General features: G+C 54.7%; 33 protein-coding genes. 13 read left to right on the top strand and 20 right to left on the bottom strand.

Translation table 11 applies throughout. From position 1 onward, the window contains the following. Window positions 1-337 precede the first annotated feature (337 nt). From H8527_RS09235 to H8527_RS09190, 10 genes are all read left to right on the top strand, one after another. The gene (locus H8527_RS09235) at window positions 338-931 is read left to right on the top strand and encodes a sigma-70 family RNA polymerase sigma factor (RefSeq protein WP_187547613.1); all 594 of its coding nucleotides are present in this window, start codon (window positions 338-340) and stop codon (window positions 929-931) included. A gap of 87 nt (window positions 932-1,018) precedes the next feature. Continuing rightward, a complete protein-coding gene (locus tag H8527_RS09230; RefSeq protein WP_187547612.1) occupies window positions 1,019-1,171 on the top strand; it encodes a hypothetical protein in 153 nt (50 codons plus the stop codon). 26 nt (window positions 1,172-1,197) lie between these two features. Next, window positions 1,198-2,361 (top strand): formate-dependent phosphoribosylglycinamide formyltransferase, encoded by a 1,164-nt coding sequence (purT, locus tag H8527_RS09225; RefSeq protein WP_187547611.1) that lies wholly within the window; start codon window positions 1,198-1,200, stop codon window positions 2,359-2,361. Between the two features lie 456 nt (window positions 2,362-2,817). Further along, window positions 2,818-4,122, top strand: coding sequence for a DEAD/DEAH box helicase (locus H8527_RS09220; RefSeq protein WP_187547616.1), 1,305 nt, complete (start codon window positions 2,818-2,820; stop codon window positions 4,120-4,122). Further along, complete coding sequence (locus tag H8527_RS09215) at window positions 4,119-4,625, top strand: DMP19 family protein (protein ID WP_187547610.1); 507 nt, start codon at window positions 4,119-4,121, stop codon at window positions 4,623-4,625. Before H8527_RS09220 ends, H8527_RS09215 begins: the two co-directional genes overlap by 4 nt. Continuing rightward, window positions 4,618-5,097: an SsrA-binding protein SmpB gene (gene smpB, locus H8527_RS09210; RefSeq protein ID WP_187547609.1), complete on the top strand. Its 480-nt coding sequence runs from the start codon at window positions 4,618-4,620 to the stop codon at window positions 5,095-5,097. Before H8527_RS09215 ends, smpB begins: the two co-directional genes overlap by 8 nt. Window positions 5,098-5,172: 75 nt before the next feature. Then, window positions 5,173-7,974, top strand: a complete 2,802-nt coding sequence (metH, locus tag H8527_RS09205; protein WP_187547607.1) for a methionine synthase — start codon at window positions 5,173-5,175, stop codon at window positions 7,972-7,974. Window positions 7,975-8,221: 247 nt separating this feature from the next. Next, window positions 8,222-9,016 carry a thymidylate synthase gene (locus H8527_RS09200; RefSeq protein WP_187547605.1) on the top strand — a complete coding sequence of 265 codons (795 nt, stop codon included), beginning with the start codon at window positions 8,222-8,224 and terminating at the stop codon, window positions 9,014-9,016. 30 nt (window positions 9,017-9,046) lie between these two features. After that, window positions 9,047-9,529, top strand: coding sequence for a dihydrofolate reductase (locus H8527_RS09195; RefSeq protein ID WP_187547604.1), 483 nt, complete (start codon window positions 9,047-9,049; stop codon window positions 9,527-9,529). Continuing rightward, window positions 9,526-11,286 carry a bifunctional UDP-sugar hydrolase/5'-nucleotidase gene (locus tag H8527_RS09190; RefSeq protein WP_187547602.1) on the top strand — a complete coding sequence of 587 codons (1,761 nt, stop codon included), beginning with the start codon at window positions 9,526-9,528 and terminating at the stop codon, window positions 11,284-11,286. Before H8527_RS09195 ends, H8527_RS09190 begins: the two co-directional genes overlap by 4 nt. A gap of 58 nt (window positions 11,287-11,344) precedes the next feature. Here H8527_RS09190 and gmk read toward each other — a convergent pair whose 3' ends face one another. The 15 genes from gmk to H8527_RS09115 form a co-directional block, all read right to left on the bottom strand. Further along, on the bottom strand, window positions 11,345-11,911 hold the full coding sequence (gene gmk, locus H8527_RS09185; protein ID WP_187547600.1) for a guanylate kinase: 567 nt from the start codon (window positions 11,909-11,911) through the stop codon (window positions 11,345-11,347). A gap of 215 nt (window positions 11,912-12,126) precedes the next feature. Then, window positions 12,127-13,011, bottom strand: coding sequence for a YicC/YloC family endoribonuclease (locus H8527_RS09180; protein WP_187547598.1), 885 nt, complete (start codon window positions 13,009-13,011; stop codon window positions 12,127-12,129). Between the two features lie 75 nt (window positions 13,012-13,086). After that, a complete protein-coding gene (aspS, locus tag H8527_RS09175) occupies window positions 13,087-14,856 on the bottom strand; it encodes an aspartate--tRNA ligase (protein ID WP_187547596.1) in 1,770 nt (589 codons plus the stop codon). A gap of 163 nt (window positions 14,857-15,019) precedes the next feature. Continuing rightward, complete coding sequence (locus H8527_RS09170) at window positions 15,020-15,541, bottom strand: nitroreductase family protein (protein ID WP_187547595.1); 522 nt, start codon at window positions 15,539-15,541, stop codon at window positions 15,020-15,022. Window positions 15,542-15,827: 286 nt separating this feature from the next. Then, the gene (locus tag H8527_RS09165) at window positions 15,828-17,027 is read right to left on the bottom strand and encodes an L-serine ammonia-lyase, iron-sulfur-dependent, subunit alpha (protein WP_187547593.1); all 1,200 of its coding nucleotides are present in this window, start codon (window positions 17,025-17,027) and stop codon (window positions 15,828-15,830) included. A 37-nt stretch (window positions 17,028-17,064) separates the two neighbouring features. Then, the gene (locus H8527_RS09160; protein ID WP_187547591.1) at window positions 17,065-19,086 is read right to left on the bottom strand and encodes a fructose-1,6-bisphosphatase; all 2,022 of its coding nucleotides are present in this window, start codon (window positions 19,084-19,086) and stop codon (window positions 17,065-17,067) included. Window positions 19,087-19,115: 29 nt separating this feature from the next. After that, window positions 19,116-19,922: a glycosyltransferase family A protein gene (locus tag H8527_RS09155; protein ID WP_187547589.1), complete on the bottom strand. Its 807-nt coding sequence runs from the start codon at window positions 19,920-19,922 to the stop codon at window positions 19,116-19,118. After that, window positions 19,919-21,037 carry a DegT/DnrJ/EryC1/StrS aminotransferase family protein gene (locus tag H8527_RS09150; RefSeq protein ID WP_187547587.1) on the bottom strand — a complete coding sequence of 373 codons (1,119 nt, stop codon included), beginning with the start codon at window positions 21,035-21,037 and terminating at the stop codon, window positions 19,919-19,921. Before H8527_RS09150 ends, H8527_RS09155 begins: the two co-directional genes overlap by 4 nt. Then, on the bottom strand, window positions 21,034-21,999 hold the full coding sequence (locus H8527_RS09145) for a GNAT family N-acetyltransferase (RefSeq protein WP_187547585.1): 966 nt from the start codon (window positions 21,997-21,999) through the stop codon (window positions 21,034-21,036). The genes H8527_RS09150 and H8527_RS09145 overlap by 4 nt, the downstream gene beginning before the upstream one ends. Further along, on the bottom strand, window positions 21,996-22,448 hold the full coding sequence (locus H8527_RS09140) for an FdtA/QdtA family cupin domain-containing protein (protein ID WP_187547583.1): 453 nt from the start codon (window positions 22,446-22,448) through the stop codon (window positions 21,996-21,998). Before H8527_RS09140 ends, H8527_RS09145 begins: the two co-directional genes overlap by 4 nt. A gap of 111 nt (window positions 22,449-22,559) precedes the next feature. Beyond that, window positions 22,560-23,081: a hypothetical protein gene (locus tag H8527_RS09770; RefSeq protein WP_222935142.1), complete on the bottom strand. Its 522-nt coding sequence runs from the start codon at window positions 23,079-23,081 to the stop codon at window positions 22,560-22,562. A 4-nt stretch (window positions 23,082-23,085) separates the two neighbouring features. Next, entirely contained in the window at window positions 23,086-23,667 is a 582-nt protein-coding gene (locus H8527_RS09130) for a Maf family nucleotide pyrophosphatase (RefSeq protein ID WP_187547580.1), read from the bottom strand. Window positions 23,668-23,694: 27 nt separating this feature from the next. Continuing rightward, window positions 23,695-24,210 carry an HAD family hydrolase gene (locus tag H8527_RS09125; RefSeq protein ID WP_187547578.1) on the bottom strand — a complete coding sequence of 172 codons (516 nt, stop codon included), beginning with the start codon at window positions 24,208-24,210 and terminating at the stop codon, window positions 23,695-23,697. After that, the gene (locus H8527_RS10055; protein ID WP_370539239.1) at window positions 24,207-25,028 is read right to left on the bottom strand and encodes a Rossmann-like and DUF2520 domain-containing protein; all 822 of its coding nucleotides are present in this window, start codon (window positions 25,026-25,028) and stop codon (window positions 24,207-24,209) included. Before H8527_RS10055 ends, H8527_RS09125 begins: the two co-directional genes overlap by 4 nt. A gap of 72 nt (window positions 25,029-25,100) precedes the next feature. Next, window positions 25,101-25,958 carry an enoyl-ACP reductase gene (locus tag H8527_RS09115; RefSeq protein ID WP_187547574.1) on the bottom strand — a complete coding sequence of 286 codons (858 nt, stop codon included), beginning with the start codon at window positions 25,956-25,958 and terminating at the stop codon, window positions 25,101-25,103. 457 nt (window positions 25,959-26,415) lie between these two features. Between H8527_RS09115 and H8527_RS09110 the strand changes: the two genes are divergently transcribed. The 3 genes from H8527_RS09110 (at window position 26,416) to H8527_RS09100 (ending at window position 31,247) form a co-directional block, all read left to right on the top strand. Beyond that, window positions 26,416-27,048, top strand: coding sequence for an HU family DNA-binding protein (locus H8527_RS09110; protein WP_187547572.1), 633 nt, complete (start codon window positions 26,416-26,418; stop codon window positions 27,046-27,048). Between the two features lie 155 nt (window positions 27,049-27,203). Beyond that, entirely contained in the window at window positions 27,204-28,214 is a 1,011-nt protein-coding gene (locus H8527_RS09105) for a TIGR01212 family radical SAM protein (protein WP_187547570.1), read from the top strand. An 81-nt stretch (window positions 28,215-28,295) separates the two neighbouring features. Next, window positions 28,296-31,247: an outer membrane beta-barrel protein gene (locus H8527_RS09100; RefSeq protein ID WP_187547568.1), complete on the top strand. Its 2,952-nt coding sequence runs from the start codon at window positions 28,296-28,298 to the stop codon at window positions 31,245-31,247. A 196-nt stretch (window positions 31,248-31,443) separates the two neighbouring features. On the opposite strand, the gene H8527_RS09095 is transcribed toward H8527_RS09100, so the two are convergent. From H8527_RS09095 to H8527_RS09075, 5 genes are all read right to left on the bottom strand, one after another. Next, on the bottom strand, window positions 31,444-34,242 hold the full coding sequence (locus H8527_RS09095; RefSeq protein ID WP_187547614.1) for a pitrilysin family protein: 2,799 nt from the start codon (window positions 34,240-34,242) through the stop codon (window positions 31,444-31,446). 52 nt (window positions 34,243-34,294) lie between these two features. Beyond that, entirely contained in the window at window positions 34,295-35,923 is a 1,629-nt protein-coding gene (locus H8527_RS09090; protein ID WP_187547567.1) for a DUF6850 family outer membrane beta-barrel protein, read from the bottom strand. Beyond that, complete coding sequence (locus H8527_RS09085) at window positions 35,920-36,315, bottom strand: hypothetical protein (protein WP_187547565.1); 396 nt, start codon at window positions 36,313-36,315, stop codon at window positions 35,920-35,922. The genes H8527_RS09090 and H8527_RS09085 overlap by 4 nt, the downstream gene beginning before the upstream one ends. 208 nt (window positions 36,316-36,523) lie before the next feature. Continuing rightward, the gene (locus H8527_RS09080) at window positions 36,524-37,978 is read right to left on the bottom strand and encodes a DUF4876 domain-containing protein (protein WP_187547563.1); all 1,455 of its coding nucleotides are present in this window, start codon (window positions 37,976-37,978) and stop codon (window positions 36,524-36,526) included. Window positions 37,979-37,995: 17 nt separating this feature from the next. Continuing rightward, window positions 37,996-40,737 (bottom strand): TonB-dependent receptor, encoded by a 2,742-nt coding sequence (locus tag H8527_RS09075; RefSeq protein WP_187547561.1) that lies wholly within the window; start codon window positions 40,735-40,737, stop codon window positions 37,996-37,998. Window positions 40,738-40,941: the final 204 nt, after the last annotated feature.

Genomic DNA, 40,941 nt, shown 5'->3' with positions numbered 1-40,941 from the left:
TGAATAAGGAACGTGAGGTTTGGTGTACACTTTGTTTGTAAAAGGTTGATGCTGCAGCGTGTATCACATAACCACGCTGCAAAATTAGTTTTTTTTGGAAACGGCAAAGGGAAATAACATTTTTCTTGCAAGCAGATATTCAAAATGAATCGCTAAGTTGCACTTGCCGGTTGACTCTACGTCATGTTTTTTTTGAGTTTAATGCAGGTAAAAATAAGTATTTTGTTTGGCAGAGTGGAATATATGTTTTACTTTTGCGCAGTCATTTACTTCTTTCAAATCCCATTTTGCCTATCGAGAAAACTTTACGCGCAACATTCATCAAATCAAAATTGTAATGGAACAATTCAATAAGATGACCGACCAGGATTTGGTTGAGCGTTATCAGAAAGGATGCAATGAGGCTTTCGATTGCCTCTTGGAGCGTCATAAAGATAGGCTGTACAATTACATCTTCTTCACTGTTCGCGATGCAGACTTGGCCGACGACCTTTTTCAAGAAACGTTTGTCAAGGTCATTCTGACCCTTCGCCAAGGACGATACACCGAGTCCGGGCGCTTCTTCTCGTGGCTCACACGCATTGCACACAATCTTATCATCGATCATTATCGGCAAGAGAATGGCGTGAATATGGTCAACTGTGATGAGGTGGAAAGAAAGCTCTTCACTTCGGCCGATATGGCTGATGCTTCGCAAGAAGCCACTTTGATCAACCATCAGACGCTTTGCGATGTGCGGAGTTTGATGGACCATCTTCCGGAACCGCAACGCGAAGTCGTGTTTATGCGCTTTTATCAGGATCTGTCGTTCAAGGAAATCGCAGAAATCACAGGAGTCAGTATCAACACTTCCTTAGGAAGAATGCGCTATGCACTCATCAATATGCGACGTATGGCACAGGAGCATGGCATTTCGCTCGAACTGCTCTAAGGACGAAAGAACACTTTTTTTGCTGCGTGGTGTACTAAAAACATTTTCCTCGCGTTTTAGACTAAGAACAAAGTATAAAATGCGCCTATGGAAAATTCTACTTCTACGCTTTCTCCACGTACTGAAACCATTGAGTTTCTCAAACACTTTGCCAGAGAGTGCCCTCTCCTGCCGGCTGCTCGTCCGGAGAAGATGATTGTGTTGCAGCTCTCTAAGATAGAACCGCTGGGCAGTTGCTAAGTTGTAAATGTTACACATCACACATCATGAAAAAAATTCTTCTTCTCGGTTCGGGCGAACTCGGCAAAGAGTTTGTCATTGCCGCGCAACGCCTTGGCCAATATGTCGTGGCCTGCGATAGTTATGACCATGCACCGGCAATGCAGGTGGCTGACGAACGCGAAATCTTCTCGATGCTCGATGGAGATGCTTTAGATGCTGTCGTAGACAAACATCGGCCGGATATCATTGTTTGTGAGATTGAAGCCATTCGCACCGAACGGCTTTATGACTACGAACAGCAAGGCATCCGAGTTGTCCCCTCTGCACGTGCTGTCAACTTCACAATGAATCGCAAAGCCATCCGCGACTTGGCCGCAAAAGAACTGGGCTTAAAGACAGCTCGCTACCACTATGCTACGACTTATGAGGAATTGTGCAAGGGGGCTGAAGATTTGGGTTACCCCTGTATCGTTAAGCCGTTGATGAGTTCGAGCGGTAAAGGACAAAGTTTGGTGAAATCGGCCGATGATTTGCGGCACGCATTTGACTATGGCATCGCCGGTAGTCGTGGCGACATTCAAGAGCTTATCATTGAAGAGTTCGTCCATTTCGATTACGAAATCACCCTTCTCACCTTGACACAAGACAATGGGAATACGCTTTTCTGTCCTCCCATCGGGCATGTACAACAAGGTGGAGATTATCGCGAAAGTTTTCAGCCCTTGTCCATGAAGCCCGAGCATCTTGCCGAAGCACAACGACAAGCCAAAGCCGTCACCGAAGCCTTGACAGGTTCGGGCATTTGGGGTGTCGAGTTCTTCATCAGCGAAACTCATGGTGTCTATTTCAGCGAGTTGTCCCCACGCCCCCACGACACAGGAATGGTGACACTGGCCGGAACGCAAAACTTCAATGAATTTGAGCTTCATTGTCGGGCTGCCCTCGGACTTCCATTGCCTTCTATCAAAATGCTGAGAAAAGGTGCCAGCGCTGTCATACTCAGCCCCATAGCCTCAGCAGAGCCTCCTCGCTATCGTGGGCTGGAAGAGACTTGCGAAGAAGATGCCGACCTCCGGATTTTCGGGAAACCGACCACACGCCTTAATCGACGAATGGGGGTAGTGCTGGTGTCGGGAGAATTGCAGGAAAGCCTTGAAGACATCCGCAGTAAAGCCAAACGCTTAGCCGCAAAGGTTGAAGTGTACTAACATTATGAAGTGGGCATACCTTTTTTTAGGGTATGCCCACTTCTCTTTTTAAGACAATTCGAGGTTATCTGCTTCAATGATTTAAGCTTGTACCTTTTTCCCGAAAACACTCTTTCTACACGATCTTCGAAAAGAATATAAAGAAAATAACAGAAACCTTTGGTCGTAAGAAAAGAAACTACTAACTTTGCTCTCACAAACAAGAGAGTTTGTTGAATGGCCTTGAGGCCATCTTTGACATATACAAACAAAGCTTTAGGCTGTGCTGGTTCGATTGGGATACTCATCAATTTAATTCAGAATCACCGAGAAGGCTCTTCATCCAATGGCGTGCCGATGCTGCGCTTTCAATGCAGCGTGGAAGTCGGATTACAAAGGATGTCTGGGCGCTCAAATCCTTACTACTCGGAGTTTCATCATCATCACCGGCACAGCCATTTTTCTATCTTCTCGCCAATGACACTCACTCCTATGCAAGAGGCGGCAGGTGCTGCCATTCGTTCGCAAAACAATGTATTACTACTTTCTCCCACAGGAAGTGGCAAAACATTGGCATTTATTCTTCCTGTTATCGAAATGATAGATACGAACAGTCCTCGATTGCAGGCGGTTGTGGTGGTGCCCACGCGTGAACTGGCTTTACAAGTGGAAAGTGTGCTGAAGGAGCAAACCCGAGAGATACGAAGTATGAGCTTGTATGGCGGCCGCCCTGCAATGGAGGAGCATCGCCGGCTGCGAGAAATCAATCCTCACATCATTTTTGCCACACCGGGGCGTCTGCTTGATCACATCGGAAAAGAGAATCTCAATGTGCTGTCGACACGGATTCTTATTGTAGACGAGTATGACAAATGCTTGGAGTTGGGATTTCGCGAAGAGATGGACAACATTACCACTGCTTTGGTCCATGTTCCGCAAGTGGTATTGACTTCTGCTACTCTGTTTGAGGAAAAGTCAGAAGAAAACGCCTTAGACGCCCCTTCTTTGTTGCAAAGACGCGAGTTTAAGACAATCGACTTTCTGGCCACAGTTCACGATTTGCAGGCACGTTTAGAGATTTGCATCGTACCTTCGCCTGAAAAAGACAAACTCTCAACGTTGGCCCGACTCCTCACGCATCTACAAGGGCAAAGTGCCATTGTTTTCGTCGCCCATCGTGAAAGTGCAGAACGCATCGCCAAATACTTAAAAGAGGAACAGTTTGCGGCCACCGTCTATCATGGCGGAATGGAACAAGAAGTGCGCGAACGCGCTTTGTACCGTTTCCGAGCAGGGGCTTCGACCATCTTGGTGAGCACTGATTTGGCAGCACGTGGACTTGATATTCCCGCTGTGCGTGCCATCATTCATTATCATCTTCCGATTGATGAGGCTACTTTCACCCATCGTTCGGGGCGTACTGCTCGATGGGAAGACACAGGCACAGCGTTTTTGATGGTCGGTCCTGAGGAAAACGTTCCCGCATTTGTAGAAAGTAATGAAGTGCTGAATGTCGATGACATCACTCCCCAACCTTTCCATCCTGAATGGGCGGTACTTTATATAGGCCGTGGTAAAAAAGATAAGCTCTCGAAAGCCGATGTCTTAGGCTTTCTCTGTAAAAAAGGAGGATTGACCTCTGCACAAATTGGGCGCATCGACCTGGGGGCTCACACGGCTTACGTTGCCGTAAAGCGTGATGTCGTGAAAAGGGTGCTTCACCAGATTGCCGGCGAAAAGATAAAAGGAATGAAAACTTTGATAGAAGAAATGAGAAGATGAAGATAAAAGTGAGCGATGCCGCCCTTCAAGTTGCGGCACAAAAGGGGATGGACGAGTTTGTGCAAGTAGTGGTGGATGCCATCAGCCACTACGCCGGTGGAGAATTGACTGCCGAGGCTTTGGGCAAACTCGAACCTGACCAAATCACACTATGGGCTTACGTGATTCTGCGCGATGAACTTTGCGATGGCGGGTTCATCCAGCTCATCCACAATGGCTATGGCCCTTTCTTTTTCCTCAATCCGTTTGCCAAAGCGATGCGCTTATGGGGATTGAAGGAGTTTTCGAAATTCATTTATAAAGCGCGTGAACTTTACGAACTTCACGCAGAGCCTCTCACCAAGCCGTGCTCGGACGAGGAATTTATGGCGCTCTACGAACAGTATCCGGATTTTGAGGATTTGGACGACGAGTTTATGGAGCGAGAGGAAGAGATTACGGCTCAGATTGCTCATTATTTAGATGAACATCTACAAGATTTTATAGAGATTACTCATGGCTAAAACCAAAAGCGGAAAACAACAACCGCAACGCATTAGAATAAAGAACAAACGCGCCACTTTCGACTTTGAGGTGATTGACACCTACACGGCAGGCATTGTGTTGACGGGCACAGAAATCAAAAGCATCCGTGCAGGAAAAGCCTCGCTGGTCGATACTTTTTGCTTCATCTACAACGGAGAGCTGTGGGTGAAGAACATGTATATCGCAGAGTACGAAAATGGGTCGTACAACAATCACGCCACGCGTCGTGATCGTAAACTGCTGCTGAACAAGAAAGAGATTCGGGCGTTGCAGAATGACACTACCTCCCCAGGATTTACGATTGTTCCGCTCACGCTCTTTATCGACAACAACGGACACGCCAAACTGGACATTGCTTTGGCGCGCGGTAAAAAGGAGTTTGACAAGCGCGCTTCCATCCGTGAGCGTGAGGACAAGCGCGAACTCGACCGCTTCATGAAGCGCTTCTAAGGCGACCCCGCCCCTTCTATTTGGCCTGACGGATTTGAGGGGCAAATGTTCTTCAACCGACTTTCTTAAGATGATATGACTCAACTCCAAGATATTTTAGCGCAACGCATTCTCGTTCTGGATGGGGCAATGGGCACTATGATTCAGTCCTACGGGTTGGAAGAAGAGGATTTCCGCAACGAAGCCCTCGCCCACCTGCCCGGCCAACTGAAGGGGAACAACGACCTGCTCAACCTCACTCGTCCCGACGTGGTGGAAGATATTGCCCGCCGTTACTTGACGGCAGGAGCTGACATCCTGACCACCAACACCTTCTCGAGCCAACGCATTTCGATGGCCGACTACCAGTGCGAGGAGTTTGTGCGGCAGCTCAATGTGGAAGGAGCGAAGATTGCGCGGTGGGTGGCCGATGAGTTCATGCGACAGGACAGCACACGCCCTCGCTTTGTGGCGGGTGGGGTAGGACCGACCAACCGCACGGCCTCCATCAGCGCCGATGTCAACGATCCGGCAGCTCGTGCGGTGACCTTCATGGATTTGGCCACGGTCTATGGCGAGCAAATTGATGCTTTGATGGAGGGTGGGGTCGACCTCATCCTCATCGAGACCATCTTCGACACGCTCAATGCCAAAGCCGCCCTCTTTGCCGCCGACGAAGTGTTTGCACGTCGCGGGAAGACCCTCCCCGTCATGGTGAGCGTCACGGTGAGCGACCGCTCGGGTCGCACCCTCTCGGGCCAAACGCTCTCGGCCTTCATCACCTCCATCTCCCATGCCTCGCTGCTTTCGGTGGGGCTGAACTGTTCGTTCGGGGCTCACGACCTCCTGCCTTTCTTGCGGGAGATGGCCCAAGAAGCGCCTTTCTACATCTCGCTCTATCCGAACGCCGGACTACCGAATGGGCTGGGACAATATGACCAAACGCCGGAGGAGATGGAAGAACAACTGCGTCCGTTCTTTGCCGAAAGTCTGGTGAACATCGTGGGCGGATGCTGCGGCACGACCGATGCTCACATCGCACGCCTGCCTAGGCTCATTGCCGAAAGCACCGCCCCCCGCCATCGGCCGAAACCCCGCACCGGGCTGCTGCAACTTGCCGGTCTGGAACAACTCACGCTGACGCCCGAAATCCGCTTCATGAACGTCGGCGAACGTTGCAATGTGGCCGGCTCACGGCGTTTCCTGCGGCTCATCAACGAGAAAAAGTACGACGAAGCCGTGAGCATCGCCCGCCGACAGGTGGAAGACGGCGCCCTCGTGATCGACATCAATCTCGACGACGGACTCCTGGAGACGGTCGAAGAGATGCGCCATTTTGTCAACCTCCTCTCCAGCGAACCCGACGTGGCCCGCGTCCCCTTCATGATCGACTCCTCCAAGTGGGAAGTCATCCGCACCGCCTTGCAATGCTGCCAGGGCAAGTGCATCGTCAACTCGATTTCTTTGAAAGAGGGCGAAGACGTCTTCCTCAGTCACGCCCGAGAAATCCGCCGCTATGGTGCCGCGGTCGTGGTGATGGCTTTCGACGAGGTGGGGCAGGCCGACACCTTCGAGCGCCGCATCGAAATCTGCGAACGTGCTTACCATCTGCTGGTCGAAAAAGCCGGTTTCCCCCCCGAGGACATCATCTTCGACCCCAACGTCCTGGCCATCTGCACCGGCATGCCCGAACACCGTAGCTACGGCATCGACTTCATCCGCGCCACCGAGTGGATACGCACCCACCTGCCCGGCGCCCACGTCTCGGGAGGCGTCTCCAACCTCTCTTTCTCCTTCCGCGGCAACGAATATCTGCGTGAAGCCATGCACGCCGTCTTCCTCTTCCACGCCATCGGCAAGGGCATGGACATGGGCATCGTCAATCCCGCCACCTCCATCACCTACGCCGACATCCCCGCCGACCTGCTCCAAATCATCGAAGACGTCATCTTCAACCGCCGAGAAGAAGCCGAAGAAGAGCTCATCGAGCGGGCCGAAATCCTCAAAGCCGAACGACTGGCGCTCAAAAACGGCGGGGCAGCGCCCGAAGGCAAAAAGCCCGCCGACGACTGGCGCAGCGCCCCCCTCGAAGCCCGACTGGCCCACGCCCTCATCAAGGGCATCCCCGACTTCCTTGAGCCCGACCTGGCCGAAGCCTTGCAGCAATATCCCAAGGCGGTCGACATCATCGAAGGTCCGCTCATGGATGCCATGAACGTGGTGGGCGACCTCTTCGGTTCTGGTAAAATGTTCCTCCCCCAAGTCGTCAAAACCGCCCGCACCATGAAGGCCGCCGTAGCCATCCTCCGGCCCGTCATCGAGGCCGAACGCCCCGCGCAGGCCGCCTCCGACCACTCCGAAGGCACCTTCATCATGGCCACCGTCAAGGGCGACGTCCACGACATCGGCAAGAACATCGTCGGCGTTGTCCTAGGCTGCAACAACTACACCATCCACGACCTCGGCGTGATGGTCCCCGCCGAGAGCATTGTCGAAGAAGCCATCGCCCGCCGCGCCCGGTTCATCGGACTCTCAGGACTCATCACCCCCTCGCTCGATGAGATGGTCGTCACCGTGCGCGCCATCCGCGATGCCGGCCTGCGCATCCCCGTGCTCGTGGGCGGCGCCACCACCTCGAAGCTCCATACCGCCCTCAAGATTGCCCCCGAATATCCCGGCATTGTGGCCTGGGTCAAGGACGCTTCGCAAATGGTTATCGTGGCCGCCCAACTCAAAGATCCGACCACCTGCGCACAATTTGCCGAAAAGACGGCCGCCGAATACGAAGAACTGCGTCAAAAGCACGCCGCCAAAACCCAGACACCGCTCGCCTCGCTCGAAGCCGCGCGGGCCAATAAGCTTGACCTGTTTTCTTCCTCTTCCCAAACGACCGACTGAGGGAAAAAGAAAAAAGGACGTTGGTTTTTGACAAAAGGGACCTCCCTTTTCATTCGACCCCGCGGCACCCCCCCAAAAAAAATGGCGGCATATTCCAACCGACGGCTCGCCACATCCGAACAAGGAAGACATCATCTCCGAGCAAATATGATGTCACATTCTGCCGACTCCGCTTCCAGCCCCTTCCGGTGCACACCCTCGCACACCGATTTCTCCTCCCCCTCATTCACCCCAAATTCCACCCACCATGACCCCCTATCTCGATCTGCTCCGGCACATCCTCGCCCACGGCAACCGAAAGACTGACCGCACTGGCGTCGGCACCCTCTCCGTGTTCGGACATCAGATGCGCTTCGACTTGGAAGAAGGATTTCCCCTCCTCACCACCAAAAAGCTCCACCTCAAGAGCATCATCTACGAACTCCTCTGGTTTCTCAAAGGCGACACCAACGTGCACTATCTCCAAGAGCACGGCGTGCGCATCTGGAACGAGTGGGCCGACCCCGACGGCAACCTTGGCCCCATCTATGGCGCACAATGGCGCTCCTGGCCCGATGGCAAAGGCGGACACATCGACCAAATCGAAGAAGTCGTGCAGCAAATCCAACGCACACCCGACAGCCGACGCATGATCGTCTGCGCCTGGAACGTGGCCGATGTCGACAAGATGGCCCTCCCGCCCTGCCACATCCTCTTCCAATTCTACGTCGCCGATGGCCGACTCTCCTGCCTCCTCTACCAGCGCTCGGCCGACACCTTCCTGGGCGTTCCCTTCAACATCGCCTCCTACGCCCTGCTCACCCTGATGATGGCACAGGTGTGCCGCCTCCGACCCGGTGAACTGATCTACACCACCGGCGACACCCACCTCTACCTCAACCACATCGAGCAGGCCCGCGAGCAGCTCAGTCGCACCCCGCGCCCCTTGCCCCGAATGTGCCTCAACCCCGAGCGGACGAGCATCTTCGATTTCGACTACGCCGACTTCCGCCTCATTGACTACAACCCTCATCCCCACATCGCTGCTACCGTGGCTGTCTGACGCCGCCCCCAAGAAATCCCCTCCCCCGTCATGATTACCCTCATCTGCGCCCTGGCTCAGGACAATGCCATCGGCTTTCAAAACCGCCTTCTCTATCCCATCCGCGCCGACCTCCAACGCTTCAAAGCCCTCACCACCGGCCACACCATCATCATGGGACGCCGCACTTTTGAGTCCCTCCCCAAAGGCGCTTTGCCCCACCGCCGCAACCTCGTCCTCTCTCGCACCGGTGGCCGAGCCTGGCCCGACACTGAAGTCTTTCCCTCCCTCCAAGCCGCCCTCGATGCCGCCGTCGGCGAGGAAGTCTTCGTCATCGGCGGCGCCGCCGTCTATGCCGCTGCGCTCCCGCTAGCCCACCGCCTCTGCCTCACCCACATCCACGCCCTGCCCGAACATGCCGATGCCTTTTTCCCCGAGATCGACCCCAGACTGTGGGACGTCGTCTCCTCTGAATACCATCCTGCCGACGGGGATACGCCGGCCTACACCTTCACCGATTATCTTCGCAAATGAAATCTTTCCTCCGTCCCCTTTTCCTCCTCCCGCTGTTCCTCGCCCCGAACGCCGGCCGTTCGCAAAACGATGAAGTGCGCTTCTCCATCATCGAGACCACCGATGTCCACGGCAACTACTTCCCCTACGACTTCATCAACCACCGTCCCGGACCGGGCAGCATGAGCCGCGTCGCTACCTACGTCAAACGCCTCCGCTCCGAGATGGGCAACCACCGCGTGCTCTACGTTGACAACGGCGACATCCTCCAAGGTCAGCCCACGGCTTACTACTACAACTACGTCGACACCCAATCGCCCCACCTCGCTGCCGCCGTGGTCAACTACCTCGAAGCCGTGTGTTCCACTCCCGGCAACCACGACATCGAGACCGGCCACAGCGTCTACGACCGCTGGATGAACGACTGTGGATTCTCTGTGCTCGGCGCCAATGTGCGCGACGTCGCTGCCAAGAAGGGCTATTTCACCGCCTACACTATGGAGGAGGTCGACGGCGTGCAGGTCGGTTTCCTCGGTCTCATCACACCCGCCATCCCGCAACAGATTCCCCCCGCCGCCTGGTCGGGCCTCGAGTTTCGCGACCAACTCGAAAATGCCCGCCGCGTGGTCCCCATTATGCGCCGCGCCGGTAAGGCCGACATCGTGGTGGTCCTGATGCACAGCGGAGTAGGTGAGGAAGGTGCCGGTGGCACCATGCTCGAACACGCCGCCTACCAGATTGCTGAGCAAGTGCCCGACATCGACATCATCTTCTGCGGACACGACCACCGTTTGGCCAACCGCTGGATTACCAACAAGGTGTCCGGCAAGAAGACGCTCATCCTCAATGCCGGCTACAACGCCGAACACGTGGCCCAGGCCAACATCAGTGTGCGCCGTGATGCCCGAAAGCGCGTGGTCGAGAAGAGCCTTTCCGGTGCCCTGGTCAACATCAACGACGAGCAGCCTGACCCCGATTTCATGGCCCGCTTCCAGAAAGAGTTTGAAGCCGTCAAAGCCTACACCGCCAAAGTCATCGGCCGCAACGAAGCCCCGATGAGCACTCGTCCCGCCTTCTTCGGCCCCTCTGCCTTTGTCGATTTCATCCACCAAGTGCAACTCAAAGTGAGCGGAGCCGACATCTCCTTCGCCGCCCCCCTCTCCTTCGATGCCGAAATCCCCGAGGGCCCCATCACCATGGGCGACATGTTCAACCTCTACAAATACGAAAACAGCCTTTACGTCATCAAGATGACCGGTGCCGAAATCAAGAACTATCTCGAAGAAAGCTATGCCGGATGGACCGCGCAGATGCACAGCCCCACCGATCACATGCTCCTCTTCCGCAACGATGCCGCCGACAAAAAGGAAAACTGGCAACGCCTCCAAACCTCCTCCTACAACTTCGACTCCGCGGCCGGCATCCGCTACACCGTCGACCTGCGCAAGCCCAAAGGTCGAAAGGTGGTCATCTCCTCCATGGCCGATGGCAAGCCTTTCCTCTCCACCCGCACCTATCGTGTGGCCATCAACTCCTATCGTGCACTGGGCGGTGGTCATCTCCTCGCTCGTGGCACCGGCATCACTGCCGACTCTCTTCCTGCCCGTGTCGTCTGGACCTCGCCCAAAGAAATCCGCCACTATATGATTGAAGAAATCAGTCGCCACGATAAGATTGCCCCTGAGCCCCTCTTCCAATGGCGCTTCATCCCCGATGGTTGGGCCGCCAACGCCGGTGAGCGCGATGCCACTTTCCTCTTTCAAGGCCGAAAAGAATAGCGTCGGCCGTTTCGATAAAAGGGAAGCAGCCTCTTTCAAAGAGACTGCTTCCCTCATTTTATGCCTCGTCAAGGAAGGTGGTCACTACCTTGTAGATTTCTGCTTGGGCGGCTGCTAAGTCATCATTGACGATGATGGTGTCAAACTGGTCGGCAAACGACATTTCGTAAGCTGCTTTGTCAAGGCGCATCTGAATGGCCTCGGGCGTTTCGGTGCCGCGCCCCTCTAAGCGGACGCGCAGAGCCTCGATGGAAGGCGGCTGGATGAAGACGCTCAGGCAACGGGCGCCATAATGCTGCTTGATGCTGATACCTCCCTTCACATCGACATCGCAAATGACGTTCTCTCCGGCTTCCAACTGGTGGTCGAGTTGCTGTTTGAGCGTTCCATAGAAGCGGTCTTGATAGACTTCTTCATATTCGAGAAAGTCACCGGACGCGATGCGCTCTCGAAAGGCTTCGGGCGTCAGGAAGTAGTATTCCACTCCGTGCCGCTCCGTCCCACGAGGCGGTCGGCTGGTGGCACTGATGGAAAAGTGGAGGTTCACGCCACGCTGGAGGAGATAGTTCACCAATGTGCTTTTACCTGAACCCGAAGGGGCTGAAAAGACAATTACTTTGGTCATAAGTAGGTGTTCAAAATTAATCGTAGCTATTTTTATCCGTAGGCTGTTCTCTACTTTGATGCTACCTTTGTCTCCCTTTTCCGCCATCTTGCCTTTGTTTAAGTCGTGTAGCCCGCTACACTACTTCTTCGCAAAGACGAGCTGACGAAAAAAATGAAACAAATCTCGTATCAATTCATTCGGAACACCTACTTAGTTGTTGGTTGAGCGGTAGATTACATCACATTCAGCACTTGCTCTTTGATTTGCTCGAGCTCATCTTTCATCTTCACCACGATGTTTTGCATCTCCGCTTGATTGCTTTTTGAACCGGTGGTGTTGATTTCTCGTCCCATCTCTTGGGCGATGAATCCGAGCTTCTTGCCTTGACCCCGTCCGTTGGCCATCGTTTCGCGGAAGTAGTTGAGGTGGTTGGTCAGACGTTGTTTCTCCTCGTTTATGTCGAGCTTTTCGATGTAGTAGATGAGTTCCTGTTCGAGGCGATTCTTGTCGTAATCCACACCGCGCAGTTCGGCCAGTCGGTCTTCGAGCCGTGCACGGATTTTCTCCACACGCTGCATTTCAAAGGGTTCGATGCTTCGGAGCAAGGCTTCGATGGTGTCAATGTTCTTGTTGAACTTCTTCATCAATGCCTCTCCCTCTTGTTGGCGAAACAGCGTCAATTGATGCAGCGCCTCTTGGGTGGCAGCAGCCACCACTGCCCATTCCTCCTCCGTAAGTTCCTCGACAGTGGATGACTGGGTGAGTTCGGGCAGACGCACCAAGATTTCCCACATCTCTGCATGGGAGGGGGCTTGCAGACCTTCTACGTTCTGGCTGATGCTACGAATCTGCTGCACGTAGGCCGCAACGATGTCGGGATTGAGAGTACTTCCGGCTTGTTCGGCCGACTTTTCGCACCAGATGCTGAAATCGACCTTGCCACGCTCCAACTCCGCAGCCACCATGCGGCGCAGTTCGATTTCCTTCTCACGATAGAGCGGTGCAATGCGTGTGTTGAGATCGAGGGCTTTGCTGTTGAGCGACTTCACCTCAACATGAATTTTCTTTCCATTATATTCGGCATCGGCTTTGCCGTAGCCTGTCATTGAATATATCATAGTGTTCTCAAAATAAACGATTGCACCCCAACCGAGGTTGAGGTGCAATCCTCTTTTATGTTGTTTCGGATGTCTTTATTTCGTATCGAAAGGGCGTAGGTCCAAATGGAGTTCGTCCAATTGCTTTTCATCTACAAAAGAAGGTGCGTCAAGCATCACATCGCGGCCAGAGTTGTTTTTGGGGAAAGCGATGCAGTCTCGAATGCTGTCGAGACCGGCAAAGAGACTGACGAATCGGTCGAGGCCATAGGCCAAACCACCATGGGGAGGTGCACCATATTTGAAGGCATTCATCAAGAAACCAAATTGTTCTTGTGCCTTTTCGGGAGTAAAGCCGAGAACTTTGAAAATCTTGGCTTGCAGCACCGCATCGTGAATACGAATGGAGCCACCACCCACTTCGACACCGTTGCACACCATGTCGTAAGCATCGGCCAACACATCGGCAGGGTCGGTGTCGAGCTTCTCGATGTCGGAGGGCTTGGGCGAGGTGAAAGGATGGTGCATCGCCATCAAGCGGCCTTCTTCTTCACTATATTCAAACATGGGGAAGTCGACCACCCACAGAAGAGCAAACTTGTTTTTGTCGCGCAAACCAAGACGCTCACCCATGAGCAGGCGAAGTTCGCACAACTGTTTGCGCGTCTTGTTGGCATCATCACCGCTCAAAATGAGGATAAGGTCGCCGGGCTTTGCTCCCATTGCATTTTTGAGTTGTTGGAGCACTTCGGGTGTGTAGAATTTGTCCACACTGCTCTTGACATTGCCGGTTTCGTCTACGCGGGCATATACCAAGCCTTTGGCACCCACCTGCTGCGATTTCACGAAGTTGGTGAGTTCGTCGATTTGCTTGCGAGTATAGCCGGCACAACCTTCGGCACAAATGCCACCGATATAGGCCGCATCATTGAAGACACTAAATTCACCGGTACCTTTCATGATGTCCATCAGTTCGACAAACTCCATTCCGAAGCGCATATCGGGCTTGTCGCTGCCGAAGCGACGCATGGCTTCGTGCCAAGAAAGACGGAGGAAAGGCTCGTCGCCAAGGTCATAGTTGCGCACTTCCTTAAAGAGATATTTCGTCAGTCCCTCGAAAGTGTTGATGATGTCGTCCTGCTCCACGTAGGACATCTCGCAGTCAATCTGTGTAAACTCGGGTTGCCGGTCGGCGCGAAGGTCTTCGTCGCGAAAACATTTCACGATTTGGAAATAACGATCCATGCCTGCCACCATAAGCAGTTGTTTGAGAGTCTGCGGACTTTGAGGCAGGGCGTAGAACTGCCCGGGATTCATACGAGAGGGGACGATGAAATCGCGGGCACCCTCGGGGGTAGAACCAACGAGCACCGGAGTTTCGATTTCGAGGAAATCGAGGCTGTCCATATAGCGGCGCACAGCCAGGCAAAACTTGTGTCGAAGTTCCAAATTTGCCCGCACATTACTGCGGCGAAGATCGAGGTAGCGATATTTCATGCGCAAGTCATCTCCACCATCTGTATTTTCTTCTATCGTGAAAGGAGGCGTGTCGGCAGCATTGAGGATATTGAGCGACTCAACGATGATTTCTATATCGCCGGTGTCCATCTTCTCGTTTTTAGCATAGCGTTCATTGACTTGGCCGACCACTTGAACAACGTATTCACGGCCGAGCTTATTAGCACGTGCACAAAGTTCAGCATTGGTTTCTTCGTTAAACACCAATTGAGTGATGCCATATCGGTCGCGGAGATCGACAAAGGTCATTCCACCCATTTTGCGAAGCCGTTGCACCCAGCCTGCGAGTGTCACAGTTTGTCCAACGTCGGAAATGCGGAGTTCACCGCAATGATGAGTTCTATACATGGAGATATGTGTTTGGAAGTTGCAATTAAGAGGAGAGAAATAAATATATAGGAAGAAGAAAAATTTACCTCAGAGGTAGTTTTATTTATCTCTGAGGTAGAAAAAATTATCTCTGAGGTAAATTTACGCAGCTTCGTTGAAGCGTTGCAGAGCTATTTCTGTTTCATCGTATATAGTGCACATAATCGGCTTTGCGCGGTGTTGCAGGACGTGGAGTTTTGTTGCCATAGCCCATCACACAATAGCCAATGCCTACGTAATGGTCCGAGATACCCCAATCACGGAGAAGTTGCTGTCCGCGTTCGGTCTCAAACGTTTCGCGAGCACGATGTATCCAACAAGCTCCTAATCCCACAGCATGGGCAGCGTTGAGCAGGTTGCCCATCACTAAAGCTCCATCATCGCGATGGGTGGGTGATGTGCTATCGGCTAAAACCAACAGCGCCACCGGCGCCCCATAGAAAGGGTCGGACGTTGTTCCTAAAATTTGGGCGTTGATGGCCGAAAGTTCATCGCGCACTGCTTGTTGTGTGATAGCCACAATGAGCGCTGATTGCTTTCCGCGTCCCGAAGGAGCGAAAGTTCCGGCTTCTATCACTTTCTCTATGAGTTCGGCATCGGGCATCCTGTCCGGCCAATAGCTTTTCACACTGCGCCGCGTGAGCAACATTTCGAGGGCATCCATAGACTATTCTTTTGATTGTAGGGCAAAGTTAAGAAAAATATAGTGGGCACACAAACTTGATGGAAATAATTGCACTTACGCAAGCCAAAATCATTGTTCAAACAACAGAAGAAGCATAAAAAGGCAAGTATATGCCCCACAAGTAGGTCGCTGAAGACCCCACTTGTAGGGCATAGATAAAATGGATTGCAGATATTAGGTGTCCAAAATGAATTGAAACAAAGATGGTATCAAAGTAAAGAACATCCTACGACTAAGATAATTACGATTAATCTTGAACACTTACTTATTTGTAGTATTCCTCAGCCAAGCCGCCTTCTGATGTCTCACGATAGAGCGAAGGAAGGTCACGGCCGGTCTTTCCCATCACAATCACAGCTTTATCGTAGGAAATATGATGAATACCCTCGGCAAAGGTGGCATACATGTTGGCATCTAAAGCACGTGCGGCAGCATGAGCGTTGCGCTCAATACAAGGAATTTGTACCAATCCACAGATAGGGTCACAGGTCATCCCGAGATGGTGTTCGAGCCCCATTTCTGCGGCATACTCAACAGTGTTCAGACCACCTCCAAAACAATAGTTGGCCGCTGCTGCTGCCATGGCACAGGCCACACCCACTTCGGCTTGGCATCCGGCTTCAGCTCCGGAAATAGAAGCCAATGTTTTAGCTACGTTACCCACAACGCCTGCCGTGGCCAAGGCATGAAGGATACGGATATCGCTCATCTGCCGACTTTTGTGAATATGGTACAACACAGAGGGGACGACTCCACAAGAACCGCAGGTGGGCGCGGTGACGATGCGACCGCCTCCGGCATTTTCTTCGCTCACTGCCAAAGCATAGGAGAACACAAGACCGCGTGATTGTAGATTTTTGCCGTAGCCCATGGCTTTGATGTAATAGCGGGGAGCTTTACGCTGCAAGTTGAGGCCTCCGGGAAGGACTCCTTCATGTTCAAGACCACGTTCCACCGCCTCAACCATCACCTGCCACACTTCGCGTAGATAATCCCAGATTTCTGTCCCCTCACAATGATCCACGTAGTTCCAGTAGTCCATTCCGCGTTCTGAACACCAACGCATAATGTCGGCCAAGTGATTGAGTTCATAGACATCAGGAGTGTTGAGTTCGCTTTCGCCCTCCTCGGCCAAAGCTCCTCCTCCCACAGAGAATACAGTCCAAGCCTCGTGTGGACTTCCCTGTTCATCAACAATTTCAAATTTCATACCGTTGGGATGGAAGGGGAGTACGATGTCGGGACACCATTGGATTTGGGTACGATGTGGCCCTAAGACTTCGGAAATGGCAGCATCGGTCAAGTGTCCTTTTCCTGTAGCGGCCAAGCTGCCGTAGAGTGTCACCTTATAGCGAGAGGCTGTGGGATGTTTTCGAAGATATTTTTCGGCCGCTGTGCGCGGACCCATCGTGTGTGAGCTGCTGGGCCCATAACCTATGCGGAAGAGTTCTTTCAGACTTTTCATTGGATAGTTTTTGTGTGTTGGAGATGTCGTTGAAGCACTAACTACGCTCCTTGATGATGCCTTTTCGATAGGCAAAGAGGAGTTTTTTCAGTTCTGCGATTTGGGCTCGTATTTCGCGCCCTTTGTCCGTCTCTGCCACCATTTCACGATGTCCGGTGAGTTCAACGACTTGGATACTGGAAACGATGTCCGTACCTTTGCTGATGGCATCGGAGGTGGAAGTGAAGGGTTCGTGCTGCACGAGTTGAAAGCCGCGTGAATGATACACCAATGTGTAGCCGGCAATTCCCGTCGTGTTGTGATAAGCCTCTGCAAAACCTCCGTCAATGACCATAAGTTTGCCATCAGCTTTGATGGGGCTCTCTCCGTTGGAGACGTGAACGGGAACATGGCCATTGATGATATGACGATGTTCTCCCACGACATCGAAACAGTCCATGATATAGTCGCACACTGCAGCGCTGTCTCTCAACTGGTAGTAGGCTCCTTTGACTTCTTTCCAAGTGCTTTTATCTTCTATGAAATAGCGCTCGAAGGTGGCCATCTTAGACTTATGAAAGAGAGGACTATCCGGACCGCACCAGAGATACCAGAAGAAGTCGCGAGCTGTACTTTTCTCCTCTTCTTCGGCCGCTTCATCAAAAGCCGCACGTACCGTTTGGTCGATGCGTTCCATGAGGTCGCGTCCGGAAAGAGGAACGCCTCCCAACACATCGACAGACTTCAATCGGCCTTCTTCATCCATCGGGATAGCGGCATGAAAGAGAAGGTTGGAGTTGACGACATTGTACATAGAGCCTCGTGACAGCAAACAAGCCACATGGCGTTGCAAGCGTTCACTGATACGGAAACTGCGGCGTAAGCGCTCGGTCAGTTCGCGCTCCTCATCCGTGAGGCGTTCTGGATGTTTGGGGTCGATGGTCGGAAAGTTGTTGTCTTTCAGCAGATGCTCTACACCATCTATCACAATGGTCCCTTTCTCAAAATCGCAGTTGAGCAGGAGGGCGCGATCCTCCATACGCCATTCGGGATGCCGCAAGTACATCTGACACTCCAATTTGAATTGAAGGACGGCCATCGCCTTGTGCATTTTGGCCATCAGTCGCCGCTGTTTGAGTGTTGGTTGCTTCTTGCCGAGACATTTCGGAGCAAACAACTCGCAATCATCATCGGCGTAAGCTTCTAAGGCAAAGGTGGCCAATGGAACGAGGTTGATGGCATAGCCTTCTTCCAAAGTTTGCATGTTGCCATAGCGCAAAGCCATTCTCAGTACGGCAGCCATACACACTCGATTGCCACCGGCAGCTCCCATCCAGATGATGTCGTGGTTGCCCCATTGTATGTCTAAGTTATGGTAGGCAGAAAGGGTGTCCATAATCAGATGTGCCCCAGGCCCTCTGTCGTAGATATCTCCCAGGATGTGGAGTTGGTCTATGGCCAACCGCTGGATGAGATTACAAATGGCAATGATGAAGTGGTCGGCACGCTTGGTGTCGATAATGGTCTGAACGATGACTTGATAATAAGCCTGCTTATTGCGAGCATCGTGGCTCTCATGCAGCAACTCTTCTATGATATAAGCAAACTCCTTAGGGAGGCTCTTTCTCACCTTCGAACGTGTATATTTGCTGCTGACATTGCGGCAGATGGTGATAAGACGGTGCAGAGTGGCCTGATAGTAGTCTTCAAGTTGGGTGTCGTGCTGCTTCACCAGTTCCAACTTCTGTTCGGGGTAATAGATGAGTGTACACAGGTCACGCTTATCTTGTTCGCGCATCGTTCCTCCAAAGAGTTCTTCCACTTTGCGCTTGATGTTTCCAGAAGCATTGCGAAGGACGTGTTGAAAGGCTTCGTTTTCTCCATGTAAGTCAGCGAGAAAGTGTTCTGTTGGTTTCGGAAGATGCAGGATGGCTTCCAAGTTGATGATTTCAGTGGTAACTTGAGATATGTTGGGAAAGTCTCGTGCGAGTAGACTCAAATATCTTATGTCGCGCATTACTTCTTGTCGAAACTCTTTTTTGCTGAACTTTACTTCTTGATTGTCTGATACAGCAGTCATGGCCTAAACGAATGATTTTAAGGTAGTTCTTAAAGGTTGTTCTTGATATAAGTAATCCCTTGCAACAGATGTCGGAACATCGGGAGGAAGTGAGTAAGCCCACGCCGCGTACAGTGGAAGGCAAAGAGAAAGCAACGCCAATAGGCTGCATTCCCATAAAGATAGTAGGTAAAAGCCCCCTCTGAACGTTGGACACCGGCATCTACGTAAATCATTGAACGTTTGAGCATGGTGCTTGTTTCGATAATTTTCAAGGGGAAGTATTTGATGTGCAAACCAGCACGCAGGGCATCAACCAACCAAACGTCTTCCTCCCGGCAAGTTAAGAACTTTGTTCCCAGTCCAAAACGTTCGTCAAAACGAATGTTGCCCTGCACCTTACACCGCCGACATACCATCTCAATCGTAGAAATCGAATAGTCTTTGGGTAGTTCTGTGATAAGGCGCTCTTTCTCCGGATAGTTTTTGAGGAGTTTTCCTGTATAAGTGCTGGCACGAAAGAAAGCCACATCGACCTCCTTGTTTTGAGTAAAGGTATCGAAAATGGTGTCAAAAGCGCTGTCCGACAGACGCGAATCATCATCAGCAAAGAGGATCAAGTCACTCGTGGCGTTCTCTAAGGCATGGTTGCGGTTGTTGGAAAGACCTTGACCTTTGTACTGGTACAGTTTCACGTCCGAACGCTCGATAATTGCCCGAGGTATCAGTTCAAGATAACGCTCATCGGTGTATTGGTACGACACAATGTACCGAACGTCCGGACGTGGTGCGCCAATTACATCATCGATGCGTACAATCCCCTTGTTGAGTGAGCAAATCAGAATATCAAGTGTCATGGGGTAAATCGGTTGAGGGTTTGTATCACGGTGTCGATTTCGACTTTCGAGAGGATGGGACTCATCGGCAGACTTAGTTCTTTGGCCGCCACTTGTTCGGTGATAGGAAAGGACTTGTCGCGGAAATAGGGGGTGAGACATGGTTGTCGATGCAGCGGAATAGGGTAGTGTACCAGCGTGTCAATGCCTCTCTTGTGCAGGTAGGTTTGAAGTGCTTCTCGATGGTCAGTAAGGACGGGAAAGAGATGGAACACATGTTCTTCGATTGCATTGGGCCAAGTGGGGCATTGTATATACGGGGTGTTCAGATGTTCGATGTAATACCTTGCCCATTGTTGGCGCTGCTGGTTGTCCTCATCCAAGGACTCCAACTTGATAGACAGGAGGGCTGCTTGAAGTTCGTCCAGCCTCGAATTGAGTCCTAATCCTTCGTGGTAGTACTTCTTTCTCGAACCATAATTGGCCAAGGCGCGAACTTTGTCGGCCAATTCCGTGTCATTGGTGACAATGCTTCCTCCATCCCCCAAAGCTCCTAAGTTCTTTCCTGGATAGAAACTGAAAGCCGCGGCGTGTCCGAAAGCTCCGGCACGCACCCCATTACGCTGTGCTCCGTGCGCTTGTGCAGCATCCTCGAGCACGAAAAGGTGGTGACGTTCGGCCACTTGCTTCACGGCGTCCATGTCGCACAAACGGCCGTATAAGTGCACAGGAATTACCGCTCGTGTGCGCGAAGTTACAGTTGCTTCCAAAAGGGAAACGTCCATCAAGAAGTCCTCCGGAGACACATCGACCAGTACCGGCCGCAATCTTGCACGGACTACCGCCTGTGCTGTGGCTACAAAGGTCATGGCCGGGAGAATGACCTCGTCGTCGTCCTCCCATCCTAAACATTCCTTTTGAGCCATCAATATCAAGGTCAAAGCATCCAAGCCGTTGGCCACTCCTACGCAATGTTGCGTTCCACAATAGGCGGCAAACTGCTGTTCAAAGCGTTGGGTGGCGCTCCCCGAGAGATACCATCCGGAAGCCAAAACTTCCTGAAAAACGGCTTCGAACTTCCGCGCGAAGCGTGCATTCAGTGCTGCTAAGTCCAAAAACTTTATGGGGGTATTCATACCAACGAAAGGGTGTATTGATCGTAGACTATGGCTCGTGCTCCAAAACCTTCTTTTTGAAAGATGAGCCCTTCGTTAAGCCATTGTCCGCCTTGTTCTGTAGAAATACCGAAGTCGAAATAGGTCGGTGGTTCATGACAGTCCGTAGTGAAAGGGCGCTCTTCAATAAGATGGACGAACAAGAGGTCTAACGCCCCCATTTTCCGACCCTCTTCTGATGTCGCGATGTATTGCGCATGCGCCACCTTGTTGGACAAATAGAGTAGGGTGCCGGCCAAAAGTTTCCCGTCAAAACTCTGTGCGAGATAGAGTTTGATGCGATGAGGAAAGTGGGCTTTCAGCTCTCTTATCTCACGTAATGTATGAACGGGGCCCACGTGGTGGCGATCTTCTAAAATAGTGGAAAGTAGAAACCAAAAACCCTCAAAATCATTCGACTCAAATATCTGTATTTGAGATGATTGAGCTTTTTTGAATTTTCTTTTTCTCAAAGTGGATATTGGTGGGCGCTCGTCGAATCTCAGGCAAGAGGAAACAGCGCGAAATCCGAGGACAGCGCCGTTGCGGAACAGAGCATAGAGTTCATCGTCCGAGGGGATACGATGATAGATATAGGGGATGGGCTTCACCGAAAGTCGTGTGAAACCTTGTTTGCGGTAGTAAGGCAGGAGTGCATCATAAATCTCCAAGACCTCGGTTGTGGTTGTTTTTTCTGGGAGAATGAGTCCTCCATAAGTCAGTCCGGAGTGGCTGACGATGCGTTGCTCTGCCCGAACGGCAGCGGCAGGAAAAAGTCCTAAGACTCTTCCCTTATACGAGAAGCATAAGACGGAAGCATCTTCAATTCTGTCCCGATGGTAGTCCATGTAGTCTCTATGGAGGAGAAAAGTGCCGTTTCGAGAGAAATGCACAATGTCATCCCATAGGTCGCGGAGGTCAGCAGAATAAGGGACAAGGTTCATAGGGTGTCTGAATTATGTTCAATAGAGGCCGCGAATGCTAAATAATGCTCAAAGGAGTGGAGATAGCCTTCCGGCCGATAAGGTTCGGATGCCAGACAGAGGACGACCGTATGGGGAGAAAAAGAATGCAGCCGACACCAGATACCGGCAGGAATGATCAAACCTTGGGTAGGACAGTCGAGCAATACCGTGTATTCCTGATGTCCATCCGTAAGAGTGACTCGCAGACTACCATTGAGGGCAAACAAGAGTTCGGTACAAGTGCGATGAGCGTGTCCTCCGCGTTCGGCTTCGCTAGGTACGTCATAAATCCAGAAGACGCGCTTCACAGGGAAAGGCAACGCTTCATCATCGAGCACCGATAGACTTCCGCGAGCATCATTGTGTTGCTGAACCATAATCATGGGGCAACGTGTTCTGAGGTCATGGAGGAACGCTTCTTTTCTCATCCTTGAGTATATTACTAAACATAATGCCCATTCAAGAAGGTTTGTGGGCGAAAATTCAGAGGAAAGCCTATCTAAGGCTATTTAGGGTTCAGGAAAACTCCATAAACCGAGTCAACGCACGCGGATGGTTTGGGTTAAAACCACCTGCAGTTTGACTGCCGAAGCATTCAGGCTGACTGTTCCTCCGCCGTCCTTTAAATTATAGGTGAGGCTTTTCGGTTGGACCACACCAGAGGGATTGTAGTTGGCAGTGAAGGTGATGCGATAGACACCGGGAGTTGTGGCAACGAGCGTGTCGGTCGGATGCTGCGGTTGCTTGTCGTAGACCAGTTTCTTGGTGTATCTTTGAGTCCAGTCGGCCGCGTTGGCCACTTCCCAACGATAGATCGTTCGATCCAGACGCTTGCCGCGAACCTCTTGTTCGGCAGTCAAGACAAACGACTGTCCGACCCGTAGCGTCGGTGAACCATCAGAAAGGCTTTTTGCTGTCAGCCGTGCAAAATGTGGGGCTTCTGAGCGAAACCGCTCTGTATCCTCCGAACATCCTAATAAGATGATAATAAAAGAGAAAGCGAAGATGAGTTGTAGCGCTTTGTTGAGCATTTTCTCGGGTATAAGGTGAATAAATAGCAAAAGCTTAGAAGTCCTTGAGCGCTTGATAAAGTCGTTGAATCGGCAGACCGATAACATTGAAGTAGGAACCATAAATTTCCTCTACTGCAGCCATACCAATCCACTCTTGAATGCCATAACTGCCGGCCTTGTCGAAGGGAAGAAACTCTGTGACATAGTAGTTGATTTCTTCATCGGTGAGCGGGGCGAAACGCACCCGAGTGCTCACCGCTTTCTTCACCACTCGGTTCACGGTGTTGAGGGTGAATGCCGTCACCACTTCGTGCTCTTTGCCGGAGAGAAGGTGGAGCATGGCCGTAGCTTCTTCGATGTCATGCGGCTTCCCCAACACACGACCTTCCAGGCAGACGATGGTGTCGGCCGTTATAAGCAGTGTGTTGTCGGTGATGTGCGTTTTGTAGGCTTCGGCCTTTGTGCTGGCAATGTGGAGGGCAATCTCCTCGTTGGAAAGTCCTTTCGGAAAAGTTTCGTCAATGCCCATCAAGGTAAAGACTCGAAAGTCGATACCCAAACGGGAAAGCAACTCACGCCTACGTGGAGAATTGCTGGCCAAAACAATGTCGTATTTCTTTAAGTTGTCGAGCATAAAAGTAAGTGTTAGTTGTTCGTAGAGTCACCATCCGAAGGCTTCGGCATCGCTCATCCACTTCCCTTGGGCGCGCAACACCTGTTCCACCACATCGCGTACGCAACCTTCGCCTCCCTTTTGGTGGGAGATGTAGCAGGCGATTTCTTGAATTTCGGGTGCGGCATCGGCAGGACAACAAGGACAGCCACAGAGGCCCATCACTTCATAGTCCGGAACATCGTCGCCCATATATAATACTTGGTCGGCCGAGAGTTGATGCTTCAAGAGCCAATCCTCGAAGACATCAATCTTCCGCCCCACTCCCATAAAGACATCAGTGATGCCGAGGTTCATGTAGCGTTCCCGCACGGCCTCGTTCTTCCCACCCGTGATGATCGCGAGGTGCAGGTCGGTCTTGGCCGCGTGTTGGAGGGCATATCCGTCTTTGATGTTGGCGGTGCGTACAGGCTGTCCCCCGAGGAGGAAAACGTTGTTGGCGCTCAACACACCATCTACATCGAAGGCCAAAGCCCGGATTTGTGTGAGGTCGAAAGGTATCATGGATGAAAGGACTTATAAATGTTGTCGCTCAGGATGCGGTAGATGGTTTGCAGTTCCGGTTTGGCGGCGAGCAGTTCGGCTTGATGTTCCAGCACGGCGCGGTCGCCTCTTGCAGCAGGTCCCGTCTGCGCAGCATGAGCGGGAAGTTGGTTCAGTTTGGCGGCCGTCTCCTGGATGAGAGGACTGAGCCATTGTGGGTCGATGCCCTGTTCCCGAGCGATACCGGCTGCCACGTCATAGAGGTGGTTGACAAAATTGCAGGCAAAAACAGCCGAGAGGTGCAACATTCGCCTTCCTTCGGAGTGGAGCACCTGCACCGTGGGGGTCACACTTTGGGCTAACTCCAGCAGACGTTGTTCGGTGGCCGCCGATGCTCCCTCGACAAAGCAGGGAATGGTGGTGAAATCGACCTCACGCGCCTTGGAGAAGGTCTGCAAGGGATAGAAAACACCGGCTTTCTCACCGAAGCGGGCCAACACTTCGAGCGAAACACTGCCGGCCGTGTGTGCCACAATGCCGTTGCGGCAATGGGCGGGCAGCGCAGCGATGAGGTCGGGCAGGACATCGTCGGAGGCGGCGAGGAGGAAGACATCAGCCGGCGGCAAGTGGTCGAGGTTGGTGAGCGCGGTTGCCCCCTCCCCTACCCTTCGGGCCAACGCTTCGGCCGATGCCGCGGTACGGCTGCAAATGGCTTTGACCTTGTGGCCGGCTTGTGCGAGTGCAGCAGCCAGATGGGTGGCGAGGTTGCCGGCGCCGACGAAGACGATTTCTTGTGCGGTCATGGTCGTGTAAGTCTTGCTTTGCGCAAAATTAAGTATTTATTTTGGCATCAACAAAAAGTGCGCCCCTTAAAATAAGGTTCGCACTTCTTCTTAGAGCAGAATTTCAGTTTATCCGTAGATAATATGTCCGTTTTCGTCTTCAAACTCTTTCGTGTCCTTGGCATATTGGTTCATGGCCCGCATGCTCATACCCATGCTGGAGAAACCGCCATCGTGGAAGAGGTTTTGCATGGTCACCTTTCGGGTGAAGTCGGAGAACATCATCACCGTGTAGTCGGCACACTCCTCTGCAGTGGCGTTACCCAGTGGCGACATCTTGTTGGCGAAGTCCATGAGGTGCTCCATGCCTTTCACGCCGTTGCCAGCTGTGGTGGGCGTGGGACTTTGGGAGATGGTGTTGATACGCACGTTCTTCTCGCGGCCATAGATATAGCCAAAACTGCGAGCGATGCTTTCCAGAAGGCTTTTGGCATCGGCCATGTCGTTGTAGCCGAAGAAGGTGCGTTGAGCAGCCACATAGGACAAAGCGACAACAGAGGCATATTCGTTGAGGGCATCGAGCTTTTTGGCCACTTGCAACATCTTGTGAAAAGAGATGGCACTGATGTCGAGCGTCTTCGAAAGGTAGTTGTAGTCCAAATCGTCGTACGTACGTTGCTTACGTACGTTGAGGCTCATGCCGATGGAATGGAGGATGAAGTCAATCTTTCCGCCGAGCAGACGCTCGCTCTCGGTGAATACCTTTTCCAAGTCTTCCACACTGGTGGCATCGGCCGCGATGACCGGTGCGTTGAGCTGTTCGGAGAGGGCGTTGAGCGTGCCCATGCGCAGGGCAATGGGGGTGTTGGTGAGCGTGATGCTGGCACCTTCTTCCACAGCCTTGACGGCTACTTTCCAAGCGATGGACTGTTCGTTAAGCGCGCCGAAGATGATGCCACGCTTACCTTTCAAGAGGTTGTGAGTCATAAGAATTATCTGGTTTTCGTTGTTGTTACGTCGGTTTCAAAAGAAACGTCTGCGCAAAAGTACGTCTTTTGTGCAAGCCTCGCAATCTTTTGGCCACCGAAATGCGATATCCATAGTTAATACTTCTATTTTTGTCATCTATGGATGTCGTTTTGCTGTCTTTCGGCATTTCCTTCAGCACAAAGTCATTCTCCGCTGGCTTACGCGAAAAGTTGATTACTAAGGAGAAAAAGTTGTGCAGGTCAAAGATAAACTTTAATTCAAGGTTTGAATTATATAAACCAAGGTTTGAATTACATAAACCAAACCTTGAATTATATAAACCAAAGTTTGGTTTATAGAAATTCCTTGGGGAAATGAACTTTTTCTGTGGGCGGCTCCACTTTTTGACGGCCCTGCCCCACTATTTCCATTCTTTTTCTGTACCTTTGTCGGAAGTAACTTAACCCTTATCCCTATGGCTAAATACATCATGCAATCCACGCCCGACCTCAAGAAGGACGGCACCCGCCCCACCTATCCCCGCCTTGTCCACGCCGGTGTCACCTCCACGCGGCAGATGGCCGAAGCTCTGCAAAAGCAATCTGCCTTCTCCACCGGCGACATCGTGGGACTCATCGAAGCGATGGGGCGCTTCATCGCCACAGAGACGGCCCTCGGTCGCTCGGTGCGCATCGACGGCATCGGCACGTTTCGCGCGGCCCTCGGTCTTGCTCCCGGCAAGGAGCGCGAGACGGAGGACGGCCCCCGCCGCAATGCGGCAAGCGTGTGCGTCCGCTCCATGCACTTCCGTCCCGACCGCAGACTCATCGCCCTCACCGAGGAACACACCGACCTGGAGCGCGCCCAGTCCCACAAGCGCACCCTCCTGCTCGAAACGCCCGAAGCGCGCTTGGCGGCTGCTCTCGACTTCTTGGAGCAAAAGGGCTTCCTCCGCGTCTATGACTACGCCGCCCTCACCGGGCTTTCGCGTACCATGGCAAGCCGCGAACTCGTGGACTTCTACAGCGCCGGACTACTCGATACGCAGGGCACCGGCACGCACAAGGTCTACGTCAAGCCCGCCCCACCGATGCCCGAAAAGGAATAGCGCGTCCTCTCACAAATGTTAAAATCGACGTTAAACCCGCACTTTCCACCCCATATCGGCTCGCCCGATTGTTTTCTAAGAGTAGGGAGGCAGCCCGACAGGATTGTCAGCCGCTGCCCCTACTCTCTCCTTTTTGCTTTCGTTTCTCCTTCTCTATGGCTCACTATACCCCACTTTCGGCCTTCCTCTCCCGACACTTCGACCACAAGGTGCAAAAGATTTCCGTCAACGCCGGATTTACCTGCCCCAACCGTGACGGCACTCTCGGACGAGGCGGCTGCACCTACTGCAACAACCAGACTTTCAATCCGGACTATTGTGCCACGAGCGAAAGCGTGCGGGAGCAGTTGGAAAGGGGGAAGACCTTCTTCCGCCGTGCGCAGCAGAAGCGCGCGGCCAAGCGGGGCCAGACTGAAACAGTGAGCGGAGTGGAGATGAAATACCTGGCCTACTTTCAGGCCTACACCAACACCTACGGCGAACTCACGCGGCTCATGCAGCTCTATGAAGAGGCGCTCGCCGTTCCGGACGTGGTCGGGCTCGTGATCGGTACTCGCCCGGACTGCGTGAGCGAGGAATTGCTCGACTATTTTGCCCAATTGCAGCAGCGGGCGTTTGTCTTGATAGAATATGGTGTGGAGTCGACCTCCGATGCCAGTCTGCGCCGCATCAACCGAGGACACGACTTTGCCACGGCGGCCGACGCCATCTGGCGCACCGCAGCTCGGGGTCTGCCGGTGGGAGCGCACTTCATCTTGGGACTTCCGGGCGAGAGTGCCGACTTCACAGCCGCCCAAGCCGCCGACATCAACCGCCTGCCCCTCGACACGCTCAAGCTCCACCAGCTCCAGATTGTGCGCGGCACGGCCATGGCGCGGGAGTTTGTAGAACAGCAAGAGAAGGCGGCGGCCGACCCTTCCTTTCGGAGCGACTTCCACCTCTATTCTGCCGAAGCCTATGCCGCGCTGGTGGTCGACCTCTTGGAGCGTCTCCGCCCCGACTTGGTCGTGGAGCGGTTCACGTCCTTTTCACCCAAAGCTCTTCTCTTGGCGCCGGACTGGGGACTGAAGAACCACGAGTTCACCACCCTTGTGGAGCGTGAGTTTGTCCGTCGCGGCACGCATCAGGGCAGCCTCTGGGACGGCACTACGCCCTCTTCGCGATGAAGGGCAGGTCGCCTGCCCCACCCTTTGCACACCTCTCGGGCGTCGATGCCCGACCTTTATTTACCTAAATCTCCAACCTCCATGAACACAACATCGTTGCGCTTTCTTCTCGCCCTCCTACTCTCTCTGATGGTGGGCACTCTCTCCGCACAGAAGCCGGGCTTCGTGACGGGGAGCATCAAAGACATGTTTTCCGAAGAGGGACTTTCCGGAGTGAAAGTCTCGCTCTTCCGCCCCGACAGCACCCTTGTAGACTCCACACATAGTGAGTTGCAAAAGAAAGACGTGCGGGTCAACCAATGGGCCCTTTGGGAAGAGGACGACAAGAAGCAGGGGGCGATATTCCGCCTGCACGTCCCCGACGAAGGGCACTACCGCCTGGTGCTCGCCCACGAAGGCTACGAGACGGTGGAGCGCGAAGTGCTGGTGGCTTTCCGTCGCCGCAATCGCTACCACGACGTGGGCGAAATGTGGATGGGCAAGGCCCGACAACAGCTGGGCGAGGCCGTGGCCCGCGGGACGAAACTCAAGATGTTCTACCAAGGCGACACGCTGGTCTACAACGCCGACGCTTTCCACATGGAGGAAAGCGCGATGCTTGAAGACCTGGTGAAGCGATTGCCGGGCGTGGAGTTGCGCAACGGCAGTCTTTATGCCAACGGTCGCTTCGTGGAAAGCATCCTGTTGAGTGGGAAGGACTTCTTCAAGGGCAACCCAAAAGAGGCGCTGAAGAACCTTCCCTCCTATGTGGTCGACAAACTGAAGTTCTACAGCAAGGAGGGGGAAGCCTCCAAGACGATGGGCACAGACCTGGGCGACAAGGCGTTCGTGATGGACGTGAAGCTCAAGCGCGAGTACCTCAGCACATGGATGATCCGCCCCGAAGCCGCGCAAGGCACGAAGGACCGCTACGCCTATTGGCTCTACGGCATGCGCTTCGACGATCGACAAAGCTTCACGCTCAACGCTGACCTGAACAACACCAATGCCGAACGAGAGGGCACGGGCGAGGACGGCACGGTGTGGCTCATGCAAGGCAACGGGCTTTATCGCTACAAGAGCGTGAAGACGGCCTACACCTTCGAGCCGAACGACCGCTTGAAGTTCTCGACCTATGGCGTCTTCAAATGGCAGCACGCTCAGACGGCTAACGGCCAGAAGCAGGAGCGCTTCCTCGACAACGGAAGCCTCTTTCACCTCGCCGATCAAACCACCACCCGACGCACCACAGGTTTCCAAGGCAACGTGGCCCTCAGTCTTCGCCCACAGAAGGGGCAGCACTACACCTTCGACTACACCATCGGCTACAACGACCACCGCAAAGACGGCACCGACCGCTTTTCCACCCTCACCGCCGACCCTGATGTGCGCATCGGCCGAAACGCCCTCGACAGTCTCGAACGCACGCCCAACCGCTTTGCTGCCATGGGACTGCTCCGCCACCTCCGCCGCCTCGAAAGTCTGGAGCAGAAGGACGAACTCACCCACACGGCAAAGGCTTCGGCCGCCTTTGGCAAAGACCCGCATCTGCTCACGCTGAGCGGAGAGTTCGTGCACGAATCCTACCAGCAGAAGCGCTACGCCCACAACGATCTGCGCTACTACAACACGCCCTCCGCCCCGGTTGACTACCGCAACACCCTCGACGACGAAAGCGAGCGGAAGTATCACTTCTTGACGAAAGCCCACTACCTCTGGAAGTACCTCAAAGGCGATGGTGCCGATGGGCAACTGGCTTCTTACGCTGAGTTTAGCCGCGACTACAAGGGCAACGAGAATCCCTGCTACCGCCTTGAGCGCCTCGCCGGCTGGGGTGTGGGTTCGCCCGAGGCCTTGGGCACGCTCCCCTCGATGGCCGGTTGGCAACAGTTGGCGCTCGACGCCGAGAACAGCCGGAACAGCACGCTCCACGAGAACACGGCCGGCGCCGGTGCCGACTGGATGCACCGCCTGCGCCTGCCCAACCACACCTGGATGAAGTTCACCGCCAAACTCCCTCTTCAGCGTCAGGTGCGCCGCCTCTACTATCATCGCAACGCTGCGATCTACATGCCGGAGCACAACACCACCCTCTTCAGTCCAGAGCTCGCCTGGATTTGGAACCTCAGTCCGGACGACCGCGATGGGGAGCGCACCCAACTCGTGCTCAACTACCTCTCTGAGAGCACGGCGCCCGACCTGATGCACCTCCTCCCCATCCGTGATGCCGCCGACCCGCTCAACATCTTCCTCGGCAACCCCGGCCTCCGCAACGCCCACACCCAGACGATGAAGGTCCGTTATCGCAACGTTTGGCGAAAGAGCGGTCTCGTCTGGAACCTTTACGGCGACTACAAACACCTGGCCCACGCCGTCGCCATGAGTTCTGTCTACGACCGCACCACCGGTGTGCGCACCTACCGTCCGGAGAACATCGAGGGCAACTATGAGTGGAACGCACAGAGCGGGATTGAAGTGCCGCTCGACTCGGCCAAGAACTGGAACGTCGAGTTCCGCGGCGCCTACAACTTCCTCCACAGCCGCGACCTCAACAGCGATGCCGCCCACCTCACGGCCGTACCCTCCACCGTGCGCAACCACATGTGGGGCGCCTCGGCAGAACTGAGCAACTGGGGGGAGAAGTTCGGTCTCAGCGTCTACCTCGATGCCAACTGGCGCAGAGCCTACAGCGACCGCCCGGGCTTCGACCCGATGTCCTTGCGCACTTACACCGCGGGCTTTTACGCTTACTTCCCGCTGCCGTGGAAGATGCGCTGTCATCCCCAACTCCGCATCCAACGTCAGGAAGGCTTTGCCGACGCGTCGCTCAACCGCACCACTTTTCAATCCAACCTCATCGTGCGGAAGTCATTCCTCAAAGACCGGCTCACCTTCTCCCTTCACGTGGAAGACCTCTTCAACTCCCGCCGTTGGGACTATGCCACGGTCGATGCGCAAGGTCGGACCGAAAGGTACGCTCGCCTCTTCCTCCCCCGCTACATCATGCTCTACGTGAGCTACAAACTCCGTGTTGCGCCGACCAAGAAAAAGTAGAGCTGCACCCCCTCCTGACGAAAGGGACGTTCTTTTTGAGAGAAAGGGACGTCCCTTTTTGAGAGAAACTGACATCTCTTTTGCCCAAAAACGACAGCAGCATCAAAAAGCAAGGCTCCCCTGCATCCGGAAAGTGCAGGGGAGCCTTGAAGCAAAAGAGTGGCTCTTGAAAGAGCGAAGGTGGGCGAAGGATCTACTACTCGGGCAGCATCGTGACCTGAATGCAGCGGTTGCTTTCCAAAAGGCTGCGGCAGAGGAGACGGATGTCTTCGGTGGTGAGCGCCCGGACGCGGTTACGATAGTCGTGATCGAAGTTGAGGCCGTAGCGAAGTTCTTTGTACTTCACCTGCTCCCAATAGTCGTTCATCATCACCACTTGGCCGTAGGTCTTGAGCTCATATTCTTTCACCTTCTGGAGGTCTTTCTCCGAAGGACCGTTGGCCGCCATGGCATAGAGTTGCTCGTAGATGATGGGCAGCAGGTCGGTGTATTTGCCCGGGTCGGTGCGGAAGTTGATGCGGACGAGGGCCTCGGCGGTGGGAAACTGCGTCATCGTCCCGCTGATGCTCACGCCGTAGGTGCCGCCTTTTTCCTCGCGCACCTTCTCGGTGTAGACCATGCGCATGAGCTGGCAGAGGACGTCGAGGCGCAAGTCGTTGTCGATGGTGTAGGGGATGGGGGCGGTGAGGAAGATGTTGGTGAGGGCGGAGGGGGTGGCCAGTTTTTTGGAGAAGACGTGGCGCTCGTTGGCGGGACGGATGTTGACCCCGCGGTCGGTGAGCTGCTCGTGGGTGCCGCTGGAGGGCAGTGAGGCGAGGTAGCGGCAGAGCAAGGGACGGAGCTGCTTGAGGTCGAGGCTTCCGGTGAAGATGACCTTGAAGTCGGCAGCATTGGCGAAGCGCTCGGTGTAGATTTGCAGGATGCGGTTGAGGTTCACCTTGTCGAGGTCTTCCTTCTTGACGGGAGTCTGGCGGGGGTGATTGCCGTAGAGGATGCTCACGACCGAGTCGTTGTACTGCACGCCGGGACTGGCATCGCGGTTGGTGAGGAAGGCGGCCTGGCGGTTCATCAAGCTGCGGAACACTTCCTCGTCACGGCGTGGGGCGGTGAAGTAGAGGTGGGTGAGCTGGAGGAGGGTCTCAAAGTCCTTCACGCTGCTCGAACCGCGCATACCTTCGGTTTCGTCGTTGAGGTAAGGGCTCACGCTCACCTGTTTGCCGGCCAGCATCTTCTCAAGGGTGCGCTGGCTGAAGTCGGCCACGCCCGAACTGCCGATGACCGACCCAAGGTATTGCATGGAGGGGATGTCGCTGTCGGGATAGACGTTTTTGCCGCCTGGGGAGAAGATTGACATCGAGATGTGGTCGGCCTTGAAGTCGGTGTGGCGGGCATAGACGTGCATCCCGTTGGAGAGGACGAACTCACGATAGCCGTTGCTCACCTCTTTTTCCGAGACAATGCTCCCCTTCTTGGGCAGGCGGGGCATCAAGTGAGTGGGCACGACCTCCTCCTTGGGGGCTTCGTACTGCCGGGATTGCGCAGCGAGAATGGCCTGCTCGATTTGCTCGTTGGTGGGGAGTTTGAAGCCGTCTTTGTCGGGGCCGTAGAGGGTGGCGACTTGGTTCTTGTTGCTGATCATCTCGCGCAGCATGGCGTTGACCTCGGCGAGGGTGACGCTTTTGTCCAAACGCTTGACGAGCTGCAACTCCTGTTCGGCCGAAAGCATCGGTTCGCCGTCGGTGAAGTGGTGCAGGCATTGGCGCACATACTTGCCGTTGCGCTCCTTGTGGCGTTCGGCATAGTCGTTCTCCATGCCACGGAGGAGCTCCAGCTTGGCGCGGTCCACTTCGCTTTGGGTGAAACCATGTTGGCGGGCGCGCTCCATGGCCGCTGCCAGTGCCGTGATGCCGCCCAGCACGTCCTCTTGCTTACAACCGGCAAAACCGCTCGTGGCATCTTTGGTGGCGGAGAGGAAGAATTGCCCGTCGCGCAGGGAAGCCGAGATGAAGGGGGCATCGGCCTGCTCGGTGAGTTCCTGCAAGCGGTCGTTCATCACCTGTCGCACGATGTCGGAGAGGTAGCCGTCACGATAGTAGGCTTCGGTGTTGCGCTGCTCCCGCGGTGTGGCCTCGCGCTTCATGTAGAGGGTGAAGAGGGTGATGGGCTGTTCGGCGTCCTGCTTCTGAAAGAGAATCATCCGCTCGTTGTCTGGAACGGGATAGTAGACGCGCTCGGCAGGGTTGGCCGGCATAGGGATGGGCGAGAAGAGGTCCTTAATCTTCTGTTCGATGCGGTCGACATCAATGTCGCCCACCACGATGATGGCCTGCAAGTCGGGGCGATACCACTTCTGGTAGTAGTCACGCAGATCCTGGTAGGGGAAGTGGTCGACCACATCCATCGAACCGATGGGCAGGCAGTCCTCGTACTTCGTGCCACGATAGATGACGGGCTGTGCCTCTTCCATGAGCCGCTGCATCGCCATGCCCGAGCGGCGGGTGCGCCACTCCTCGTGGATGACGCCGCGCTCCTTGTCGATTTCCTCGTCGCGGAGCAGAAGCGAGTGGCTCCAGTCGTGGAGGATGAGCAGGCAGGTGTCGGTCACGCCGGCCTTGTCGACCGGAGCGGAGGAGATGTTGTAGACCGTCTCGTCGACACTGGTGTAGGCGTTGAGGTTGGCACCGAACTTGATGCCCTTGCGCTCGCACCACTCCCGCAGGCCGCCCTTCTCAGCACCGGGGAAGTGCTCGGTGCCGTTGAAGGCCATGTGTTCGAGAAAGTGGGCAAGTCCTCTCTGACGGGGCTCTTCGAGGATGGAGCCCACGCGTTGAGCGATGTAGAAGTCGGCCACGTTGGGCGTCTGGCGGTTCTGCCGGATGTAATAGGTCAGTCCGTTGGCGAGGCGTCCGGTCCGGATGGCGGGGTCGTGTGGCAGTTGTGCCGGGGCGTTGAGTGCGGCCGTTGCGACGGCCAGTCCTAAGAGCAATTTCTTCATAGGGGTTGGGTTGAGATTGATGAGATGCGGGGTAAAGCGGTGTCGGTCGGGCTCAGAAGGTGAGGCCGATGGACGTGTGGAGGGCACAGCCGTTGTTGCCGCCTGCGGCATCGTTGCGGCGGTAGGCGGCTCGGGCTTCGGCAAACCAGCCCATGTTGCTGCCCATGAAGCGGGGTTGCCACTCGGAGTGGAAGCCGCAAGAGAGTTCGGTGTAGGAGGCGAGGGTTTGGGTGGCCACTTGCTCCGTCATCCGTCGGCGGGCTTCGGCCACGTCCTTCTTGAGTGGCGAAGTGTAGGAGGCATCGGGCGTTGAGACGAAAACTCCCGACACATTGCGGCTGTGGCGACAGGCGACATCGAGAATCAGCAGGTAGCGTGATCCCACGGTCTGCCATTGGAGGGCGGCATCGAGGTAGTTGCGCCGGTAGTCGAGGGCGCTGTGGGGGTAGGCGTAGGAAGAGGTGTAGCGGAGGCGACCGCCTTGGAGGTGGAGGGAGAGGGCGTCGCGGGGCGTGAGGGAAAGGTGAAAAAGGGCGCCGAGGTGGAGGTCGGTGATGCGGTTGTGGTACATCGTGAGGTAGCCCCGCACGGCATATTGGTCGGCTATGGACTCGCCACCGATGATTTCGTCGCCGCGGCGCTTCTCGTTGTCGATGCCGCACCAGAGGCGAAAGTCGGCGAGGTCTTTGACGGCCTGCCCTTTCCAGCCAATTCGGGTGTGCCATCGGGTCACGTAGAGTCGGCTGATGGGAAGGGCGTTGAGGGACGAGAGGATGCGGCGGTAGGGGATATATTCGTAGGCGGCAGAACACAAAAGACCGGTGCGCCGGCATAGTGGTCGCAGCCCGAGGTCGATGCTTGTACCAGTGGCTTGGTAGTAGGCGCTGTTATTGGTGCCTGAAAATCGTTCGTACCAGTTGCCCAAGCCTGTCATTTGGTATTCGGGGATTTTCCCTTCTTCGCGGTAGAAGTCGACGGAGTTGGTCTGCTTGTAGAGGCGAAGTGTGCCGCCGAGGGCCAGCTCGTGGCGGAGCATTTGCCGGCCGAGGCCGAGGCGGGCGCTCAGGTCGGTCACGATGCTACGCATCCGAGGGTCACGGGTGCTCCATTCGTGTTCAGCACGAAAGTCGATGGCTTCGCCGAGGGTCCAACTGCCCAGACGTGTAGCGCATCCGCCTTGGAAGGCATAGCGCTCAGTGTGTCGGTCGCCGCCGAGAGTGTCGGCCAGGACATAGGGTCGGACGGCGGACCAGTCGGCCGAGGCGTTCCAGCGCACCTGCTCCCGAAGTCCGCGGCGGTAGGAGGCTTCACCCCACACTACGATGGCGGTGCGCTCTCGGCTGTTCGGGGTGTCGGGGCTGCCGTTGAGCCGCCGATAGCTTGCTGCCCGAAGGCCGAGGTGCCGGCGGGCGTTGCCTTCCTGCATGACAAAAGCCTGCTCTTCCCGCTGCAGGTCGGCATAGAGACCGAGCCGTCCGTAGGTGCCGGTGTAAGCATCGAATTGGAGCGCGGGGTTCTGCCACCAAGCGTTGAGTGTTCGGATGGAAAGGACGTAGTGCTCAGCGGCTGCGGTGTTGCGAGCCGTTGCGGAGTCCTGGGGGAGGGGGCGGTCGGCCGCGGCTGCGGTCGAAGGTAGGAGGGCGAGGACGCAGGAGGCGAGGTAGAGGTGGCGTGTGGTCATTTGAAAAGCTGTATGTCGAGTTTCACTTCGGTGGGTCGGTCGAGCACTTCCACGTAGCTGTTGGCAGCGCGAAAGCGGTAGACTCGACGCCGACCGCCGTTGATGCTCACGGCCACTTTGCCGTCGGCGGTGATGTTGTAGGGGCCGCGGAGCACTTGTGGGAAGGCCACACTGATGCTGTCCCATTGCTTTTCGGTCCAGGTGAACTTATTGGTGAGCGACTGCATCGACACGGTGCCCGCGACTTGCAAGAGTCGGATGTTGTCGGGGGCGGCGAGCGTGACGCGCGCAGAAGTCAGTACTTCATAGTGATGCTCCGGCTCACAACCGACAAAAGCAGTCGTGAGCCAGAGGCATACTATGAGTTTGAAAAAGGGTTTCGTGAGAGTCATATCGGGGGCGTGTCCCGTGTCGGTCTGAGTCGCTTTGAGAGGGGTATCGGAAAATATGCCGCCATATTTTTCCGACCATGATATCCTGCCTCTTGGAAGGGGGCGTCATATTGGCTTGAAGATGGCGTCATTTTCGTCGAAATATGATGTCATATTTTGCCGAAAATGATCTCATATTTGAGCGGATCGGACCGAAGGGGCGCTTTTTTTACTTCATCACCTTGCGGCCGTTGATGATGTAGATGCCGGGGGTGTTGGTGTCATTGACGCGCACACCATCGAGGCGGTAGATCTTCGTTTCCTTGCTGCTGTTGCGCGCGATGCTGTCGATGGCGGTGGGCGCTTTGAGCATCGAGGCTTCGGCGTCGGAGAGGAAGTCTTCGGTGGAGTTGTTGGTGTCCATCCACTTGCCGCTGTCGCTCTTCTTGCGGATGACGGCAAGGCCGTAGCGCGACTTGTCGTGGTCCACGCTGCCGCAGTGTGCCCAGCCGGCGTCGAGAGTGGGGGCGAGGACGTTCCATTCCCAGTCGGAAGCGATGCTGAGACCTACGGCATCGACAATCCAAGCGTTGGGGAGCTTGTAGCCGTCGCCGTCCATGGGGTAGGACTTGCCTCCGAAGGTGAAGGTCCAGGTGTAGTTGTACTTGAAGTTGCTCACGTAGTCGTCCTTGCCAACTTCGGGCTTGGCGAGGAGGTAGGACTTAAATCCGCGGTTGTGCATGGCCCAGTAAGTTCGGCTGTAGTCGTACCAGTTGACCATGTTGTCTACGTTGGGGTTGTCGGAGTCTTGGAAACTGGGGTTGGAGGACTCGTCGTAGAATTCAAATTTGGCCTTAGATAGGTCGAACGACTTAGGGTTGATCTCCTTGTGGTTGATGGCATTGACGGCAATGAGTACTTCCTCACCGGGGGCTACGGGATAGTCGGTGCCGCTGCCGGGGAAGGCGTAGATGGCGTCGATGGTGGTGGTGTCGGCCATGATGTTGGGCGTGTAGTCTTGCTTGTCGGTGGAAAGGAACGCAGATTCAGCCAAGGCATAACCGTCGAGATAGAGCGTTTGGTCGCTGTTGTTGCCGACTTTGATGTACTGGTCGTCGCTGTACTGCTTGCCTTGGGGCGTCGTGGTGCCGGTGAAGAAGATTTCGCTGATGACGAAGCCTTTCGAGCCCACGGGGAGGTCGAACTCCTTGGTTTCGACGATGGCCTTGAATCGGTGGTAGTAGTCTTCGTTCTCAAAACCGGCCTTCATGAGTTCGGGCACATAGAGGGTGACGTTGGCAAAGTCGAAGGATGTCTGCTCCAGTTCGGCAGGCTCGGCCATGTAGGCGGTCAGGAGGTTGGCGCATCCCTTGAAGGATTCCTCATTGATGTACTTGACGGAGGAGGGAATGCGGACGTTGCTGACGCTCTTCGAGCCGAAGAAGGCTTTCGTGCCGATGGCCGTCACGTCGTAGGTTTTGCCGCCGTTGGTCACCTTGGCGGGCAGGGTGATGTTGCCGGCGTAGGAGTTGTAGTCGGTGGTGGCGTAGGTCACTTCGACGGTTTTCTCGCCGGTGATGTTGTAGAAGACGTTGCCGCTCCGGAAGTCGAAAGCGTAGGCAGCAGTGCTCGCTGCCATAGTCGTGATGGCACAGAGGGCCAAACGGGTAAAGATGTTGTTCATAAAGTTTGGAGTTTGAATTAGAGATTGAAATTAAGTTCAAGCCCGAAGTAGGGCGTTACGTACCGTCGGGTCGTATAGTTGTTGCGTTTGTAGTCGGGGTGGAGGTCGAAGATTTTGTTGACGAAGAGCGCCGTCATCAGCCGGTTGCGCAGGAGACGCTTGGTCACTTTCAGGTTGAGGTTCATGTAGAAAGGGATGATTTGGCGCTGCTCGATGCTACTGTTGTAGGTGCGGACGAGAAACTGGCGCTCGCGGTCCTTGGCATCGGCTTCTGTGAAGGAATGGACACTGCCGTCGGCCGTCATGTAGCGGATGGGCTTCACCTCCTTGTGCATGTGCTGCTGTGCGGTGTACCACATGCACTGCGCTGAGAGCGAAAAGCCGAGAGCAAGCCGCGGTACATCGGTGTCGAAGGTGAAGTTGGTGTTCCACATTTCGCGGATGTAGCCGTCATCGTCGTTGTAGAAACCCACCAATTCCAGTTCGCGGCCATCCACACGGCGCGACACGTGCTCCTGCACAACCATCGAGTTTTGATACTGCGACTTCATCCACGCTCCCGTCACGGTGAGACGGGTGGCGAGTGTCGTCCAGCGCGGCGAAGCGTAGGTGTACTCCACGCCCCGCTTGAGTGTGCGGCTTCCGTTGCCGGTCTGCCCCGTGCTGCGCAGCACGTGCCGCACCTCGTAGGGGAGGTTCGCGGGGTCGGGCGCTGCGGTGAGGCTGCTGTGGCCGATGCCCGACGTGTCGTACCACTTATAGGCGTAGGGACGATAGTCGCTCATATTCCGAAAACCTGACTTCATGTCTTCTTCAAAGTAGGTCACCGTGAACCGATGTCCCAACCACGAAGCATCGAGACTCACTTCCCACTTGCTGTTGCGGGCCGCCTGCAAGCGATAGTTGGTTGGGTCTTTGATGTAGGTCTGCAACCACACCGAGCGGAGTTCGCGCTGTTCGTGCCAATAGTTCATCTCGACCATATCTATATATAGGAGTTCGGGATAGAGCTGGTCGATGGTGGGCATCTTGGTGTGCCGCCCCCATCCACCGCGGATTTGAAGGTTCAACGGTGCACCGCCCACGCCCATCGACGGCAGACTCCAACCGATGTTGAGACGTGGGTCGAGGTAGACTTTCCGCTGCAAGTCGTAGCGGCTGTCGAGGTTCGTCATCGCTGCATTGCGCACTCCGGCCACCAGCTGCAACTGCTGGCGGCCGATGGGCAGCGTGAGGTCGGCTTCGGCAAAACTCGACAACTGCACTTCGGCAGGCATGTCGCTGTATTTGCGCTGGCGGGTGGAGAGCCCGGGATAGAGCGGAAAGAGTGGGTCGAAGAGTTGCCCCTTGCCCAAATTCTTGTCCAACTGCCAGTCGGCACCGATCTTCAGGCGGTTGCTCATCCACGATGTGGGCAGGGAGAAGTCGGCTTGCGCTTTCATAAAGATGCCGAGCGGACGGCCGTCCACGCGATGCCGCCCGGTGTACTTGTAGGGATAGATGAGCACCGCCCGGCTTTCGCCTTCCTCCTTCGTCACAGCGGCGGGCTGTCCGTGGTCAATCTGCACCAGGCGTTGGCGGTCGAGCAAGTCTTTCTCGAAGTTGACCGATGCCAGCAATTCCGCCGAGCGCCACCAGTCCGTTTCGCGGCGGCTTGTCTGCCGCAAGGTGAAGCTCGCTGCCCATCGGTTGCGGTCGCTCCGGTAGGCATCGACCCCACCGTAGTTGAGTTCGGGGTCAATCTTGTCGTCGTCAAACGAGCCCGAATAGTCGAGGTTGAGCGCAGCGTCCCATTGTCGGCGTGAGGTCTCCCGGCGATGTCCGCCTCTGGCCGAGAACGACAAGCGCTGATAGGTTTCCAGCAAATTGCGCGGGTCGCCGTTGGCATTCAGCCAGTCGGCGCTGAGATTGAGCGTCCACCGCTGTCTGCCCCACTCCACTCCCTTGGCCACGTGCAGAAGTTTGCTTTCCATGTCGGCTTTGAAGCGTGCTTGCAGGTCGTGCCCGCCACGGCGGCGTTTGATTTTCACCAGTCCGCTCGTCAAGTCACCATACTCCACACCGGGAATGCCGCGCACCACCTCTACTTGCTCCACATCGTCGGTCGAAATGGAGCGCATGTCCACTCCCGAGTTAGTGAAGTCGCGATAGGTCGTCTTGCTGTCCCACGCACCGTTCATAAACTGCATGTTGGCATTGGTCGACAGCGGTGCTCCATCGACGACAAAGCTCGTGCCCAGCGAGGAAGTGTTGTATTTGCCGGAAGGTCGCCCCACTTCGCGCAGCTTGATGATATTGGGCGTGGTCAGGCTCGGGTCTTTGGCCATCCCGCCCGGCAGCAATTCCATCAAGTCGGTGAAGCTCGAAGGCTGCAAGTGCTGCATGGCCTGCTTCCCGATGACCGACGAGGAGGTCAAGCCTCGGCGCTCCGTGGCAGTCACCACGACTTCCTTCAGCAGTGCAGCAGAGGGAGAAAGCCGATAGACTGCATGATTGCTCAACCTCGCTTTCAGTTCCTTATAACCTAAGAAGGATATGCCCACTTCCACAGCTGTGGTGTCGCTCTTGAGCGTGAAATAGCCTTCGGCATCCGTCACCGTGGCCTTTCGTGCATTGCCCGTCAGCCTCACCCAAGCGCCGGAGAGAGGTTCGCCCGTCTCTTGGTCGAGGACTCGCGCCCTCACTGTCACTTGCGCTGTTGCCGGCACAACCGCCAACAATAGTGCCGCGTAGACAAATAGGAAATAAAGCCTTTGCAATATCGTATTCTTTTTTTATTTTTGTTTTTAATATCTTAGTAGGGATGAGAGTGCAAAGGTATGGATTTAACGAGATGCCTACAATACCCGAAAGTAGGTATTTTGTACCGAAGAGGAAGGGAGGATATCGGGAAACGTCCCACTGAGTAAGACATCCCTTCCTTAGCCCCTCTTTATGTTGTTTTTCTTCGTACTATTTCTTGG

Source organism: Alloprevotella sp. Lung230, assembly GCF_014385435.1.
GTDB lineage: Bacteria > Bacteroidota > Bacteroidia > Bacteroidales > Bacteroidaceae > Alloprevotella.
The sequence above is the reverse complement of the archived record's forward strand: the minus strand, read 5'-3'. Positions and strand labels throughout refer to the sequence as shown.

Excerpts from the sequence above, each read along its gene's own strand:
- H8527_RS09235 (WP_187547613.1), top strand. The coding sequence starts at position 338 with ATGGAACAATTCAATAAGATGACCGACCAGGATTTGGTTGAGCGTTAT.
- H8527_RS09230 (WP_187547612.1), top strand. The coding sequence starts at position 1,019 with ATGGAAAATTCTACTTCTACGCTTTCTCCACGTACTGAAACCATTGAG.
- purT (WP_187547611.1), top strand. The coding sequence starts at position 1,198 with ATGAAAAAAATTCTTCTTCTCGGTTCGGGCGAACTCGGCAAAGAGTTT.
- H8527_RS09220 (WP_187547616.1), top strand. The coding sequence starts at position 2,818 with ATGACACTCACTCCTATGCAAGAGGCGGCAGGTGCTGCCATTCGTTCG.
- H8527_RS09215 (WP_187547610.1), top strand. The coding sequence starts at position 4,119 with ATGAAGATAAAAGTGAGCGATGCCGCCCTTCAAGTTGCGGCACAAAAG.
- smpB (WP_187547609.1), top strand. The coding sequence starts at position 4,618 with ATGGCTAAAACCAAAAGCGGAAAACAACAACCGCAACGCATTAGAATA.
- metH (WP_187547607.1), top strand. The coding sequence starts at position 5,173 with ATGACTCAACTCCAAGATATTTTAGCGCAACGCATTCTCGTTCTGGAT.
- H8527_RS09200 (WP_187547605.1), top strand. The coding sequence starts at position 8,222 with ATGACCCCCTATCTCGATCTGCTCCGGCACATCCTCGCCCACGGCAAC.
- H8527_RS09195 (WP_187547604.1), top strand. The coding sequence starts at position 9,047 with ATGATTACCCTCATCTGCGCCCTGGCTCAGGACAATGCCATCGGCTTT.
- H8527_RS09190 (WP_187547602.1), top strand. The coding sequence starts at position 9,526 with ATGAAATCTTTCCTCCGTCCCCTTTTCCTCCTCCCGCTGTTCCTCGCC.
- gmk (WP_187547600.1), bottom strand. The coding sequence starts at position 11,911 with ATGACCAAAGTAATTGTCTTTTCAGCCCCTTCGGGTTCAGGTAAAAGC.
- H8527_RS09180 (WP_187547598.1), bottom strand. The coding sequence starts at position 13,011 with ATGATATATTCAATGACAGGCTACGGCAAAGCCGATGCCGAATATAAT.
- aspS (WP_187547596.1), bottom strand. The coding sequence starts at position 14,856 with ATGTATAGAACTCATCATTGCGGTGAACTCCGCATTTCCGACGTTGGA.
- H8527_RS09170 (WP_187547595.1), bottom strand. The coding sequence starts at position 15,541 with ATGGATGCCCTCGAAATGTTGCTCACGCGGCGCAGTGTGAAAAGCTAT.
- H8527_RS09165 (WP_187547593.1), bottom strand. The coding sequence starts at position 17,027 with ATGAAAAGTCTGAAAGAACTCTTCCGCATAGGTTATGGGCCCAGCAGC.
- H8527_RS09160 (WP_187547591.1), bottom strand. The coding sequence starts at position 19,086 with ATGACTGCTGTATCAGACAATCAAGAAGTAAAGTTCAGCAAAAAAGAG.
- H8527_RS09155 (WP_187547589.1), bottom strand. The coding sequence starts at position 19,922 with ATGACACTTGATATTCTGATTTGCTCACTCAACAAGGGGATTGTACGC.
- H8527_RS09150 (WP_187547587.1), bottom strand. The coding sequence starts at position 21,037 with ATGAATACCCCCATAAAGTTTTTGGACTTAGCAGCACTGAATGCACGC.
- H8527_RS09145 (WP_187547585.1), bottom strand. The coding sequence starts at position 21,999 with ATGAACCTTGTCCCTTATTCTGCTGACCTCCGCGACCTATGGGATGAC.
- H8527_RS09140 (WP_187547583.1), bottom strand. The coding sequence starts at position 22,448 with ATGAGAAAAGAAGCGTTCCTCCATGACCTCAGAACACGTTGCCCCATG.
- H8527_RS09130 (WP_187547580.1), bottom strand. The coding sequence starts at position 23,667 with ATGCTCGACAACTTAAAGAAATACGACATTGTTTTGGCCAGCAATTCT.
- H8527_RS09125 (WP_187547578.1), bottom strand. The coding sequence starts at position 24,210 with ATGATACCTTTCGACCTCACACAAATCCGGGCTTTGGCCTTCGATGTA.
- H8527_RS09115 (WP_187547574.1), bottom strand. The coding sequence starts at position 25,958 with ATGACTCACAACCTCTTGAAAGGTAAGCGTGGCATCATCTTCGGCGCG.
- H8527_RS09110 (WP_187547572.1), top strand. The coding sequence starts at position 26,416 with ATGGCTAAATACATCATGCAATCCACGCCCGACCTCAAGAAGGACGGC.
- H8527_RS09105 (WP_187547570.1), top strand. The coding sequence starts at position 27,204 with ATGGCTCACTATACCCCACTTTCGGCCTTCCTCTCCCGACACTTCGAC.
- H8527_RS09100 (WP_187547568.1), top strand. The coding sequence starts at position 28,296 with ATGAACACAACATCGTTGCGCTTTCTTCTCGCCCTCCTACTCTCTCTG.
- H8527_RS09095 (WP_187547614.1), bottom strand. The coding sequence starts at position 34,242 with ATGAAGAAATTGCTCTTAGGACTGGCCGTCGCAACGGCCGCACTCAAC.
- H8527_RS09090 (WP_187547567.1), bottom strand. The coding sequence starts at position 35,923 with ATGACCACACGCCACCTCTACCTCGCCTCCTGCGTCCTCGCCCTCCTA.
- H8527_RS09085 (WP_187547565.1), bottom strand. The coding sequence starts at position 36,315 with ATGACTCTCACGAAACCCTTTTTCAAACTCATAGTATGCCTCTGGCTC.
- H8527_RS09080 (WP_187547563.1), bottom strand. The coding sequence starts at position 37,978 with ATGAACAACATCTTTACCCGTTTGGCCCTCTGTGCCATCACGACTATG.